A 46,105-nucleotide genomic window follows, 5' to 3' on the forward strand; every position below is an offset into this window, starting at 1 on the left:
AATAGATTCAATAAAACAAAAACGGGTATCAAAAGAGACAATAATCCGGTATAGTCCCAGTTGGCAGGGGAAATATGGACACTAAAAAAAAGCAGGATGGAAATGAAAAAGATGGGGATGATGATAAAACGCATAGGCTTGCTGTATATGATTTGTAAATTTAAAAAAAACAACCGTTCGTTTACAAAGATATTTTTTTTGACAGCCATTTCTAGTATTTCTCTCAGAATTGAAGGCCATCCAGGTTGATTTCTCCCAAATCGCATGTCCTCCCATACCGGTTGACTGTTTCATCCAGTTAAAATATGGAAAATGTCGGCTGCCAATAAAAAGTTAATGGATTAATAAAGTGAAATGCAGCTGGGCAGGTAAAAAAAAATATATAAATTAGGGTTTAATTTAAACCAAAAAACTATGCGAAAAATTGCCAGAAACTTTTACAGCTTATTTGTCATGATGCTGATCGTTTTCAATTGGTCCTGTTCCGGCAATTCATCAGATTCTTCAGGTTCGGAACAGGAAATGGTAACAGAAGCTGCCCCTGAAGAGGAGCGGGCAAGTCCCCTGAAAACTATTTCCGGAGAAATTGGCGATAAGAGCATTGCGGTGCAATATGGATCTCCTGGCATAAAAGACAGGTTGATATGGGGAGACCTGGTCCCTTACGGAGAGGTATGGAGGACCGGAGCCAATGAAGCCACTTTTATCAGCCTGGAAGAGGATGTACTGGTAGAGGGGGAGCCGTTAAAGGCAGGTAAATATTCACTTTTCACAATCCCCAGAGAAAATGAACCCTGGACCGTAATTTTCAATTCGGAATGGGACCTGGAGCATGGACACTTTCAATACAAGGAAGAAAACGATGTACTGAGAGTAACTGTAAATCCGGAATGGGTAGATAATGATCAGGAATGGCTTTCAATTGCCATTGTTCCCGAAGGACTCGAAGTAAAATGGGAAAAATTGGTTTTAGCCATCTCCATTGAATGAAATACATCGCCTTCTTTTTTTCACTGACTTTTTCCCTGCTGGTAGCGGTGGGACTGTCCATCAACCTGGCCAGCCTTCCTCCTTTGGCCAGTATTTTTGATCCTTTCAAGGGATTTTGGCAGAATGCCTACAGTGAGGACAGGAATCCCGAGGCATCCATTTTCCTGGAGGGACTGTCCCAACCTGTGGAGGTGGTTTTCGATGATAACCTGATTCCTCATATTTTTGCCGAATCGGAAAAGGACCTGTATAAGGTTCAGGGTTATGTGACCGCAGCTCACAGGCTCTGGCAGATGGAATTTCAGGTATTGGCAGCTGAAGGAAGGCTATCCGAAATTGTCGGTGAGATGGCCCTGCCCCGTGATAGGGAAATGAGGAGGAAAGGGCTGGGCTTTGGTGCCCGGAATAAATTGAAATATTTGCAGGAAGAGGACCCAGAGACCCTGGCCATGATTCAGGCTTACGCCGATGGTGTAAATGCCTACATCAGGGGACTTTCAGCTGCTCAACTTCCCATAGAATATAAATTGTTGGATTACCGGCCTGAACCCTGGAGTCCCTATAAATCACTGGTTTTTTTGATGAATATGGCGGAAATATTATCCGGAGATCAGGATTTTGCCTATACCAATACCAGGAATCTTTTTGGAGACTCCTGGATAGAAAATTTGTTTCCGGAAACTCCCGCTGACCTGGTACCGGTAGTTGCCCATGAGCAGTGGGATTTTACTCCGGAAGAAGTCATCAGGCCAGATGTGAGCTATCCTGATTCGGGTTTTTACGAGCAGGTTTTACCGGGCAAAGAACCTGGATATGGGTCCAACAATTGGGCAGTCTCGGGCGATAAAACAGCCAGTGGTTTCCCGATTTTGGCAAACGATCCCCATCTGGCCCTCAACCTGCCTTCCCTGTGGTATGCCATTCAATTGAGTACCCCGGAATATACCGTAAAAGGGGCCAGCCTGCCAGGAGCAGTAGGTGTAATTTCAGGTTTCAATGAAAACATTGCCTGGGGCATCACCAATGCCGATCGGGATGTAAAGGACTGGTATAAAATTAAGTTTAGAGATGATAGCAGGGCCGAGTACCTTTATAATGGACAGTGGATTAAAAGCAACATGCAGCTGGATACCATCCGGGTAAAGGGCAGGAATGATTTTATCGATACCGTAGTGTACACCCATTATGGGCCTGTGGTCTATGACCGGAATTTTCTACTGGAAGGAAAGCCGGTTGATTTCGCACTCAAATGGACAGCACATGACCCCTCAAATGAGCAGCGGACTTTTCTGGACTTGAACCGCGCCGGCAATTACCAGGAATACCTGGAGGCCATCTCTCACTTTGCTGCACCTGCCCAGAATTTTGCCTTTGCCTCCAGGGAGGGGGATATAGCCATGACGATTCAGGGAAAATTTCCCCTTAAGTGGCCCGGACAGGGTAAATACCTGATGGATGGTAGTAAGTCGGCTTTCGAATGGCAGGGTTTTATTCCCAATGCCCATAATGCAAGGGAAATCAATCCGGAAAAGGGTTTCGTTACCTCTGCCAACCAACACCCGGTTTCACCGAATTATCCCTACTATGTGTTTTCTGATCAATATGAATATTATAGAAACAGGAGGATTCATCAACAGCTAAGCGAAGGAGAGGAGATCAGCACATCAGATATGATGCAACTGCAGCTGGACAATTATGACCTGCATGCCGCTGAAACCCTGCCTTACCTGCTGGATAATTTAGACAGTACCTGGCAAAGGGGAGCCGGGGGCCAATGGGTACGGGAATTGGAAGATTGGGATTATTTTGCCGATGCAGACCAGGCAGGGCCTGCCCTTTTTCAGTCCTGGTGGCAGCACCTCCAACAATCTTTGTTTGATTCCTGGGAGACTAATGGCTTGCCCATTGTTTATCCTTCCAAATACTCCCTTTCCCGGCTTTTGCAAGATGAACCATTGGGCCGGTGGTTTGATGACCCGGCAACTACAGCAAAGGAAACGGCCGCACATTGGGTAAGCAAGGGTTTTGAAGGCATGAGTCAGGAAATGGATACCTTTCTGTCCACCAATGATTCCCTTACCTGGGCTGGGTATAAAAACACAAGGTTGGACCACCTGATCCCCAACCTTACACCTTTTGGTAAGGACGCACGGGTAGGAGGGGGAAAGAACATCGTTAATGCCAGCAGTTCTGACTGGGGGCCAGGTTGGCGCATGGTAGTGGCATTGGGGCCGGAAATCAAGGCTTTCGGGATCTATCCGGGAGGTCAATCAGGAAATCCGGGCAGCAAATTTTATCACAACATGGTCAGTAAATGGAAAAATGGAGACTATATATCCATAGATTTGAGGGCACGTACAGGCGATGACAATGTTCTTTTTACAACCACTTTTAACCCTGATTGAATGAAATTTTTTTTCCACCTCTTGATCAATGCTTTGCTGGCTTATACGCTTGGGTCCTACCTGCCGTATTGGGTGTTGATGATCATCATTGCTTTGGTTGCTATCTGGATAAAAGGCCCGGCTTTCCTGGCTTTTTTCGCAGGGGCCCTAGGAGTGGCTTTGGTTTGGCTGGTCATGCCTTTGGTGATTTGGTCTGTGACAGGCTCCTCCCTACCCGAAAAATTTGCCCAAATCCTGGAGATTTCCAACAGCTCCCTGTTGGTGGGAATTTCGGCTTTAATGGGTTTTTTGATAGGCGGTTCTAGTGCCCTGACAGGAAACCTCCTGGGGAAATTATTCTCAAAAAACCATATTTATTAAATTCGGAAAATTGCCTGATAGAAATAGTCTAAAGCCGTTTTTGGTTTTTATTTCTATGCTTTTTAACTAAATTAGAACGATTTTACGTCCTACAAGTAACCTACAGCGTACTCTTTTTATCATTAACCAACAGTCGGATATGTCAAAAACAATCATAGTTTCCAATCGCTTACCCGTGAGTTTACAACATAAAAACGGAAAATTTGAATTCAAACCCAGTGCAGGAGGCTTGGCTACCGGGTTGGGTTCCATCTATAAGGAAGGAGAAAATATATGGATTGGCTGGCCGGGAAACGATGTGGAAGATGAAAGTCAGCGGTTGGAAATCACAGAGGAATTGAAGAAATTAAAAATGGCTCCTGTTTTTTTGACTAAAAAAGATGTGGAGCTTTACTATGAAGGCTTTAGTAATGAAACCATCTGGCCTGCCTTTCATTATTTCACCCAGTACATCAATTATGAGGATGAATACTGGGAAGCCTATTGTCAGGTAAATCAGAAGTTTTGTGACGCCATTCTGACCAATGCCAATGATGAGGATACCATTTGGGTCCACGATTACCAGTTATTGCTGCTTCCCATGATGCTGAGAAACAAGCTCCCCAAGGCCACTATCGCCTTTTTTCAGCACATCCCTTTTCCATCCTATGAGATCATCCGCATGCTGCCCTGGAGAAGGGAGATGCTGGAAGGTATGGTAGGTTCTGATTTAATTGGCTTTCATACCTATGATGACATGAGGCACTTTCTCAGTGCGGTAGGGCGTATTCTGGGGCACTCCAATGAAAGCGGGTTTATCCAGGCAGATAACAGGCTGATCAACGTGGATGCTTTCCCCATGGGGATTGATTATGATAAATTTGCCAGTGCTGCCGCCAGCAAAAAGACCCTGAATCACGTAAAAAAATTCAAAGAAATGCTTGGTGATCAAAAGTTACTGATCACCATTGACCGACTGGACTATTCCAAGGGGATACCGCAGCGGATCAAAGCATTTGACCAGCTCCTGGAAGACCATCCGGAATACCACGGAAAGGTGTCCATGATCATGGTGGTGGTGCCTTCCAGGGATAGGGTCAAGTCTTATCAGGCGTTGAAGGAAGAAATAGACACCCTGGTTGGGAGCATCAACAGTAAATTTTCCACACTCAATTGGGTGCCTGTTCATTATTTCTACCGTAGTTTTCCTTTCAATGAACTGAGTGCCTTTTATGCCATGTCTGACATCGCCCTGGTGACACCCCTGAGAGATGGTATGAACCTGGTATGTAAAGAATTTGTGGCCAGCAAAACTCATAAACAGGGTGTGCTGATCCTTTCAGAAATGGCCGGTGCCAGTAAGGAACTGGTAGATGCCATTCTGGTCAACCCCAATGACCAGGAAGGAGTTAAAAATGCCATCGTGGAGGCCCTGTCCATGGATGAGGAAGAGCAGGAGCTGCGCATCAGTTCCATGCAGTCCAGCCTGAAAAAATACGATATTTTCCAATGGGTCAAGGTATTTATGGACAGGCTCAAACATGTGAAGGAAAGACAGACAGACCTGGAATCCAAAGCCATGGACAATAAAATCAGGGAGCAGTTGGTCCGGGCCTTTAAGACAGCCAGCAAGCCGATAGTTTTTCTGGACTATGACGGCACCCTGGTAGGCTTTAAAAGTCGACCTCAGGATGCTTTTCCTGATGAAGAGTTGAAATCACTGATTAAAACCTTATCTGATTTGTGTCAGGTAGTGATCATCAGCGGCAGGGACAAGGAAACCCTGGGTAAATGGTTTAAAGGTCAGCAGGTGGACATGATTGCCGAGCATGGCGTCTGGCTCAAAAAGAAGGACCAGAAAGAAGATTGGATACTCTATGCCGATGTAGATGACAGCTGGAAGGAAGATATCAGGCAGGTCATGGAATACTATGTCTTGCGTACTCCTGGTGCCTTTATAGAGGAAAAACATCATTCGCTGGTCTGGCATTACCGGAAGGTAGAAAGCGGATTGGGTGACCTCAGGATGAGGGAGCTTTTCAGTCACCTGAAATACATGGCGAGAGGCCATAACCTGCAAGTGCTGGAAGGTAACATGGTATTGGAAATAAAGCGGCCTGATATCAATAAGGGAAGGGCGGCCCTGGCCATGATGCGTGGAGAGGATTACGATTTTATCATGGCCCTGGGGGATGACTGGACGGATGAGGATACGTTTAAGGCCATGCCCAAAAGCGCCTACACCATCCGCGTTGGCTATACCTATACCCAGGCCAATTATAATATCAAAAACCCCAAAGAAGTAAGGGTTTTATTAAATAATCTTATCAATTAAAGTCAGAACAAAAGGTAATCCTCAAAGGATTGCCTTTTGTGTCAAACCCGAAAATAATCCCCTTGCCAATCTGTAATGGATTTTTTAATCTGTTTGGGACTGAGGTTTTCTTTGATGGCTCTTTCGATTAAGGGAATCAATTCTTTGCTTCCCGCAAACCGGAGCGCAATGATTTGTCCCATTTTTAGTTTCTTTTCCTGCTGCACAAAGGTTTTGCCGGTAAGTTGAAAATACCTGAGCCGCATTTCCAGGCGAATGATTCTGTTTTGGTTTTTTATCGCATAGATCCGGGACATGATGGGCATTAAGAAAAGTATCAGGGAGGCCAGTGTGTAGAACAGGGCTTGGGATAGGTCTCCCCCAAAGGCATATGACTCAGCGAGGTTCCAGAAGGACCAGGACAATAAGATCAGGGTCAAAGGGGTAATGACGTAATGATGAAAAGGGTAATACCTGCTGTGGTTTTTATATTGTTGCATTTAAATTATTCTGCCGCTGCAGGCATTTCATTTTTTGGTATCAGGTTAAGAATGTGTTGTCCATTGTCCTTGTAGGTTTCCTCATTCAGGGAGTAAAAATAGGCTCCCTTTTTGGAGGAGGATTTGTCTTTTTCATTTTTCTTCTTCAGGATATTGCTGGACAAGATTTTCCGGGTAAAGTTTCTCTTGTCAATTTTCATGTCAAAAAGCCCTTCATATAAGGCCTGAAGCTGGGGAAGGGTAAATTTTTCCGGAAGCAACTCAAAGAGGATAGGATGCATGGAGGCTTTGTACCTGAGTCTGCAAAGGGCCATCTCCACCATTTCTTCGTGGTCAAATATCAACTGAGGTAAATCATTCATCAGGAACCAGCGCACATGAAAATCCTCATTGATCTGTTTTTCGTACTTTTCTATGTCTATCAATGCCATGTACACCACGCCTACTACCCTTTCTACAGGATCCCGGTCAGGATGGCTGAAGGTATGCATTTGCTCCAGGTAGACATTTTCCAACCCAGTCAACTGTTTTAAAATCCGGTTGGCTGCTTCATCAAGTGTCTCCCTGGGCTGGAGAAATCCTCCCATCAGACTCCACTTTTCTTTTTCCGGCGCAAAACCTCTTTGCACCATTAATAATTTATAGTCTTTACCATCAAACCCGAAAACTATACAATCCACGGCTACCAAAACCCTGGTCTGACTGGAATATTTAATCATTTTTAACCTATTATTTTATGGGGTTTATTACTCTTTACTGTTTATGCTATTTAAATACTTTCTTTTTTCGAAAAAGACCAGGATAAAAAGATCAAATAAATGGGTATTATGTGAATGGCCCCATTCAATCGATTTTTCCTGCATTTAAGTTTACTTATTTTTTTTCAATCGTCAATGATACATTTAAAAAAAGTCCGGAAATTTTCCTTTAACCATGGGGAATTATAACCGTAACGCCAGCTCATCAGTCTTCACCAATAATGGGTAGGGGCTTCCCAAACGGGATATGACTTATCTTAAGGATAAGGGAATGCTTATCAAATGGGTTTAAAAGGGGTGTAAATTTATATTTTCTGTTCTTAAATTGTTTACAATGCTTTCATAAAAAACTTTCATTATAAAATTAATAAAAATATTTATAGATTATTTTTTATTATAAATTATTTTTTTTAGCATTAGGATAAAATGGGGTTCTTCCAAATTACCAAATCTGATTTCTATATGATAAAGGATTGCCTGATAAAAATGAACAGATGATAAGTAAATCAAAATTTGATGAATTAGTATTCTGATCCTTTTTCGGAGGGGTAACGGGGAAATAACCTGAGATCAATTAATCAATAAAACCTAAACGATTATGAGAAAATTGTTACATCGCTTGAGGCCCTCAAGTGTTAATCTGAGTATGATGAGCCTGATGCTTTTGTTATTGAGCGCAGGAATGACACCGGCAATTGCTTCATCAGAGGAAAAAGTTGCCTTTACGGCTTCGGAGAAACGGCTGATAGATGTTTCCGGAACCATCGTTGATCAAAGCGGAGAACCCATGCCGGGGGTTAGTGTATTGGTGCAGGGAACTACTACAGGGACTGTTTCAGATTTGGAGGGAAACTATTCCATAGCCGTGCCGGATGGCGGAGCTTTGGTGTTTTCATTTATTGGCTTTAAAAGCCAGGTCATTCAGGTAGGCGATCAGTCTCAAATCAATGTCACCATGGAAGAGGATGCCAGGGCATTGGATGAGGTAGTGGTCGTGGGCTATGGTACCTTGAAAAAGTCTGATTTAACCGGTTCCGTGGGCTCGGTAAAGGGGGATAAACTGATTGACCGCTCACAGCCCAATGCAGTCAAATCATTACAGGGAAGAATTGCCGGGGTGGAAGTGTTGAATAACCAGAATTCTCCCGGAGCATCGGCCAGGATACGGATAAGGGGGATCAACTCCATCAATTCCGGTGTAAACCCTTTGTTTGTAATTGACGGGGTGATTGGTGCGGACCTGAACATGATCAACCCTGCAGACATCGAGTCTGTTGAAGTATTGAAAGATGCTTCCTCGGCAGCCATATACGGTGCCAGAGGCGCCAACGGGGTCATCATGATCACCACCAAAAGGGGAGAAAAAAACCTGAACCAAATCAGCTACGATAGCTTTGTTTCCCTTTCCCAAAGGGCAAACAGTGTCAAAACTCTGAATTCCAGTCAGTTTATGGAGATTTATAACAGGGCCTTTGACAATGCGGCCAAATATGATCCCCAGGGCTTTGCTCAGGGCAGGTACCAAAGGGCAGATCCGGCAGATTATCCCGAATTGTTTAATGCCAATGGGCAACCGATTTATGATACCAATTGGGAAGATGAAATTTACAACAATGCCTGGGCGCAAAACCACAACCTGGCCTTCAGAGGAGGTTCTAATACTACTTCCTATAATGTATCCCTGGGGTATACCAACGAAGATGGGATCATGATGAACTCTGGCTTTGAGCGCTTTACCGGTAAAATTGCATTGGATTCTGACATCAAACCCTGGCTGACAGTTGGCGGTAGTATTCTGGGGACCAAGAGCAGCAGAAGGGTGGTAGATGATGCCAATGGCGCCTTGAATGTGGCCCGGATGACGGCAGAAGCCCTGCCCATTATTCCCTTGAGGTATCCGGATGGGCGCTGGGGATCAAATGCAGACTGGCCAGGTACCGAAGGTGGTGAGAACCCGGTAAACATTGCCCGAAACCGGTACACCGACGCCAATCTGTCCCAGATGTATGCCGATTTTTATATGAACTTTAAAATCACCGAAGAACTGGAATTCCGCTCTACTTTCAGTACCATTTTTGATACCAGAAAAAATAATTTTTACTCATCCAGAAACCTTCGCCTGTTATCTGCAGACCAGAGAGGGGTAGCCAATGTGGCCACCACTAGCCGGCTGTATTGGCAAAATGAAAATTTCCTGACCTGGAACAAATCCATTGGGGAACGACACCGAATCAACGGTATGTTCGGGTTTAGCTGGCAAAAAGATCAATTTGAAGACCTGAGCGTGAGAAGTGAAGGCTTCATTGATGATTTTTTCCAATGGAGAAATATCAGGGCAGGTAATATCATTCCCATTTCCGGAATCAATGGCAATGTGGGCGAAGCTGGTCTGAACTCCTACTTTTCAAGGTGGAATTATACCCTGGATGACAAATACCTGCTGACGGTTACAGGTAGGTATGATGGTTCCTCCCGTTTTGGCCGAAACAACAAATATGCTTTCTTCCCCTCTATAGGTCTGGGTTGGAATTTGTCTGAAGAGGGTTTTATGGACGGCCTCAGCAGTATTAATAAATTGAAATTAAGGGGAAGTGCCGGTTCTACCGGAAACCAGGAAATCGGAAATTTCAACTCCCTTCAGTTTCTGGGAACCTTCAATGTATTGAAGGCTTCAGGAAATGAAATCGGTATTTCCCAAACCTCCTTTGGTAATCCGGACCTGTTGTGGGAGTCCACCGATCAGTTTGACTTTGGGGTGGAATTGGGGCTTTTCAACAGCCGCCTGATTATGGAAGCGGATCTCTATTACAAGAAGACAAAAAATTTACTGTTGAACGCGCCTCTTCCCTGGTCTACCGGTTTTTCTTCTGTGCTCCAAAACATCGGATCCGTTGAGAATAAGGGACTGGAACTAACCTTCAATACGGTAAACATAGAGAAAGGCGATTTTATGTGGACCACGGATCTGAACTGGTCTACCAACAGCAATAAAATCCTTAGCCTGGGGGCGAATGATGCCGATATCTTTCCCGGGCCCTGGTTTTTAGGCCAAACGAATATCCTGAGAGTAGGGGAGCCTATTGGCTCCATATGGGGCAGGGTTCGCCTTGGAACCTGGAATCAGGACCAGGCCGATCAGGCGGCAGAATATGGCTTACTGCCCGGAGATATCCGCTGGCAGGACCTGGATAACAATAACGTGATCAATGCCAATGACTCTGACATCATCGGCAGGATGTACCCCAAATGGGTGGGTAATATCACCAATAGCTTCCAATACAGGGATTTTGACTTGTCCTTTGAATTCAGGGCCGTTCAGGGAATGGATGTGATCAATGCCACCCTGCATTCTGTGGAGGACCGGCAGACCCTGGCCAACAGCTATGCCACGGTATTGGATGCCTGGCGCCCGGACAATCAGGATGCTATGGTGGCGGAAGTCAGGGCCTGGGGAACGCCCTACCTGACCAATATGGATACCCATTGGATGGAGGATGGCTCTTTTGTAAGGTTGCAAAACCTGATGCTGGGTTATTCGGTACCTGCCGGGATTTTATCAAAATACAACATCGCCAAAGCCCGGTTTTTCCTCAGTGGTCAGAACCTGTTGCTATTCACCGAATATACCGGCTATGATCCTGAAGTAAACACTTTTGAAGGAGCGGGACAATTGCCCCAGGGCCTGGACTTTTTTCCCTTTGCCAGGCCCCGGACCTACAGTGCTGGTGTGAATATTTCCTTTTAATCAAAACTGCTTAAGAAAATGAAAAAAATAATAAATTATTGCTTTACTGTTCTGATCGCCATAGGACTGCATTCCTGTGATGCATTTCTGGAAGAAAATCCCGGAACACTGACCACCCAGGCGGACTTATCCAGTCCCGAAGCAGCCCGGGCATTTGTCACCAGTATTTATGCCAATTTAAATGTAGTTGTCACCGGTTCCGGGGGCTGGGGAGGAAATACCCTCTCCCTTCTGGAATTTATGTCTGGCAAAGCCGATGGTGTGCCACAGACAGAAGCGTTTAGGTTTAATCAATTGACCTATGACTCGCAGTCTTTTTATATTGACACCTATTGGAACGGGTTGTACCAGGGTATATTAAGGTGCAATGTAGCGCTGGAGCAGCTGCCACAGTTTTCCATACTGTCCGAACAGGAGCTTTCCGATTACCTGGCCGAGGTGAGAACCATGAGGGCCTTCTATTATTTTTACCTGGTACGCATGTATGGAGATGTCCCCATGATCAGCGAACCGGTAAGGGAATTGGCAGATGTGAACCGGCCCCGGGTGGCAGTGAAAACAATTTATGATGAAATCATCCTTCCGGATCTGCTGGCTGCAGAAAACTCCGGGTTGGCATGGAGAAGAAGCAATGGGGAAGTGTCCATGGGATTTATAAAGTCCCTGTTGGCGGATGTTTACCTCACCTATGCCGGTCATCCGGTAATGGGTGGCAATCAGGCGTATACGGAATCCGCCCTTCGCTCCAAAGAGGTGTTGGACCAAATGGGCACGGTTTATAACCTGTTTCCGGAATATACCGACATGATCAATCCGGAGAACAAAAATTCCGGGGAGTTCATTTTCCAGGTACAATTTGATAAGGTCAACCGGACCAATCCCCTTACCCCGGTATGTTTGCCCACTTTTGCAGGGATTTCGGTTTATTCCAATGAATTCGGTGGCCTGGTGCCCCGGCAGGAATTTGTAGAAAGCTTTGAAGCCGGAGACAAGCGGGTTCAGGAGAAACAATATTTCATCACCGAATACAAGGGGGAAACATTGGGAGGCCATTACATCTACAAATGGTTTGACCAGACGGCGGTAGATGAAGATGCCCGGTCTGAATTGAATTTTTCAGTATACAGGCTACCCGATGTCATGCTCATGTATGCAGAGGCATCCAACAGGGCGGAAGGCAGCCCCAACAGCCTGGCACTGGAAATGGTAAATGAAATCCGTGAAAGGGCTGAACTGGACCCGATATCCGGTATGGGCATGGAGGATTTTGAGGCTGAAGTATGGAATCAGCGTTATTTTGAACTATGCTTTGAAGGGAAAGCCTGGTTTGATATGTTGAGAACCAGAAAAGTCAGAAACGACCTGACCGGGGCCTACGATGATTTTGTAGGCCATACCAATGTGTTCAACAGTACTTTTGCAGAGAAAAACCTGCTTTTCCCCATCCCCCTGAGGGAGATGGATGTGAATGCGGAACTGGTTCAGAATCCGGGATTTTAATCATAGCCTAAAATCCGCAACATGTATTCAATGGATTTAAAAAGAGTAAAACCTGACAGGTTTGCGGATTTCAAGAAATAAGAAAGAATGTGTTTGATGAATAAGGAAATATGGAGGGGTCGCAGGACCCCTCTTTTTTGTATACTATCTAAGTAAAAAAGCTTTTTAGTTTATATTTTTTCAAGATATTTGTCCGCTATTATTTTTTTCTTGTTTTTAAAATATTTAATATGGTACCATAAAATTAAAACTAATCCAATGCAAACACAATGTTGATAATCTGATTAGTTGAAATAACAGAGGTTTAAGAAATTTTATTCTGTTATGATTGATTATAGGAGTTCAAACCAAATTTATTAATAATATTAAAAATTTAATATTTACCATTCATCTAAAATTAGGATAGCCTATGGAAAACTGATTCCGTCAAAAAGTCAAAAGATCGTTCAAAACCGATCTCAATTATCACCAAACAATTAACAACAATCCATTATGAAAAGAAAGTTACTTTATTGCGGCCTGATGAAATCGATATCATCAATGGTGGCAATCTTGTTTTGCCTGGTTTCCGGAGGGCTGATGGCCCAGGAATCCGGTCTGGACAAGAATCTGAAAAATATCGAAAAGGACTTACCTGCTTTGGCTTCCAATGAGGCACTGGAAGGGGGTAAATTGGAAAAAGCAATGGATGTGACCGTCACCGGTACGGTGACAGATGAAAATGGTCAACCCATTCCCGGAGCTACCGTATCTGTTCCGGGTACCTCAATAGGTACGGCTACGGATTTGGATGGAAAGTATTCCATTACGGTCCCGGAGGATGCTTCCCTGGTATTTTCCTTTATTGGCTTTGAAAGCCAGACAATAGAGGTAGACAACAGGTCTACCATTGATATCACCCTTACAGAAAGTGCACAGGCCCTGGATGAAGTAGTGGTGGTAGGTTACGGTACCCAGGAAAAGGTCAATCTGACCGGCGCCGTTGGGGTGGCCGGATCAGACCGATTGGTAAACCGTCCGGTGGCCAACGTAGCAGAGGGTCTTCAGGGGGTGATTCCCAACCTGAACATTGAACCTCGAAATGGTGATCCTTCCCAAAGTCCATCCTTTAATGTAAGAGGATTTACTTCCATCAATGGAGGTCAGCCTTTGGTTTTGGTGGACAACGTTCCCATGAACCTGAACCAGATCAATCCAAATGACATTGAAAGTGTATCCGTGCTAAAGGATGCTTCTGCAGCGGCAGTTTATGGTGCCCGGGCGGCTTTTGGTGTGATTCTGGTGACCACAAAAAGTGGCAAGGAAGGTAAAGTAAATGTAAGCCTGAACAGCCAGGTTTCCCTGGCCAAGCCCATTTTCAATATGGATCCGGTTAATGATCCGCATGATTTTGTCAATGCGAGAAACATTGCCAATGAGCGGACTAATGGCGTGCCTTCTTATGACCCGGATTGGGTGGAAGGAACCAGGAGATGGTCTGAGAATCCCATTCCAGAAAATGAATGGCGGGTAGTGGATGATGCCTTAAGGTTTTATGGTTTTAACAATTACCAGGATGAGATCATGACGGATTTTGCTCCTACCCAGCAGCATGACCTGACCATCTCAGGAGGATCCGAGACCTCAAGCTTTTTTGTTTCCTTCGGGCATTTGAACAAAGATGGGTATTTGAATTCCGACCGCAATGAAAATTTCAAAAGGTACAATGTACTGATGAAAGGAGATTTTCAGGTGACCGATTGGTTGAAACTGACAGAGAAGGTAATTGTCAATACCCAGAAAAGTGATAAACCTTACTTTTACAACTGGGATGTGAATATCAACTCTCTGGCCAGGGTGAATCCCATCATGCCCATTCAGTTTCCTGATTTACCTTTTTATCGGGAAGAGGGAGACCGGGAGCAATACGAGCAGTATATCGGCATGTATTTCGGAGGTACCAATTTCTGGCCCTACCTGGAAGATGGAGGCAGAAATCAATGGCGATCCAATGACATTTGGCTGGATCAGGGTATAGAACTTACCCCGGTAAAAGGGCTATCCATAAGAGGTAATTTTGCCTATAACTTTTACAACAGAACACAGCAGGAAGTGGCCAGCCGGGTAGAAATTGTCAACAATGACCTGCGAAACCCCAATGACATGACCAACTTTGGGTTCAGCGGTAATGACTTTATCAGTGAACGCAACGACATGGATCAATATTATGTGATCAATGCGGTGGCGGATTATAAGTTTGACCTTCCGGAACAGCACAAACTGAATACCATGATCGGATATAACCAGGAATGGGGACAAAATAAGTTTGTCAGGGCCCAAAACAATACCTTGATAACCCCTTTGATCCAGGACTTGAATGCCACCATTGGCATGCAACAAACCTTCGGTGGCAACAACCACATGGGATTGCGGGGAGCTTTCTACCGGGTAAATTATATCTTTGATGACCGCTACCTGATCGAGTCCAATGGTCGCTATGATGGTACTTCCAGATTTCCTACTGATGACCGTTTTGGCTTTTTCCCTTCATTGTCTGTGGGCTGGAGAATTTCCAATGAGAACTGGATGTCTTCTTCTTCCAACTGGTTGGATGAGTTGAAAATCAGGGCATCCTATGGTACCTTGGGTAACCAATTATTGGGAAATAATTTCTATCCTTATATCCCAACCATGGGTATTGGACAGTCTTCCTTTATGATGTCTGCGGGACAGCGTACCCCATTTGTCTCTCCGGCAGGGCTGGTAAGCCCCACCCTTACCTGGGAAACCGTGATTTCCCAAAACCTTGGGGTAGATTTTGCCTTGTTTGGTGGTAAATTGAGTGGTGCTTTTGATGTATTTACAAGAGATACGGAGGATATGCTGATGAGGCAGGAGTATCCTTCCCTTTTGGGAACTGGTGCGCCGCAAACCAATGCGGCTGATCTGAGAACCTATGGCTGGGAAATGGAATTGACTTATAGAAATCAGTTTACTTCCGATCTGAATTATGACGTTACCCTGGCCTTGTCCGATTGGCAGGCGACCATTACCCGATTTGACAATCCATCAGGGGCCCTGCCTTCTGGTAACCAATATTATGAAGGACAGATGCTGAACGAGATCTGGGGTTATGAAACCGTAGGAATCTTCCAGTCTCAGGAAGAAGTAGACAATGCAGCAGACCAATCTAACCTTGGAGCCAACTGGAGACCAGGTGACATACAGTATGCTGATTTAAATAATGACGGTAGGATTACTCCAGGAAACAATACCCTGGAAAATCCAGGTGACAGAAGAATAATCGGAAATTCCACCCCCAGGTACAGCTTCGGTATCAATAATAATTTGCAGTGGAAAAACTTTACCCTGAACCTGTTTTTTCAGGGGGTGTGGAGCAGGGATCACTGGCCTACTTCAGGCAACTGGACCTGGTTCTTCCCTTTCAACGCCGGGCATGTGGAGAAATATTTTATCACAGACTCCTGGTCTGAGGATAACCGGGATGCCTATTTTCCTCATCCCCATATTTCTACCAATGACAAGAAGAATATCCAAACCCAAACCAGATTTCTGCAAAATGCTGGGTATATCCGTTTGAAGAACGTAAACCTCGGGTATAACCTGCCAGCGAATTGGATGCAATCCATAGGTTTCCAAAGTGCCAATATTTATTTCGCAGGCATGAACCTTTGGGAGTATTCACCCATCCGACCACCGTTGGATCCCGAGACCATTTGGGCCGGAGCCATAGAATATCCCATGCAGCGTATTTACACCCTGGGTGCAAGGATTACTTTCTAAACCATTAAAAGCAAGAAATAATGAAGAACTATAAGATATATTTCAGGCTTGTATTGCTGAGTTTCCTCATGTTGGGCGCCTGTAATGACGAGTTTCTGGAACGATTTCCCCTGGACCAGGTCAGTAACGAAACCTTCTGGAATACGGAAAATGACCTGGCTACCTATAACAATACCTTTTACCATTTATCCCAAAATGACATCGATATACCTATCATGCTGGGACATCACAATGGCTTCAGCAGTCAGTTGGCGAGTTATTATTTTGTGGATGGATTTGCCGATAACCTGGCGCCGAATCATGAAAGGCACCGACCTTTTCAGCAGGTGAGGGCAGGTCGGCAAATTGTACCGACTAACTCCTCTGGGATTGGTAACCAGTGGTATGGCTACAGGGGTTGGAATTTTGTGAGGGCGATCAACATTGGCCTTGAAAACTATCCCAATGCGGCTATTCCTGATGAAGTGCGTAACAAATATGTAGGAGAAGCCCGGTTGTTTCGCGGCTGGTTTTACCACCATATCGTCAAAATGTTTGGCGATGCCCCCTGGGTAGACAGAGAATTGAACATAGATTCCGAAGAGTTGTTTGCAGAAAGAATGCCCCGTGAGGAGGTAATGGACAATGTTTTGGCAGACCTGAACTTTGCCACCGAGCACATCCCGGATAATTGGGAAGATGGAAATGAGCCTGGCCGCCTCAATCGCTGGGCTGCCCTTCTGGTAAAGTCCAGGGTCTGTCTTTTTGAGGGTACCTGGAGAAAATACCATGGAGGATCCAACCCTGAAATGTGGTTGAGGGAAGCTGCCGATGCTGCACAGGAGTTGATTGAAAACGGCCCCTACATGCTTTACAATACCGGAGATCCTGAGCATGATTACAATGCTTATCACCGCATTTTGGATGTTTCCGGAAATCCGGAAGTCATGGTGTGGAGAAGGTATCAACTGGGCATCTTAACCAACCATGTGCAAAATTACTATTCTTACTCAGGTGGAGCTACCCGAAATGCGGTGGAGGACTACCTTTGTGAAGATGGTTTGCCCATCACCTTGTCTCCCCTTTATCAGGGAGATGATTCCATCGAAGACGTCTTTGAAAACAGAGACCCCAGGTTAAGGCAAACTGTCCTGCATCCCGATGATTCTGAATTTTACATGTACCACAATGCAGACGGAAGGGATTATCCCAGGATTCAGGGCATGCAGGGAGGAAGAACTTCCTCTACCGGCTACCATGTGATCAAACACTACAATGCAGATGATATGATCGGTAAAGCCTATAATACTGCTGAAACTCCAGCTATTATCTTGCGTTTTGCTGAAGCTTTACTGAACTTTGCCGAAGCCAAGGCGGAATTGGGTGAGATTACACAATCCGATCTGGACATGAGCATCAATTTGCTAAGAGACCGGGTGGCCATGCCACCCCTTGAACTCAATCCCCCTATGGATCCGAGGTATGCTGAAGATGGTATTTCACCGCTGCTGGTAGAAATCAGAAGGGAAAGAAGGATTGAGCTGTTTGGTGAAGGATTCCGTTATGATGACCTCAGGAGATGGAAGCAGGGCAAAAAACTGGAAAACCCTGATATGGGTATACAGTGGAATGCAGCTGCCGAAGCCAGGTATGAGAATGCCATTATTCACACCAGCGAGGACCCTGATAATGGCAAGACCTATATCGATGTGTATAAAAACACCGACTGGGAAAATCCTTCATTTGATGAAAACAGGGACTACCTCTGGCCTATTCCGCTCAATGATTTGGCCCAAAACCCCAACCTGGGACAAAATCCCGGATGGGAACAATAACTTCCTGATTGAAGGAATTCCAATACCATTTAAATTTCCAAAAACCTGTCCTTTTAAGGGCAGGTTTTTTCTTTATTTTACATGAGCGGAAGGAAATGAGCGGGTCAAAAATCTAAACATTGTTTATCTTTAAAGAAGCAGAAAAATAGTCAATTCACTGTTTTACCCAAAATGTGGCAACATGTCCAACCATAGCCTGTTATCAAGCATATTGCTGATTGGATTTCTTTTGCAGGGTTTCGCCGGCACCTGCCAGGTGATGCATCCCCAAAGTCAGATCGACTTCGTGAAAACCCAACTCAAGAATCGCCAAGAACCCTATTGGGAAGCTTACCAGGAACTTTTGGCCTATGCTGACACTGCCTTAAGGATGGAGCACCATGCCCTGCAAGATTTTAATGTTCCGGGATTTTACGTGGATCCCGATGCCCACCGCAACAACTCCAAAAGCCTTCAGACCGATGCTTTTAATGCTTATGCCTGTGCATTGGCTTACAGGTTGGGAGGGAAGAAAAAATATGGCAAAAGGGCCGTGTATTTTCTCAAAGCCTGGGCCGATACCAACCAATCCTATAGTGAGGCGGATGGACCTCTGGTCATGGCCTATTCCGGCCCTGCCCTGATGATTGCAGCAGAATTGATGCAGGATTCAGATATATGGAAAAAAGAGGACCTGGCCAAATTTCACGCCTGGGTTGCCAATGTGTACCGCAAGGCCTGTAACGAAATCAGAGAAAGAAAAAACAACTGGGCAGATTGGGGTCGGTATGGATCGATACTGAGTGCGGCTTTCTTACAAGATGAACTGGAGATGCAGGAAAACATACGCTTAATCAAAAGTGACCTTTTTGAAAAAATTGCTGCTGACGGCCATATGCCCGAAGAGGTGCGCAGAGAGGAAAGGGGATTATGGTATACTTACTTTTCCCTGGCCCCCATCACGGCGGCTTGTTGGGCAGTGCTTCAGACAGAGGGAACTGACTTGCTTCATATGGAGGAAGATGGGCATTCCATCAAATCAGCTTTGGATTACTTGCTCAAATACGTCAAGAACCCGGATTCCTGGCCCTGGCATGAAAATCAGCGGCCGGGTGCACCGGACTCCTGGCCCGGAAACCTGATGGAGGCCATGGAAATGGTTTACCATGAGCCGGCCTACAGTGATTACGTAGACGGCCAGCAGCCTGTAAGCTATCCCAGCCACCATTTTGCCTGGACTTTCCCTACCTTAATGAAACCCCTGATGAAATATTAAAAAAACATAAATTAGCTATGAAAAACCCAAAATTACTTCTGTGTCTCTTCCTTTTTGCAGGTATTATTGCAGGACCTTTACAGGTAAATGCAGTAGCCTTAACGAATGTTGCTGAATCATTTATCAAGCAGGATCCCCACAAGCTGGAGAATCCCATTACGGTAAACTACATCAAGCGCAACCTGCGCAAAAGCAGCCCAAAACTGGCCCTTACCCCGGCCTGGGAACGAAACCTGAAACGCAAAATTAAACAAGATCCCCTGGTGGCCAATTACTTTGAAGCCGTAAAAGCCAATGCCATAAAGGTGTTGGAGGAGCCCGTGCTTACCAGAAATATGGTGGGTCGCCGGCTATTGGGTACTTCCCGTGACATGCTTCACCGGATGAACGTATTGGGCATCACCTATCGGATCGAGGGCGATCAAAAGTACCTGGACAAAATTAACGAAGAGCTGCTGGCGGTTTCCAACTTTTCTGATTGGAATCCCTCCCATTTTCTGGATGTAGCAGAGATGGCAACGGCAGTAGCCCTGGCCATCGATTGGGTAGGTAAGGACCTGCCAAAATCCACTGTAGCCCTGGCCAAAACGGCTTTGATCGAAAAAGGCATCAACCCCAGCTGGGAGGGCAACCACGGCTGGATCGACGGGACCAATAACTGGAATCAGGTCTGCAATGGAGGCATGATTGCAGCTTCCATCATGATCGCCGATCAGGACCCGGAGTTGGCTGCCAAGACCATTTCCCGCTCTCTGGATGGCATGCCACATGCCCTGGAAGAGTATGGACCGGATGGGGTGTACCCGGAAGGGTCTACTTATTGGGGCTATGGAACTGCCTTTTCGGTCCTGACCTCAGCCATGTTGGAATCAGCCTTTGGAACCGATTTTGGCATTGCCGAATACCCGGCCTTTAAAGCCAGCGCCGATTTCAGGAAACTTAGCATTGCCCCATCGGGCTGGTATTACAATTATGCGGATTGCGGGGATCAACATGGAACGGCCGGGGACATTGTATTGGCCTGGTTTGGGACCAAAACAGGAAATCCGCTTTATATCGAAAAAGACAAGTTCCTACAGCCTACCGCTGATATGGGGAAACTCCACCGTGTCGCCGGCGCAGGCCTGATCTGGCTGGCCCAGTTTGAAGCCAGCTCAGAGGAAAGCCTTCCTACTGCCTGGAAGGGAGACGGATCCAATCCCATTGTCATTTTCCGTGATGATTCCGATGCAGCAGACAGCTATTACTTTGGTGGCAAAGGGGGTAAAGCCACCATCAGCCATGGCAATATGGACGCCGGTTCCTTTATTTGGGAATTGAATGGGGTAAGGTGGGTCATTGATCCGGGAAACCAGCCCTACAACGAATTGGAAATAACCGGATTTGACCTTTGGGGTCGGTGCCAGGATTGTGAACGCTGGACCTTGCTGACCAAAAATAATTATGGACACAGTACCCTTACCGTCAATGATGCGCTGCATGTTAACGAAGGTTTTGCCAGTTTGGAGGACTTCTCTGAAAGTGCCCAGCCCGATGCCTTATTTGATTTGACCCCAGTATTTGGGAGTATGCTCGATAAAGCCCACCGAAAGTTTAGCCGGCCGGATGAGCAATCCTTATTGATTGAGGATCAGGTAGTAACCAATGAAAATACCAAAATGATCACCTGGCAATTGATGACCCAAGCTGATGTGGAAATTGTCGATGGCGGGGCTATTCTCAGGCAGGAGGGAAAAGCTGTAAAATTGGACAATTTATCCCATCCGGATTTGATGGTATCAGTGGTTTCCCTGGATCCCTCACCACTCCAATTAGACCGCCAAATTGAGGGCTTGAAGCGCCTGGAGATCAGGGTGCCGGCCTGGACCCTGGACAATGGAGAAGGAACTATTGAGGTCAAACTAACGGGGATGTAAAAAGGCCTGCTGTTCGACATTTGTAATGTCGAACGACAGATAAACAGGATTTGTAATCCTGCTTTCGTGTGCGTTTGGGGATTACAAATCCCCCGATCTGTGCCACGGGATTACAAATCCCGAGGAGCGGTGCTGTTCGGCATTTGCAATGTCGAACCCCAGATGAACAGGATTTGTAATCCTGCTTTGCGTTCACGTCTGGGGGATTTGTAATCCCCTGGTCTGTACCACGGGATTACAAATCCCGAGGAGCTGATTGTCGCTTAGGGTATGAATCTATCGTTATTCAGAGTATAAAAATCCATAGGGGCGCGCAATTTGCGCCTCTACTTCGGTAATACTCACCAAACCGTTACTTCTAAAAACTTCTTTTCCTTCCATGAAAAACAAAATCCCTGGAACCGATAGCATCCGTAACTGTGCCGCAAGTTTCAGGTGGCATCCGGCATCCAGCTTCAATAAATCAATTTTCGGAAATTCATCCGTAATTAATTGTTTAATTTTTGGATACAATACCTGACACACCCCACAATTTTCCCGATAAAAATAAATCAGAACTGCTGGTTTATCTTTCAAATACCTTTCAAGCTTTAGTTCACTAATTATTTCCATGGAATGGTATAATTTAAAATGGTATTGACATGAAAAAGGTTGACTTTATTGTAAACCCATGCCGGTTTGAGGCTTTGCTGATCCAATGCTGCTTTTCCCATCAAAATCAAATGCAGGTTAAGCCCCTCAACCCATTCCTTCATGTTGTAGCGCATGCCCAAATTGACCTGGGCATAGCTCGGGACAGCATACTTATTCCGGCTGGCATCGGCCGCATCAGGAAGGAAATATACTCCCATAAAGGTATATAATTGAAGCGGTTTTTGAGCCAGGGAATGCTGGAAGAAGGTACTGATGGCATCTACATGCCCCAATCCTTCATTTCTTTCCCTTGGAATAAAGGTATAAAAGGGATCCCTTCCCCATTCCCGGGGGCTCAGGTAACGACCCTTGCCCTGCATTTTGGTATAATTCAGGTGCCACAGGTTTTGTTTCGACCGAAGTCCTATTCTTCCACTCAGGATCAAATGGTAGTCCTCCGGATTTTTGTACCGAAGGTCAACCTCCTCATTTCCCCCGTTACCGATCCCATGCTGGAAGGAAGTCTGTAATCCGGTGATTGCCTTCAGGTTGGAATCAGGGATGTTCCAGCTTTTGTCCCATTGAGCCAGAAAACTACTGTAAATATTTTGAACATAGGTGTGATTGAGCTGAAGGTTTGCCTGATCTTTTAAGGTAATATCAACATCCAAAACATGTGCAAAATCCACCTGGGTATTGCCAAAATAACTGGAAGGATTGCCAAATTCATCCCGGCCTACAGGATACATGCCCATGCTTTCACTCAAGGAGAACCAATTGCCGGTAGATCGGGGAGAGATTGCCCAAATAAGGTGGCTCGTCAAATTTACATTTGACCTGGGTTGAAGACCTAAACGCAAACCTTCTACGTAAGTAGGGCTTAGCCTGCCATCCTGATGGTTGATAAAGGGGCTGTTGATTTCCATTCTACCGAATTTAGCCTGGAATTTTTCTTTTTCGAAAGCGAGGTTCAGGTTGCCAATTTTTCCAAAAAGGCGCCGGTCCAAATGATTGACATCAAAAAGGCCCACCTCATAGCGGTTGAGGTTGGGGACTCTGGGGTCCAGTGCCGTGAGGTCGGAGCTCAGTACACGTAGAAAACCCAGGTATTCCCCATTGATTACCAATCCATGGGGGAGTCTGGTGCTAAGGGCTACCCTGGCCATTTGGCCCCAGGCATGGTCATTTTTATAATCTCCACTGTAGCTGGTGCTCATAAAATAGGACCGAAGCCCCAGCTCAACATCGGTTTTCCAGTCAGTGGAATCTTGTTGGGCACTCAGCGGTAGCCAGCTGATGAATAAATAGATGATGATCAGGTATTTTTTCATTGCTTTTCAGCTTTAGCTGTTAATATGGGTTGAAAGGGACCATATTTATGTTGCGCCTCCGGGTAAGGATCTGCAAAGGGTCCAAAAGGATGATCCATGGGTTTTTGGGAAATATCCGGCCAATCGGCAGATTTATCTCTTGAGGGTCTTTCCATGGAATTGACGTAGGCGGCCAAATCCCAGGCCTCTTCATCGCTGAGTAGTGGGCGTTTATAAGTTGCGCCCAGTGGCATATTGGCTTTGACAAAGCCGGCAAACCGGGAGAGTCTGTATAGACCGGCACCATCATTGTAGCTGTTGGCCCCCCAAAGGGGAGGATAGATATATGCTTGCCCTGAAGGCTGTGGCAGTCCCTGTCCACCTGTGCCATGGCAACTCGCACATTGTTGGTCATAAACGGTTTTTCCCAGCAGCGGGTCTGCAGCCCTTTCCATCAGGGGTACCGCATAAATGCCACTGCCATGGGGTCGGGTGCCTTTGGGTACCGCCTTCCCCAGCCATTCCATATAGGCGACCATGGCCTCCATCTCTTCACTGTCCCGCTCCAAGGGCTGCCCATTGAGACTCCTTTCAAAACAATCATTGATTCTTTTTGGAATATCTTCCATTTGACCCGAGCGGGCCCTTATTTTGGGATAGCTGGAAGCAACAGCCCCGAAGTTATTTCCCAGGGGAAGGGTACCTGCATCCAGGTGGCAGTTCTGACAATTCAGCCCGTTGGATATTTTTTTTACCTTTCCCTGCGGACCCAGGTATTCGGCTGTATGCACCAACAATTCCCTGCCATATTGAATTTGTTTGGCATTGGGCTCCTCCATCACCGTACTCCAATCAGGTGCCTGCCAGAGGTTATCCATGGAAATCAGGCCGGGATCAGTTTTCGCAGCTGGTTTTTCGGCAACCTTTACAACAGTTACCTTCGGCTGCGAAACAGTTTCACCTGTTCCATATTGGGTGATAACCAAAACCAGGACAAACAAACTCAACAAAAAGATCGCCAGCAGCAAACCCAGCACCCCTTTGACCAGTAAAAGCAGAGATTGAGCAGATTTTTTCATAGGATTACTACATTAATTGTATACAAAATTACCCGCTATCTGCTCCCTAAGAAGTGATCTCTATCACACAGGTTGCTTTCCGACTACAAATATTTTTGTATATTCAGGATTGAATAGGCGGTGCCCCAATGGGCATTTGTATTGGAGAAAAAAAATCATCTCTTGTCTTAAAAAGTTGGCAGCAGGGTGATTTTTTCAACCCGCTACCGTAAAATTCGATCCTATACTAGAACCCAGATTAACATGAACCTGAAAAGAAACCTGATTTTCTTACTGATGCTCTTTGCTGGTATTTTTGCTTCAGAGGCACAGCACCTCATCAGTAAAAAGTACACCCAACAAGAACTTTCCCAACTGCTGATTCCATTGACCGATTGGGAACCTTTTCCTGGCCTCGATGAGCGATCGGCCTGGATGAATGCTGATCAGGAAATGATGGAGGAATACCTGAAGCAGGCAAATGAGCACATAGATTATGATTGGCCTTATATTCCGGCCACCAAATCTTTGTTGATAGACAGAACAGGGGACAGGGACGAATATCAGGCCATCACTTTCGAAAAACGCAAGATTCTGGGCACCATGATCCTGGCCGAGTTATATGAAAATGAAGGCAGATTTATTGACCCCATCATCAATGGGGTCTGGTCCATTTGTGAGGAATCATTTTGGGGAGTCCCTGCTCATTTACCAAAGACCGAAGAATATTCAGGTTTGATGGATGTTACCCGGCCATTTGTGGATTTATTTGCTGCGGAAACAGCCACCTACCTGGCCTGGGCAGATTATTTCTTTGGGGAGAGGTTTGATGAAATATCGCCTCAGATCCGAAAAAGAATACGCCATGAAACGCAAACCCGCATATTTGAACCACTGATGAATCAACACCATGGCTGGATGGCAGCCAACGCCAATGGCAGGCCTCCCAATAACTGGAATCCCTGGATTTGTTCCAACTGGATCAACAGTGCCCTCCTATTGGAGCAGGATGAGAACAAAAGGGCCGCACTGGTATACCGGGCCATGGAGGTGCTGGATGAGTTTTTAAATCCCTATCCAGCCGATGGAGGATGCGATGAAGGTCCCAGCTACTGGGGAGCGGCTGCGGCCTCCCTGTTTGATAATATTTCCCTGCTTGACCTGGCCACTGATGGTGCCTTTCAATATGTTTATGAGGACGAAAAGGTACAAAACATGGGGAAATTTATCTACCGGGCGCAGATCAGTGAAGATTATTTCCTGAATTTCGCAGATGCAGATCCCCAACCCAACATGGCAGCCTCCATGATTTATCGCTATGGAAAGGCCATTCAGGATCCGGATATGATGAGGTTTGGAGCTTTTTACCGGAAGGAAAATGAGGTTGATCTTCCCCGATTCCATTATTTCAGAAACTTTTTCGAAGTATTTATGCAGGAAGAATTCCGGAATGCCGAAAAGGGGCTGCCTCTTCCCAAAGATGTCTGGCTTCCGGATATACAGGTAATGGTTGCCAGAGACGTGGAGGGAAGCAGTGATGGTTTTTTTCTTGCCGGCAAAGGAGGCCATAATGCCGAGAGCCATAACCATAATGACATCGGCAATTATGTGGTGTACTACAATGGCCTTCCCCTTTTGATTGATGTGGGAAGAGGGACCTATACCCGGAAAACCTTCAGTGACGAACGCTACAGTATTTGGTACAATCGTTCCGATCACCACAACCTGCCCTCTATCAATGGATTTACCCAACTACCCGGGAGTAAGTACCGGGCAACAAATGTCAGTCATAAAGCCCAAAGGAACAGCAGTACCATGGCTTTGGATATTGGGCAGGCGTATCCCGAAAACGCAGGAATTGCATCCTGGAAGCGGGTTTTGAAACTGGACAGAGGAAAGAAGGTGACCGTGAATGATGATTTTCAATTAACGGAATCCACCAGCCTGGTACAGCATCTCATGACCATTTATCCGGCCAGGGTATTGGAGCCGGGAAAGTTGTCCATACCCTTTGAAGATGCTGAGGGTAATATCATTCCGTTTGAACTGATTTATGATGCAGCTTCCATGGTCGCTGAGGTGGAGAAAATAGCCTTAACTGAACCTGAAGATAAAGGGATAGAACAGAAGTGGGGGGATACCATTTACAGGATTAATTTTGAATACCCATCCGTTCCTGCCAAAGGTAAAAGCAGCTTTGTGCTTCAGAAACCCTAAGTACCTTTATCAAAAACCGGATTTGATGCTTTCCCAATCCCAATCGTTGTTGATTTGAGGGATGGCGTGGTGGGCGGTCATATCAAACTGACAGGGCACTACAGCGGCGTAGTTATTGGCAATGGCCCACTCGTCGTTATCTTCTCCCTTGTCAAAATTGACAAAATTACCTGCCATCCAAAAATATTTTCTTCCATTGGGGTCATACCTTTCCTCAAAATCTTCCTGCCATTTGGCCCTGGCCTGCCGGCAGATTTTGATTCCCTTCAGGGCTTCATTCCTTTTGGGAGGAAAATTCACATTCAGGGCTACACCCTTGGGGATGCCAAATTCCAGCACCTGTTTGGCAATCTGGTACACATGAGGCTCTACATGGGAAAAATCTGCATCCGAACTGTAATCACAGAGGCTGAAGCCAATGGAAGGGTAGCCTTCAATGGCTCCTTCAATGGCGGCGGACATGGTACCGGAATACAAAACGCTGATGGAAGTATTGCTTCCATGGTTGATCCCACTGACGATAAGGTCGGGCCTTTTGTCCTTCAATACATAGTGTTTGGCCAGCTTTACACAGTCAGCAGGAGTACCACTGGATTTAAAGGCTTTCACATCTTGAAAAATCTCCTCTTCCGAAAGGCGAAGGGTATTACCAATGGTGATGGCGTGTCCCATGCCGGATTGGGGGCTGTCGGGTGCGACCACCACCACATCACCCAATTTTTTCATTACATCTACCAGCACCCGGATGCCCCGGGAAGTGATTCCATCATCATTGGAAACTAAAATTAAAGGTTTTGACATTAAGAATTTCTTTTTATTTGGTTGTAATAGGCGGTAATTCTCAATAAATCTCCTCTTTTGTCATGAGAAAGCCTGTTTTTTCTCATGTAAAGTTTCATTTCAGAAGATTTATCGTCCATAAAATCGTTGAGCAACTCCTTCTTTTTCTGGCTGTATTTATAGATTTTCTGATCCTGAAGGAAATAAAAATCAAAATCCAGCCGGTTAAATCCCCTTCCCATCATCGGCATACCCCACATGGGGTTCATGTACATGCCCCGCATTCCCATGGTATTGAAGTTTCTATTGTCCACGGTAATGTATTCCCTGCACAACAAGGTAATATCCTCTCCCTCGGTAAGCAGCTCAAAGAATATGGGCGTTTGGTAGTCAGAATTCAGGGCATAGGGCAGGCTGTAAAATATCCTGATGCCTCCATAGATTTCATCGAAAATTTCAAAATGGCTTATGGAGGCAGAACTGAAAGTTTCAATGGTATTGGATTGAACCTGAACGATATTGGCCTCCAGGTCATATTTTACCTTTCCCTCATGGATTTCCCCCGTACTGAGAAAAACCTTCCCATCATGCCAAACCTGGGAGGGGAATTCCTGGGCTCCTGCAATGCTGACAAATAGGAACAGATAGGATAGCAGATAGATGCACTTTTTCATGACTGTATTACTTTTTGCTTTTACCCCTGATACGTAAAATTATCAGCTTATGTTGAAGTAACCAAAGTTAAAAACCTGCGGTAGGCTACTTTCGCATGATCTGGTGGCCCATTTTATCCCGCTTGGTTTGCAGGTACCGCTCGTTATGGGGGTTGGAATTGATCTCCAGGGGTACCGTATCTACAATCTCCAGCCCATACCCGGAAAGTCCCACCCTTTTGGTGGGGTTATTGGTAATCAACTTGATTTTAGTCACATTCAAATCTCTGAGGATTTGGGCCCCTACGCCATAGTCTCTTTTGTCCATGGGGAATCCCAAGGCAAGGTTTGCCTGTACCGTATCCATGCCTTCTTCCTGAAGCTTATAGGCCTTCAGCTTATTGATCAATCCTATGCCGCGGCCTTCTTGGTTCATATACAAGACCAGGCCTTTGCCATGTGCTTCGACCATTTTCATTGCCTGATGCAATTGGGGTCCGCAGTCACAACGGCAGGAACCAAATATATCCCCGGTAATACAGGAGGAGTGTACACGCACCATGACCGTATCCCCCTCTTCCCATTGGCCTTTGATCAGGGCCATGTGGATTTCGTCCGTATTGGTTTGCCGGTACGCGATCAGGTCAAAGTCGCCCCATTCTGTAGGCATTTCTACTCCGATCTCTCTTTTGATCAGGCTTTCGTTTTTTAACCGGTAGGCAATCAGGTCTTTGATAGAAATCAGCTTGAGGTCAAACCGCTTGGCCACCTGCACCAAATCCGGTAACCTGGCCATGGTGCCGTCCTCATTCATGATTTCCACCAACACACCGGCCGGCTGTAAACCAGCCAGGCGGGCAAGGTCTATGGCAGCCTCCGTATGTCCGGTTCGCCTCAGCACCCCACCTCTTTTGGCTTTCAATGGGAAAATGTGCCCGGGCTTTCCCAGTTCTTCCGGTCGTATTTCCGGGTCAATAAGGGCCTTGATGGTTTTGGAACGGTCACTGGCAGAAATCCCTGTCGTACAACCGTGTCCAATCAGGTCCACAGATACGGTAAATGGGGTTTCGAAGGCAGCCGTGTTGGTACCGACCATCAGGTCCAGGCCCAGCTCTTCACACCTGTCCTCGATCAGGGGTGCACAGATCAGACCCCGGCCATGGGTTGCCATGAAATTGATGATTTCGGGGGTGACTTTTTCCGCAGCACAGATAAAATCACCTTCATTTTCGCGATCTTCATCATCCACCACAATAATGATCTCCCCGTTTCTGGTAGCTTCTATGGCTTCTTCTATGGTATTCAGGTGAAAAGTATCTTCCATTTTATTTCTTCATCTCATTAAATAAAGTCGCAAAATTACGATTATTTATTTGCTTAACCGTTTTTTCGAAATATTAGTTTAATTCCTGGAAGGGATTACATTGCCCAATTCCTGATCTATTTTGGTTTTTAACTGGGTGATTTCCATGTACACCGGCAACAGCTCATTCAATTCGGATTCGGATGCATCCTTTATTTTTTCCTGCACTTCCAGCCGCATTTTTTTCAGATAGGCACTTTTAAGTTTCAGTGAGATGCGATAGGAAGTATCCGATAAATCATCCGATTCCCTTTTGGTAAATATCTGGTGTTTGATTTCCCAGTTGAGGGATATTTCCCTGCTTTCAGCAATCATGTCGATTACCTCCTTTTTTACTTCACCGTCCCTGGTGTTGAGGAAATAATCAAACTTGGGCAGTATGCCCTGTATGAGTGCTTTTTTGTAGTGCAACAAAAGTTTCTGGAATACGGGAGTATCAAATTGCAACTCCTTGATTTCTTCGAGCAGGTATTCGCAGACATGCATTTCATCTGATACCTTTTCAAATCCATAGTTGATTAAAATCCGGATCAATTCCCGCTCCTCTTTTATGTTTTTGGGCTGCAGCTTGTCTTTTTCCTCGGCCGGAGAATCAGGAAGTAGTTCCTCCACGGGGGGAGGTGCCGCTGCCTGGCTACCAGGTTTTTGTTCCTGTTTCAGCAGCTGCCGGTTGAGCTCCCTCAGCAGGATATCTTCCTCCATGGCCAGCAGCCTGGCCGATTCTTTGGCATAAACGGAGCGGATGATGGGGTCAGGAATCTTAGATATGCTGAGCACCACCTGCCGGATGGCTTCTGCTTTTTTTATGGGGTCATTGGCCGCTTCATTGGCAAAAAGGTCTATTTTAAAATGGATGAAATCTTTTTCTTCTTCCTTCAGGAAATTTTGGAAACCGGCCTTGCCGGACTTTCTGGCGAAACTATCGGGGTCTTCCCCTGTTGGAAAAACGACGGCCTTTACATTCAATCCTCCCTCCAGAAGCATATCAATGCCCCGTAGAGAAGCCTTGATGCCGGCATCATCTCCATCATACAATACGGTAACCTGATCCGAAAACCTTTTGATCAGTTTGATTTGGGATGCGGTAAGGGAGGTGCCCGAAGAGGCCACCACATTTTCAATGCCTGCCATGTGCATGGATATGACATCCGTATACCCTTCCACCAGGTAGCAGTTTCCTTCCTGCCTGATGGCCTGTTTGGCCTGGTAAATACCATAAAGCACATCACTCTTGTGGTAAATGGCCGTTTCGGGAGAGTTGATGTATTTGGGCTGCTTCTTATCCTGTGTCAGTATCCGCGCCCCAAAGGCAATGGGCTTTCCGCTCAGGTTATGAATGGGGAAAATGACCCTTCCCCTGAAACGGTCGTAGTAATGGCCCGGGCTGTTTTCCCTTTCCAGAACCAATCCCGCCTTCAGCAGGTTTTCAACCTCATATCCCGATTTTTGGGCCTGAACCAGCAGCTGATCCCAACTGTCCAGGGCATAGCCCAAATCAAATTTTTCAATGGTTACCGGATCAAAACCCCTTTCCTTATAATAACTCAAACCGATGGACTGGCCCTCTTCGGTTTTCAGGTTTTCCTGAAAAAATGTTTTGGCAAAGTTGAGGGCTATAAAAAGGCTTTCCCTTTCATTGTAGGCCTGTATATCTGCCGGATCCTGGCTGGCTTCTTCTTCTATTTCAATGCCATATTTCTGCGCCAGGTGCCGGATGGCTTCGGTAAATCCAATCCCCTCGATGTCCATGATAAACTGGATCGGATCTCCGGCCTTGCCACATCCGAAGCATTTATAGATTTGCTTGGCAGGGGATACAGAAAAAGAAGGGGTTTTTTCCTGGTGAAAAGGACAACAGGCCCAAAGGTTTTGTCCTTTTTTCTTGAGGGACACATAATCGTTGACAACTTCTTCAATGTCTACGCACTCCTTTACTTTGTCTGTAGTTTGATTGGATATGGCCATAATGCTACTTCAACCATCAAAGATAAGCTTAATCACTGAAACATGGTAAAGCAAGTTGCGTTGTATAAATTAAACTATTTGTTTCCATGTAGGGTTGGAATGAGTGAAGTGTACTTTATGCAGGTTGAAATTTTAATAAATGGTAGAATAAGCCTAAATTGCAGGGAAAATTAAAGCGTAGGAATGGATATTTCGAAGGAGAAAATATTAAAAGCACTCGGTACCGTAGAAGATCCGGATTTAAAAAAAGATTTGGTTAGCCTGGGGATGATCCAGGATTTGGAAACGGAAGGAGATCAAAAGATCAAATTTAAGGTAGTACTTACCACCCCGGCCTGTCCATTAAAGGAATTGATCCGGATGAATTGTGAGGAAGCCCTGAAGAAGGCCTTCGGTCCGGATGTACAAATGGAAATCACCATGACTTCCAATGTGACCACCATCAGGAACGATTCCCCTGTTTTACCCCAGGTGAAAAACATCATTGCGGTAGCTTCAGGAAAGGGTGGCGTAGGGAAAAGTACCTGTGCTTCCAACCTGGCCGTTTCCCTGGCCCGCTCAGGAGCTAAGGTGGGCTTGATCGATGCCGATATTTTTGGTCCTTCCGTCCCTACCATGTTCAATGTAGAAGGAGAACAGCCTGCAGTGAAGCAGGAAAACGGGAAAAATATCATCCAGCCTATAGAACAATATGGGGTAAAGCTGATGTCCATTGGTTTTCTTACCCCGGCCGAAAGTGCCGTGGTATGGAGAGGCCCCATGGCCAGTTCTGCCCTGAAGCAGTTCATCGGAGATGTGGCTTGGGGAGAATTGGATTATTTATTGATAGACCTGCCTCCCGGCACCTCCGATATCCACCTGACCATGGTGCAAACCCTTCCGGTGACCGGAGCTGTGATCGTAACTACCCCACAAAAGGTAGCTTTGGCAGACGCCACAAAAGCATTGACCATGTTCCAACAGGCACAAATCAATGTCCCTGTTTTAGGAGTTGTGGAAAATATGGCTTACTTTACACCGGCTGAGCTGCCGGAAAATAAATATTATATTTTCGGCCAGGGAGGTGGAAAGAAGCTTGCAGAGAAATACAAAGTCCCCTATCTGGGAGAAATCCCATTGGTACAGGGCATCCGTGAAAGTGGGGACAGCGGTTATCCTGCAGTCTTGAAAGAGGGCCTTATAGCGGAAGCCTTTGGGCTTTTTGCGGAGAATGTCGCCAGGCAGGTAGCCATCAGAAATGCGGAAATGACTAAAACAGAGGTAGTACAGGTAAAAGTATAAACATGTTGGATCAGTATAAAGAGCAAATTGAAAGGGCACTGGACACCATCAGGCCTTATTTGGAAGCGGACGGAGGAAATGTTAAGGTCATTGGATTGACCAGGGAAATGGTCTTGCAATTGGAATTGACCGGAACCTGCAGCTCCTGCCCCATGTCTACCATGACCCTGAAAGCAGGTGTGGAAGAAGCGATCAAAAAGGCCATCCCGGAGATCAATAGGGTAGAAGCAGTGAATGTCGAAGTTGCCTGAACCTTCTTTTTCAACTTTATGGTAAATTTAAAGCAAGCACTGGTACGACTCACTGTCCCGGTGCTCTTCTTTTTTATGGGGCATGCACCCATGTCTCATAGCCAGGGCTCTCATTCACCTCAACATGAGCATACCGAGCAATGTGGCGCGGTATATCTGGAAGAAAAACAGGCCAGTCAGCTGGGATATTTTGGGACCAAGGCCTATTTCGAATCCTGGTTTGAGGACAAAAAGGCCCAGTTAAGGCAAAGCCAGTCCGGTAGCAGGATACTCAATGAAGGCATCAGACAAATTCCCGTAGTCGTTCACATCATCCATCAGGGGGAGCCCGTTGGCACCGGGACCAATATTTCTGAGGCCCAGATCCTGGATCAAATGCGGATCATAAATGAGGATTTTCAGCAACGCAATGAGAACTTTTCCATCACTCCGGATGAATTTTTGGGTGTGGCGGCCAGTGCCAACATAGAGTTTGTTTTGGCCAAACAGCGGCCGGAGGGCTTGCCCACCAATGGTATCAACAGGGTTCAGGGACCTAAAAGTATTTACAGTTCAAGGGATGCTGCCTTGGTAGCCGATTTGGTCTCCTGGCCTCCGGAGGAATACCTGAATATATGGGTGCTTCCCCTAATTGGCCTGGAGCTGGGTTATGGCAGTTTTCCAATTTCTGATGAATTGGAGGGTTTGGATAATATCCCCACTTCCAGAATGATGGATGGGGTGGGTGTAGATACCTATAATTTTGGCAGCATTGGCAATGTTGACGAGGGATCTTTAGGAAGGACTGCCACGCATGAATTGGGTCATTTCCTGGGTTTAAGACACATTTGGGGAGATGGGGGTAGAAGCTGTGAGCGGGATGATTTCGTAGCCGATACCCCTTTGCAAGATTTCTATAACGAGGCATGTCGGATCAGCATTCCCCGCGAATCCTGTGGCTCCAGGGACATGGTTGAAAATTTTATGGATTATACACCTGACGAGTGTATGAGCTTGTTTACCGCAGGTCAGGTGGAGCGAATGGATGTGGTCCTGGCCTTTAGCCCAAGGAGAAACTCCCTGTTGACCAGCAGGGCCCTGCAGGAACCAGAAATGCCGGAGCTGGACCTGAGAATGGATGAAATCCTTTACCCCTCCGAATTTAATTGTGATCAGGAAGTGGATGCCCGGGTAAGGGTAATCAATTCGGGCAAATCCGACATTACAGCTGTGAGGGTAGCTGCCATTTTGAATGGAGACCTACAATTTACGCAGTTGTTTGACCTGGACCTTTCCAGTGAGGAATCTGAAATACTAACCCTGGACCCCTTATTTTTTGAAGAGGGCGATAATATACTGGAAGTAGAAGTCCTTGAGGTGAATGGGGCGTCCGATAGGAACCCATTTAACAATAGCTCTACAACTTCCGTAGATTATGTTGTGCGGAGAAACCTGCCCTATGCTTATCCGGGACACCAGGTGGCCACAGATTGGGATATCGTCAATGAGGATAATGCCATTACCTGGCAAAGTCTCAACAGGTTGATTGGCGGGGAGCAGGAGGACTTGTACTACATCAATAATTTTAATTATAACCGAAGCGGGGAAGTGGATTATTTGATCAGTCCCAGATTTGATTTGACCTCGATCCCCAATCCTCAACTTACATTCGAGGTGGCCTATGCTCCCTATAGCAACCCCCTTCTCCAGGAGAATCTTTTGGTCGCCATTTCAACCGATTGTGGGAACAGCTTTGATCTGTTAGCTGCCCCCTACAACAAATCCGAAGACCGGTTGGCCACCCAACCCGCAACCACAAGTGATTTTTTTCCCGATTCTCCCGATCAATTCAGGAGGGAAGTGCTCAACCTTTCTCCTTATGCAGGAAATCCGGACGTTCGCATCGCATTCGTTTCCGTTAATGGCTATGGTAACAATATATTCATCAAGGATATCGCCATAGAACAGGAAGAGATATTTGATTACAATTTTGAGTTTACCGGTATGGATAACCCAATGCCTGTGGTCAGCCGGCTGCCAGAAGAGGAAAGACTAGGACTGGTGAATACCGGAGAAGTAGATATCAGGCGATTCAGGATTATCCGTACGACCAACATTACATCCCGGGATACTTTTGATGTAGCCGAAGATTTGTACGTAGGTGATAACATTAAAATTTCCCTGCCCAATGAGAACCCCTTTCGGTATGGATTAAACAGGTTGGAATATTTAATCAGGGATCCTAATTTAGAAACCAATCAACCCAAGACAGATGAATTGAATTATCATTTCTATGCAGATAGTACCAGGACCCAAAGTCCCTGGAGGGCTACATTTGATAGATCGGATGAGTTTGAATCCTGGGTAAGCATCAATACTGAGGCTGATTTGCCGAGTTGGCAACCCTATCCGGAAAGTAATCAGGAAGGTGACCTGCTGAGAATGGCAAGAATGGAACCGGGTAATTCCTATTGGCTGGCTTCTCCGGAATTTTCTCTGGAAAGTACGTCCAGGGCCAGCCTGTTCTTTCATTGGGCAGGCATAGGTTTTGACCCCAGTAGTGAGGCTGCTTTTTCGGTTTGGGTAAGCAGGAATCGCGGGCTGAGTGGTTTAAAAATCTGGGAAGCTAAAGGAAATGAGCTGCAGACCCAATCCGGAGCTCCGGGGGGATTTCCGGAAGACAAGGATTCCTTTGAAAGAACCTATATCAATCTCAATCGCTATGCGGGATTGGAGGATGTCCGGATTTATTTTAAGATAGAGCAGGTGGCGGACCCGGATGCCGTCATGTATTTGGATGACATAGAATTGTTTTTCTCTGACAATCCCGATCCGGTGGATCCCGGACCGATTGATTTGGTGGTTTATCCCAATCCTGTGGAAGACATCGTGAACCTTACCTTTAACCTCGAATCCCATAAAGATCTAAGGATTAAGTTTTACACTTTTTCCGGAAAATTGGTTGTCGATAATGAATTTCCGGCTACCCTTAACCAAACTTACTCCTTTGGGAAGCAATCTCTGGGTTCCGGCCTGTTTATTGTGGAGGTTTCCGGGGATGGTGTTTATTATACCAAAAAATTGATTGTTCAGTAATACCAAATAACGGGGATTGACGTTAAATCAAAAAAATACGTTCATATCATTCTCCTTCTGGAATTATAGCCGTAATTTGCCGTAGGATTTACTGGAAGGTAAAAATTCATTTTACCTTTCTCAATTTATCCCGGATTTGCCTTTGTTAGCCTATGAATGATTTAAAAACAGGATTGAAAAAGATTGGAACCCATCTGTTGATTATTTTGGGGATTCTATTCGCACTTTTATTTGTTTTTTTTAAAGTTTATTTACCGGGATATACCCACCATGGGGAGTCCGTTACGGTGCCCGATTTGGAAGGGTTTGATTATGAAGAAGTTCGCAACTACCTGGAAGACAGGGGGCTTGCTTTGGAGATTACGCCTGACAGCGGATTTGTAGCCGAAGCCAAGCCTATGGAAGTGCTCAAGCAAAACCCCAAACCGGGGGCTAAAGTAAAGCAGGACAGGAAAATATATGTCACCCTGAATGCCAAAAATGCTCCCCTGATCCGCATGCCCAACCTGGTTAACACGCCACTTAAAAATGCGCAGGAAATTTTACTTAATTTCGGGCTCGTCAGAGGGGATATCGTCTATGTACCGGATATTGGAATCAATGTGGTCTTGGAACAAAAATACAGGGGACGGGATATCAAGGAAGGATTTGAAATACCCAAAGGCTCACAAATAGACCTGGTGGTAGGTGATGGCCTGGGCAATCAGATTCTTGAAATGCCCAATATCATTGGAATGGATGATGTAGAGGCTGAATTTTTAATTCTGGGCTCCGGCTTGAGCATGGGTAATATCAACTATGTGGAAACGGACACGGTGCCTAAGGGTACGGTGGTCAAGCAGTTGCCTCCGGCAGGTTTGGATATGAAAACCGGAGAGAGGGTAGATGTTTGGGTATCAGAACTATCGGATGAAATAAACTTTTGATGTCAAAAAGAGGCTTATCGGTCATCACCATTTTCCTGTTATCGGTTTTCCTTCTTCATCAAAAAGGATACGGGCAATTCCGTCAATTGCCGGTTCCCCAATCAACCCTTTTAAAAAAGGAATCTTTTCCCAACCAAAGGGTAAAGCAAACGCAGCCACAGCTCCCCTTTTGGGAGGATTTTTCATCGGGTTTGATCTCCGAAGAAAGGTGGGAATCCAGGGGCGCTGTCAGTTCTTTTACGATAGGCATTGATCCCCCTTCATTGGGAGTGGTGTTTCTGGATGGTGTGGATGAAAACGGAAATCCTTATGCTCAAAGCCGGCTGGAAAATGGAGAAGGCGATGAGCTGGTATCTTTGCCTATTCCTTTAACGGATTTGAGTGAAGCAGCGGCCGCTTCCTTGTATATCAGTTTTTTCTGGCAGGCAGGAGGCAAGGGAGAAATGCCGGACGAAAATGACGGGCTGGGATTGTACTATTTGGACCGGGAGGAAAACTGGCAGGAAGTATGGCGACAGCAGGGGGGAGAGGAGGTAAGCCAGGAGAATTTTGAACAGGTAGTATTGTCTATTCCCTCCGAATTCCATCATGAAAACTTTCGATTTAAATTTGCGCATAGCGGACGACTGTCCGGCCCTTTTGATACCTGGATCATAGATTATATTTTTTTAAATACCGGAAGGGATCCGGAGGATACCTTTACCGAAGACAGGGCATTGACCAGATTGCCTGGCAGTCCCTTTAGCCCCTATCAGGCCATACCGCATTTTGAATTTGACCCGGAACTGCTCAGTGGAACAGTGGATGGGGAGTTTAAAAACCTGGCCAACCGCTTCCGGGCCATGGAATATACCATTGAGCTCAGGGATGCGGCTACCGGTAGGATGATCGCCCAACCCAACCTGAGGACGCCGTTTAACCCTGTTCCCCAGGCATTGGAACGAAGGGGGTTTTCCAGTAACATGCCGGAATCCGTGGATATCATGGCAGATAATCCCTTTGACCTGGAAGTCATCACCAGCCTGAGTGCAGGGGATGGGTTTTTGGTGGAGGCCATTACCGGGCAGGACACCTTGTACAATACCGGGGTAGACTTCCGGGTAAATGATACCAGCAAAGTGCTGATCCCTTTCCGGGATTATTATGCCTATGACAATGGTTCGCCCGACTATGCGGCCGGGATCAACCAAAGGGGAGGCATGCTGGCCCTGCAGTATGAGGCATTGAATCCTGGTTATGTTTCCGGGGTCAGTATCAATTTCACCAATTTTTCGCAAAGGGGCAGTGCCATTGAATTAATGGTTTGGGATTCCCTGGATAATGAACCTTTGTATCAAAAAGAAGTGATCATTCCACCGGATACGGCATTGACTTCTTTTGCCTATTTTCCCCTGGACACCAATATCATGGTTCAGGAAACCTTTTACGTCGGATTTACCCAGTTTTCCAATGAATACATTCATGTAGGCCTGGACAAGAGTGGAGATACAGGGGACAGGGTCTTCTATAATGTGCTGGGCTCCTGGCAGCAAAACGAGGAGGTAGCCGGCAACCTGATGATCCGGCCCCACCTGAGCCCTTCTCCGCCCGTGGAGGTTTCGGATGAGACAGCGACCGAAATGCTGCTTTACCCCAATCCGGTGCAGGACCGGCTTTATGTCAGTGGTGAAGTGGATGAAATGGAGGTTTATGATTTTCAGGGAAGGCGGATAAAAATCCCCCGGGAAGGGGATAAAAATGGGGAAATTCTTAATTTTACGGGCATTCAAAAAGGAATGTATTTAATCAAATTCACACAAGGTGAAAACGCTTTCACCAAAAGAATAATAGTCAAATAAGTCATGGAAGATATTGAAGTAGACGAACTAAAAGCGCGACTGGATAAAAACGAAAAGTTTGTTTTCATCGATGTTCGGGAAGCATATGAGTACGAAGATGATAACCTTGGGGCATGGCTCATACCCCTGGCCCAGCTACCCCATAAATTAGCTGAATTGGAAGCCCATAAAGACGAGGAAATCATCATTCATTGCCGTTCCGGTGCAAGAAGTGGCAATGCCAAGCAATTTCTTGAAAGCAAAGGCTTTCCGAAAGTCAGGAATGTGTTGGGAGGGATTCTGGCTTACCGGGAATTGGAGGACGAGGACTGAAATTTCGTGAACTCGCATTTCTGGTAAAGACTTGCTGCTAGGCTGCAAATAAGGTCCATAAACAAATCGCAACGGCAGAAACGTACCTAGAAATCCAACCGTTGATGAAATCCCCCTTTTTTAAAGGGGGACAGGGGGATTTTTTCGATGGCCTCATTATTTAATACGTTGATTTATTGATGGTTACGTAAGTAAATCCCCCTTGCCCCCTTGATAAGGGGGAATTGTACCGTTCGGGTTTACGGAATTTAGTAACCTTGGCGTTTTTTAGCCCGACTGCATTACCCAATTTCAGCAAAAAATCACATTTTCAGCAAATCCCCCTTTTTTAAAGGGGGTTGGGGGATTTTTTCGAGGATTTTAATTTAGACCAAAACTATTTTCCGATAATTAACCTTAAAATTCCTTCCGAAAATGATTGTAAAGGGCTCTTTTCCCATTGAGTCCGGATTTAATACCGTTTGGATTTAGTGCTCTCTTTTACCTCAAAAATTGGTCCTGGGAACATCATTTTCAACTTCCCAGTCATCAATAAACGCACCTATTTCCTGGAGAATGAAAGGCATGGATTTCTTGACATCTTTATCCAAAAACCTTAGAAAACATAAGCCCATTTTCTCCAAAACCAATTGCCTTTTAAGATCTTCAACAACTGATTCAGCATGGAAGTGGCTATCTCCATCAATTTCAATGACCAATTGTAATCTCTTGCAGTAAAAATCGACAATATATTCTCCCAACGGCTTCTGCCTGTTAAACGCGTAGCCTCGAAATTGACGTGCTCGTAGTTTTTGCCAAAGTAAAACCTCGGAAAGCGTTGAATGAGATCGTAATTCTCTTGAAAATTCTTTCAAATTCTTGTTGTAGGGAAGAAATCGCATGGAAGAAGTTAGAAATTATGCATTAAATTTCAATGTTTTTTCTTGGAAATTTTATTTCTTGCGGTAGGGATTTTTCCGATGGCCTCATTATTTAATACACTGATTTATTGATAGTTACGTAAGTAAATCCCTCCCGACATGGGTCGGGACAGGCTCTCGCCCCTTATTAAGGGGGAATTGTCTACGATTTCTTTACAGGGACAGGGGGATTTTTTCGAGGATTACTCGATCATGAAAGGTCGGGGGATAAAGCAGAGGATAAAGATCAGAATGGCGATCCACCCGAGGATTTTTCTGTTTTGATCCAACGGGCGGCCATCCGGTACTTCTGGATGATTAATTCCCAAAACCCTGCCCACCAAAAAGGCAAATAACAGCCAGCCGGAATAGCCCTCAATGCCCGGATAAATGCCTGAAAGGCTGTATTGGACCACTGCGATGCCCAGGGCCATGATCCATTTGTTCATCAGGGAGAGGGAAGTTTTCCTAAAACAGATAAACAGAAAACCTATATACAGGGGAAGGGCAAAAATCAGGTAATTCAGGTCCTCAAAGGGGTTGATGACACCCAGTCCGGCAAAAAACAGGAACAGGGTATAGGCTACCAGGGATACGGTCTCGTGGTGCCTGGGAAATATTCCAAAAACCACATGGCCACCATCCAGCTGCCCGATGGGAAGCAGGTTAAGGGCCGTAAAGAACAGCGCCAGGTAGCCGGCAAACAGGTAGGGATAATGAATGACCTCTGCCATGTTCGGCATTCTTTCCGGGTCGGCCAATGTTTCCTGCATGATCCAGAAAAGCAGGTTGTAGCCCAGTTGAATATCCATTACGTCTTCATCCGCCTCTTTGTCATAGGTAGGGTCCGCATATTCCGGATGAATCTCATAAATATAGGATGCCTCGGGCAGGCTGGTAAACCCATAGATAAGCACAGCTAATGCCACTACGAAGCCTGCCAGGGGACCGGCTACCCCGATATCAAAGAATTTTTTACGGGAGCCCACCTGGCTTTTCATTTGTATCACTGCTCCAAAGGTACCGATGGAAGGCGCTCCGATAAAACCCAACCAGGCCGGTATAAAGAAGGGTAGGGAAGAGCGGACTTTATGGTAAATGGAGGTGAACAAATGACCCATTTCGTGAATAAACAAAATCCCCAGAAAGGGAATGGAAAATTGCAGCGAAAGGAGAAAATACTCCCAGGTGAGCGGCTTTTCATCCGAAAGCACGCTTTTGCCATACAGCCATTCCCCGCCCGCAAGCGTGGTGGCAATTAAGGTCAAAAATAAGAGTGATCCGTGCTTTAGGTAATCCCTGTTACTGTACATTCTGGAAAAAATTGATAAGTGCTTTAGGGTGATCGATATGAAAGGTTTTAAGTCCAACCTTTTCGGCGCCCAAAAGGTTTTCTTTGAGGTCATCAAAAAACAGGCATTGTTCGGGTTTGGCCCCCAGTGTTTGAAGTACCGATTGGTAGATGGCTTCTCCGGGTTTTCTCAGGCCCATTTCATGGCTTAAAAACAAGTGGTCAAACAAATGGGGCCAGGTATTTTCCGGGAGTTGGTTTAAGAAGGCCTGTTCGACTACCTTAAAATGGATGGAATTGGTATTGCTGAGCATAAACAGGGGGTACTTTTGTTTGAGTTTCAGCAGCAGGTCCAGCCTTTCCTGGGGGATCGCCACCAGCAGGCTGTTCCACACCTCATCGATCCAGGCATCTTCCCAATCGGCGGAGAAATATTCCCTTACCCCATTTCTAAAGGCTGCTTCATCTATTTTGCCGGTTTCCAGGTCATAGTGGATGGGGGAAACCATAAAATCCTTTACCATGGCATGCTTTTCCCCGGGTAGTTTGGCATACAACTTATCAAAAGTCCGTTGGTAGTCAATATCATAGATGACATTTCCCAGATCAAAGATTAAAAATTGGATTTCCGGATGGTTTTTCATCTGTTTATAATTGGCTTTTAAAGGTCAGATGGAATCTCGCCATGATATTCATCCAACTGTGGGAAGTTTTCGTCATGCTCGATTTCATGAAGATATATGTTGTGAAATTAAAATCAAATATGTAACATTGCAGTCCCAAAAGCAAGGTAAAATGATCAAAAAAAGCGGTATTTTAAGCTTTAAAGGCTTGGTCGCTAATTTGCTTCGGGGATAGAAGATAAATTGAAATGGGCCTATAACTCAGTTGGTTAGAGTATCTGACTCATAATCAGAAAGTCCCTGGTTCGAGCCCAGGTGGGCCCACAAGCCGCTTAATTTCTAAGCGGCTTTATTATTACCCCGCAGAAATCAAAAGCATCTGACTCCCCCGAAAGCTTTCGGGGCAGAAAGTCCCTCCAGTCGATAGGAATAGGGGGTAACAGGGTAGGCCAACAATGATGCTGAATATTAGATAGGAAAAAAATTTGTTTCAATAAACGTGTAAAAACACCATAAACATTTTGGGAATTGGTCCTCTCGGGATTAGCTGGCAGGAATTTTATTGATCTCAGTCCCTACGTTAAATGGGACGATAAAAAGTCAGTTCTGATTTATAATACCTTTTTCAGTCGTCCATGGAGCTAGGCCACTTTTTTTTACTGGGATGAATAAGGACTTGCGGTATATTCAGCAGCTTCTGAGAAACCACTCCAGCAAGACAATTAGGGTGTAATCGTTCGTTAGCACCATGCATGTGGGCCAAATCATTTCCCAGAGAGCCTTCCTGACAGTTAAGGGAAATGAAAACCAGCCACTGATTTTTATATCGCTGAAAGCAACTATCCGGCAGTCATCAAAAAACTGTTTACGCGCTCGGCTATTGGCAGAAGAACGAAGAAAAGGGTGAAGTTTTATACGCCACTACTTGAAAAAATTCTGGTGGACCTATTTGCGGAAGGAAAGCTTTTCTACTACCTGCAAGGGTCTGAAAAGATGCATATCTACCAAAATGCCACAAGGACCTATGCCCTCAATTTCACCAAACTTTTCAGCTACTCAAAACGAAGGGAAAGAGACCAGGACATCAAGCCGTTCATGAAGAACCACATTTACCACCTTTTAAAAGATATTTTCGATTGATTATGGAACTTTGAGCAGCCACGGTTTTTTAATCCTCTTTAATCCCCATAATCGGATGCAAGCAGGATGCCCAGTATTTAAAAACAATTTTCAGCAGTTCGCCCTGAGCTTCTATCGTATCAGCCTTTTTAAAATAGCCCTGTACATTATGAGAATAGGCACGTTTTACCGTTTTATCGGAATCATCGCTTGAGAAAAAAACAAATGGAATGGATTTTTCATGCAAGTACCTGTCCTTTTCAATTTCCCTCTTAAATTCCAAACCGTTCATTTCCGGCATGTTGATATCGCAAATGATTAGGAAAATCTCGTCACGGTTATCTTTAAGGTGTATAAGTGCTTCTTTAGCATCTGAAATGTACTCGACATCATTAAACCGGTCTATTGAGGCCAATGCTTCCTTAAGTAGTAATTCTTCATACGGCTGATCATCCACCAGGAGGATCTTTCCGGTTATTTTTTTCATAAAATCTTGATAAATAAGGCTTATGCCTTTATTAAAATTATATTATTATTAAATATAAGTCTATTTAATGCAAATAAAAATCTAATGCGAAGCTGGGCTCGCTTGAAGACTCCTCTGGATTTGCGACAGCGCTACCACCGTGCATCAAGTTTTAAAATTCTCATGCTGCCCATTTGTCATTATCCAGGCCGCAAGGTAATGTGACCGCATGGAAGGTGATGGGAAACACCGGAGAGCAAAATGGTGAACAGACCCTTTGGCAGGCTCATCGAGACAGACGAATAAATCACTCATAACCAAGTTTCAAATCCTGGGCTTGCGCTGAAAGAAGTTTCAATTTTTTTTTCTGGTCCTTTGAAGGCTCTTTTCGTAGGTGAGCAAATCTCCTAATAGGATTCTTCGATGCTCCCCACTTTCTTGAACGGAATGGTAGTATTGTTTTCCAGTAATTTAATCCACTTTGGTAATGTTCCCTGGCTTTCGTATTTTTCTTTTAAATAGCTATCCCAATTTGAACAAAGAGCAGGTTCTGGCTGCACTTTTTTTCCATTCCCAAAGTAAAAAGGGACTGTAAATAATCAACTCTATTTTACCTACCCCCTGGCAACCTTCCTGACAATGAAAATGAGCATGTTACTTGAAGGTTTCGGTAATTTTCCGATAGTTAGAGGGGAGTCCTTTTCAGGCGATAATAGAAAAAACAGCAAGGATTTCGGTTAGCCAATAGTTGCTTCATTTTAGTTTTCATTTTTATAATTGTAATTGTATTTCATGAGATAAGCGTATTATTAATCATAATTCATGAAAAGTAATTGATTTTCATGGTATATTTGTACTTGTATGTCATAAAAAGGGATAATGCATCACTGTTTTTCACAACAAGTAACTGTATTTCATGGAAGATCTACTCCAGAACCTGGATTTCTTGCTGGATATGCATTATTAGTAGCTATAATTGAGGAAAATGGGGTGAACGTTCCTTTACCTGACAGACTTGCCATTATTACTGAAAAACATCAACGGTACAATACCAACCAATGGCAAGTATTTACAATCAGACATAAACCTGCCAATGACATAACCAGTCATTTAGCTTTTGCCATAAAATACGAAGGAATAGATCTATACATTCTAAAAAAATTCTTTCAGCACACAGGAAGCGAGCCTGTTCTGCATATGCTAAAGAAAGAGCCAACCAGTCAATACAGCAGAAAGGTATGGTTTCTGTATGAATGGCTAATGGATAAAGTGCTTGACGTACCAGATCTCAAGGCAGGAACATATGTCGAAATAGTCAATCCCAAACTTCAATACACAAGCTTTTCAATTAACTCTACCCGACACAGAATAAAAAATAACCTACCGGGGACACCAGCGTTTTGTCCCATGATTAATAAAACAGATAAAATCGAAAACTTCATATCTAAAGATTTATCTGGTTCAATGGAAAAAGGCTTGGATGGCAGGGACAAAGATATCATTAGAAGGACTGCTGCATTTCTGTTATTAAAAGACTCAAAAGCTTCCTTTGCTATTGAAGGAGAATATCCTCCAAACCTTAGAGCAAGAAATTGGGGAAAAGCAATTGGACAATCAGGAAAAAAACAACTTACCATAGAAGAATTAGAGCGGCTTCAAGACATCGTTATTGGGCCAAAAAAACTGAAGAATATGGGGTTAAGAACGCAGGAAGGCTTTATCGGAGAGCATGATCGCGAAACTTTTTCTCCCTTACCTGATCATATATCAGCAAAATATAAGGATTTACCATCTTTGATGAAAGGACTATTGGATACAAATAAACTTCTGCAAGAGTCAGCGTACGACCCTGTTTTAGCAGCAGCCACCATAGCATTTGGATTTGTATTTATCCACCCTTTCTCTGATGGTAATGGCCGTATTCACAGATACATAATTCATCATATATTGACTCGAATGGGGTATACTAAAAGGGGCATGATTTTTCCAATATCAGCAGCCATACTAAATCGGATTGATGAATACCAGTCAATTCTAGAATCATACTCTTCTCCAAGAATAGAATTAGTAGAATGGGAGCCCACACCAGATCATAATGTTAAAATCCTCAATAATACCATTGATCTATATCGTTATTACGACCTAACCAAACAGGTGGAATTTTTATACGAATGTGTAGAAGAAACCATCGAGCAAATAATACCAGAGGAACTAGATTATTTAGAAAAATATGACCGAATAACTAATTATATAAACAATTATTTGTCTTTGCCAGACACCAAGGTGGATTTATTGATCAAGTTGCTAAATCAGAATAAGGGTAGGCTATCAAAGAATAAAAGACAGAAGGAGTTTGACGATATCACTGATGAAGAAATTTCATCAATTGAAGAGAACTTTCAGTCCATTTTTGAAATAAATAATAAATAAACGAAAGCCCAATCGAGTAGCCCGACCTGAGCCAAATGGCTCAGGTTGAGGCTCTCACACCACCAAGCGTACGGGTCTCGTACTTGGCGGTTCACTGGATTGTAGGTTGAGATTTGAGGTAATAGGAAAGCATGGATTCATACCCCTTCCTTCTCAGACGTGACAAAGTGATAGTCGTGATCAGAATCGGACTCTGAGCTACTGCCCATCCTCCTTTTCTGGTACGGCTCCAAGCATAAGCATGGTCTTGGTCAACGCCCAGTCTGATCAGGTTTTTACGTTTCCGCTCAGGCTTC

33 protein-coding genes, 1 tRNA gene and 1 pseudogene (1 of these 35 only partly in view) are annotated in these 46,105 nt (G+C 45.1%); 20 read left to right on the forward strand and 15 right to left on the reverse strand.

What is annotated here, in order from left to right; genetic code table 11:
• On the reverse strand, window positions 1-134 hold the start of the coding sequence (locus GL182_RS18225; RefSeq protein ID WP_163381216.1) for an endonuclease/exonuclease/phosphatase family protein. The gene continues 904 nt to the left of window position 1, outside the view; only the first 134 of its 1,038 coding nucleotides appear in the window; its start codon is at window positions 132-134; its stop codon lies off the left edge, out of view.
• A gap of 280 nt (window positions 135-414) precedes the next feature.
• Between GL182_RS18225 and GL182_RS18230 the strand changes: the two genes are divergently transcribed.
• The 4 genes from GL182_RS18230 to GL182_RS18245 all read left to right on the forward strand — a co-directional run bounded on the left by GL182_RS18230 (window position 415) and on the right by GL182_RS18245 (window position 6,069).
• On the forward strand, window positions 415-990 hold the full coding sequence (locus GL182_RS18230) for a DUF2911 domain-containing protein (protein WP_163381217.1): 576 nt from the start codon (window positions 415-417) through the stop codon (window positions 988-990).
• A complete protein-coding gene (locus GL182_RS18235) occupies window positions 987-3,395 on the forward strand; it encodes a penicillin acylase family protein (protein WP_163381218.1) in 2,409 nt (802 codons plus the stop codon). The genes GL182_RS18230 and GL182_RS18235 overlap by 4 nt, the downstream gene beginning before the upstream one ends.
• Window positions 3,396-3,755 (forward strand): hypothetical protein, encoded by a 360-nt coding sequence (locus GL182_RS18240; RefSeq protein ID WP_163381219.1) that lies wholly within the window; start codon window positions 3,396-3,398, stop codon window positions 3,753-3,755. It begins immediately after the preceding gene.
• Between the two features lie 139 nt (window positions 3,756-3,894).
• The gene (locus tag GL182_RS18245; protein ID WP_163381220.1) at window positions 3,895-6,069 is read left to right on the forward strand and encodes a bifunctional alpha,alpha-trehalose-phosphate synthase (UDP-forming)/trehalose-phosphatase; all 2,175 of its coding nucleotides are present in this window, start codon (window positions 3,895-3,897) and stop codon (window positions 6,067-6,069) included.
• Between the two features lie 41 nt (window positions 6,070-6,110).
• Here GL182_RS18245 and GL182_RS18250 read toward each other — a convergent pair whose 3' ends face one another.
• Window positions 6,111-6,548 carry a DUF6526 family protein gene (locus GL182_RS18250; protein ID WP_163381221.1) on the reverse strand — a complete coding sequence of 146 codons (438 nt, stop codon included), beginning with the start codon at window positions 6,546-6,548 and terminating at the stop codon, window positions 6,111-6,113.
• Window positions 6,549-6,553: 5 nt separating this feature from the next.
• Window positions 6,554-7,267 carry an NUDIX hydrolase gene (locus tag GL182_RS18255; RefSeq protein ID WP_163381222.1) on the reverse strand — a complete coding sequence of 238 codons (714 nt, stop codon included), beginning with the start codon at window positions 7,265-7,267 and terminating at the stop codon, window positions 6,554-6,556.
• Window positions 7,268-7,904: 637 nt separating this feature from the next.
• Here GL182_RS18255 and GL182_RS18260 point away from each other — a divergent pair.
• The 6 genes from GL182_RS18260 (at window position 7,905) to GL182_RS18285 (ending at window position 21,319) form a co-directional block, all read left to right on the forward strand.
• Window positions 7,905-11,051, forward strand: coding sequence for a SusC/RagA family TonB-linked outer membrane protein (locus tag GL182_RS18260; RefSeq protein ID WP_240469882.1), 3,147 nt, complete (start codon window positions 7,905-7,907; stop codon window positions 11,049-11,051).
• Between the two features lie 18 nt (window positions 11,052-11,069).
• Window positions 11,070-12,551: a RagB/SusD family nutrient uptake outer membrane protein gene (locus tag GL182_RS18265; protein WP_163381223.1), complete on the forward strand. Its 1,482-nt coding sequence runs from the start codon at window positions 11,070-11,072 to the stop codon at window positions 12,549-12,551.
• Window positions 12,552-13,043: 492 nt separating this feature from the next.
• Window positions 13,044-16,334: a SusC/RagA family TonB-linked outer membrane protein gene (locus GL182_RS18270; RefSeq protein ID WP_163381224.1), complete on the forward strand. Its 3,291-nt coding sequence runs from the start codon at window positions 13,044-13,046 to the stop codon at window positions 16,332-16,334.
• A gap of 20 nt (window positions 16,335-16,354) precedes the next feature.
• Entirely contained in the window at window positions 16,355-18,148 is a 1,794-nt protein-coding gene (locus GL182_RS18275) for a RagB/SusD family nutrient uptake outer membrane protein (protein ID WP_163381225.1), read from the forward strand.
• 181 nt (window positions 18,149-18,329) lie between these two features.
• The gene (locus GL182_RS18280) at window positions 18,330-19,403 is read left to right on the forward strand and encodes an alginate lyase family protein (RefSeq protein ID WP_240469883.1); all 1,074 of its coding nucleotides are present in this window, start codon (window positions 18,330-18,332) and stop codon (window positions 19,401-19,403) included.
• Between the two features lie 17 nt (window positions 19,404-19,420).
• Window positions 19,421-21,319, forward strand: a complete 1,899-nt coding sequence (locus GL182_RS18285; RefSeq protein WP_163381226.1) for a heparinase II/III family protein — start codon at window positions 19,421-19,423, stop codon at window positions 21,317-21,319.
• Between the two features lie 282 nt (window positions 21,320-21,601).
• Here GL182_RS18285 and GL182_RS18290 read toward each other — a convergent pair whose 3' ends face one another.
• The 3 genes from GL182_RS18290 to GL182_RS18300 are packed head-to-tail and all read right to left on the reverse strand — an operon-like array spanning window position 21,602 to window position 24,341.
• Window positions 21,602-21,931, reverse strand: a complete 330-nt coding sequence (locus tag GL182_RS18290; protein ID WP_163381227.1) for a thioredoxin family protein — start codon at window positions 21,929-21,931, stop codon at window positions 21,602-21,604.
• On the reverse strand, window positions 21,922-23,283 hold the full coding sequence (locus GL182_RS18295) for a hypothetical protein (RefSeq protein ID WP_163381228.1): 1,362 nt from the start codon (window positions 23,281-23,283) through the stop codon (window positions 21,922-21,924). Before GL182_RS18295 ends, GL182_RS18290 begins: the two co-directional genes overlap by 10 nt.
• A complete protein-coding gene (locus tag GL182_RS18300; RefSeq protein WP_163381229.1) occupies window positions 23,280-24,341 on the reverse strand; it encodes a c-type cytochrome in 1,062 nt (353 codons plus the stop codon). The genes GL182_RS18295 and GL182_RS18300 overlap by 4 nt, the downstream gene beginning before the upstream one ends.
• A 243-nt stretch (window positions 24,342-24,584) precedes the next feature.
• Here GL182_RS18300 and GL182_RS18305 point away from each other — a divergent pair, with 243 nt between their 5' ends.
• On the forward strand, window positions 24,585-26,537 hold the full coding sequence (locus GL182_RS18305) for a heparinase II/III family protein (RefSeq protein WP_163381230.1): 1,953 nt from the start codon (window positions 24,585-24,587) through the stop codon (window positions 26,535-26,537).
• Window positions 26,538-26,546: 9 nt separating this feature from the next.
• Here GL182_RS18305 and surE read toward each other — a convergent pair whose 3' ends face one another.
• The 4 genes from surE to dnaG all read right to left on the reverse strand — a co-directional run bounded on the left by surE (window position 26,547) and on the right by dnaG (window position 31,298).
• Complete coding sequence (gene surE, locus GL182_RS18310; protein ID WP_163381231.1) at window positions 26,547-27,338, reverse strand: 5'/3'-nucleotidase SurE; 792 nt, start codon at window positions 27,336-27,338, stop codon at window positions 26,547-26,549.
• Window positions 27,338-27,991: a hypothetical protein gene (locus tag GL182_RS18315; protein ID WP_163381232.1), complete on the reverse strand. Its 654-nt coding sequence runs from the start codon at window positions 27,989-27,991 to the stop codon at window positions 27,338-27,340. The genes surE and GL182_RS18315 overlap by 1 nt, the downstream gene beginning before the upstream one ends.
• Window positions 27,992-28,076: 85 nt before the next feature.
• The gene (locus GL182_RS18320) at window positions 28,077-29,294 is read right to left on the reverse strand and encodes a bifunctional 3,4-dihydroxy-2-butanone-4-phosphate synthase/GTP cyclohydrolase II (RefSeq protein ID WP_163381233.1); all 1,218 of its coding nucleotides are present in this window, start codon (window positions 29,292-29,294) and stop codon (window positions 28,077-28,079) included.
• A gap of 78 nt (window positions 29,295-29,372) precedes the next feature.
• Window positions 29,373-31,298, reverse strand: a complete 1,926-nt coding sequence (gene dnaG / locus GL182_RS18325; protein ID WP_163381234.1) for a DNA primase — start codon at window positions 31,296-31,298, stop codon at window positions 29,373-29,375.
• 183 nt (window positions 31,299-31,481) lie between these two features.
• Here dnaG and GL182_RS18330 point away from each other — a divergent pair, with 183 nt between their 5' ends.
• The 6 genes from GL182_RS18330 to GL182_RS18355 all read left to right on the forward strand — a co-directional run bounded on the left by GL182_RS18330 (window position 31,482) and on the right by GL182_RS18355 (window position 38,981).
• The gene (locus tag GL182_RS18330) at window positions 31,482-32,579 is read left to right on the forward strand and encodes an Mrp/NBP35 family ATP-binding protein (protein WP_163381235.1); all 1,098 of its coding nucleotides are present in this window, start codon (window positions 31,482-31,484) and stop codon (window positions 32,577-32,579) included.
• Between the two features lie 2 nt (window positions 32,580-32,581).
• Entirely contained in the window at window positions 32,582-32,830 is a 249-nt protein-coding gene (locus GL182_RS18335) for a NifU family protein (RefSeq protein ID WP_163381236.1), read from the forward strand.
• 18 nt (window positions 32,831-32,848) lie between these two features.
• Window positions 32,849-35,905, forward strand: a complete 3,057-nt coding sequence (locus tag GL182_RS18340) for a T9SS-dependent choice-of-anchor J family protein (protein WP_163381237.1) — start codon at window positions 32,849-32,851, stop codon at window positions 35,903-35,905.
• Window positions 35,906-36,057: 152 nt separating this feature from the next.
• Complete coding sequence (locus GL182_RS18345; RefSeq protein WP_163381238.1) at window positions 36,058-36,831, forward strand: PASTA domain-containing protein; 774 nt, start codon at window positions 36,058-36,060, stop codon at window positions 36,829-36,831.
• Entirely contained in the window at window positions 36,831-38,669 is a 1,839-nt protein-coding gene (locus GL182_RS18350; RefSeq protein ID WP_163381239.1) for a T9SS type A sorting domain-containing protein, read from the forward strand. Before GL182_RS18345 ends, GL182_RS18350 begins: the two co-directional genes overlap by 1 nt.
• 3 nt (window positions 38,670-38,672) lie before the next feature.
• Complete coding sequence (locus GL182_RS18355) at window positions 38,673-38,981, forward strand: rhodanese-like domain-containing protein (protein WP_163381240.1); 309 nt, start codon at window positions 38,673-38,675, stop codon at window positions 38,979-38,981.
• Between the two features lie 485 nt (window positions 38,982-39,466).
• Here the strand turns inward: GL182_RS18355 and GL182_RS18360 are convergent, their stop codons facing one another.
• From GL182_RS18360 to GL182_RS18370, 3 genes are all read right to left on the reverse strand, one after another.
• Window positions 39,467-39,835 (reverse strand): endonuclease domain-containing protein, encoded by a 369-nt coding sequence (locus GL182_RS18360; protein ID WP_240469884.1) that lies wholly within the window; start codon window positions 39,833-39,835, stop codon window positions 39,467-39,469.
• A gap of 248 nt (window positions 39,836-40,083) precedes the next feature.
• The gene (locus GL182_RS18365; RefSeq protein WP_163381242.1) at window positions 40,084-41,193 is read right to left on the reverse strand and encodes a site-2 protease family protein; all 1,110 of its coding nucleotides are present in this window, start codon (window positions 41,191-41,193) and stop codon (window positions 40,084-40,086) included.
• Entirely contained in the window at window positions 41,183-41,815 is a 633-nt protein-coding gene (locus GL182_RS18370; RefSeq protein WP_163381243.1) for an HAD family hydrolase, read from the reverse strand. Before GL182_RS18370 ends, GL182_RS18365 begins: the two co-directional genes overlap by 11 nt.
• 229 nt (window positions 41,816-42,044) lie before the next feature.
• Here GL182_RS18370 and GL182_RS18375 point away from each other — a divergent pair.
• A tRNA-Ile gene (locus GL182_RS18375) sits at window positions 42,045-42,118 on the forward strand.
• 501 nt (window positions 42,119-42,619) lie between these two features.
• Window positions 42,620-42,934 (forward strand): DUF6577 family protein, encoded by a 315-nt coding sequence (locus GL182_RS18380; protein ID WP_317167815.1) that lies wholly within the window; start codon window positions 42,620-42,622, stop codon window positions 42,932-42,934.
• 28 nt (window positions 42,935-42,962) lie between these two features.
• Here the strand turns inward: GL182_RS18380 and GL182_RS18385 are convergent, their stop codons facing one another.
• Complete coding sequence (locus GL182_RS18385) at window positions 42,963-43,400, reverse strand: response regulator (protein ID WP_163381245.1); 438 nt, start codon at window positions 43,398-43,400, stop codon at window positions 42,963-42,965.
• 858 nt (window positions 43,401-44,258) lie between these two features.
• Between GL182_RS18385 and GL182_RS18390 the strand changes: the two genes are divergently transcribed.
• Window positions 44,259-45,809: a Fic family protein gene (locus GL182_RS18390; RefSeq protein ID WP_163381246.1), complete on the forward strand. Its 1,551-nt coding sequence runs from the start codon at window positions 44,259-44,261 to the stop codon at window positions 45,807-45,809.
• A gap of 91 nt (window positions 45,810-45,900) precedes the next feature.
• Here GL182_RS18390 and GL182_RS18395 read toward each other — a convergent pair.
• A pseudogene (locus GL182_RS18395) lies at window positions 45,901-46,105 on the reverse strand (group II intron reverse transcriptase/maturase); the annotation flags it as partial.

The sequence above is a fragment of the Cyclobacterium sp. SYSU L10401 genome (assembly GCF_010993705.1).
In the GTDB taxonomy this organism is placed as follows: domain Bacteria; phylum Bacteroidota; class Bacteroidia; order Cytophagales; family Cyclobacteriaceae; genus Cyclobacterium.

Coding starts and splice junctions, on each gene's coding strand:
- GL182_RS18230 (WP_163381217.1), top strand. CDS start 415: ATGCGAAAAATTGCCAGAAACTTTTACAGCTTATTTGTCATGATGCTG.
- GL182_RS18235 (WP_163381218.1), top strand. CDS start 987: ATGAAATACATCGCCTTCTTTTTTTCACTGACTTTTTCCCTGCTGGTA.
- GL182_RS18240 (WP_163381219.1), top strand. CDS start 3,396: ATGAAATTTTTTTTCCACCTCTTGATCAATGCTTTGCTGGCTTATACG.
- GL182_RS18245 (WP_163381220.1), top strand. CDS start 3,895: ATGTCAAAAACAATCATAGTTTCCAATCGCTTACCCGTGAGTTTACAA.
- GL182_RS18250 (WP_163381221.1), bottom strand. CDS start 6,548: ATGCAACAATATAAAAACCACAGCAGGTATTACCCTTTTCATCATTAC.
- GL182_RS18255 (WP_163381222.1), bottom strand. CDS start 7,267: ATGATTAAATATTCCAGTCAGACCAGGGTTTTGGTAGCCGTGGATTGT.
- GL182_RS18260 (WP_240469882.1), top strand. CDS start 7,905: ATGAGAAAATTGTTACATCGCTTGAGGCCCTCAAGTGTTAATCTGAGT.
- GL182_RS18265 (WP_163381223.1), top strand. CDS start 11,070: ATGAAAAAAATAATAAATTATTGCTTTACTGTTCTGATCGCCATAGGA.
- GL182_RS18270 (WP_163381224.1), top strand. CDS start 13,044: ATGAAAAGAAAGTTACTTTATTGCGGCCTGATGAAATCGATATCATCA.
- GL182_RS18275 (WP_163381225.1), top strand. CDS start 16,355: ATGAAGAACTATAAGATATATTTCAGGCTTGTATTGCTGAGTTTCCTC.
- GL182_RS18280 (WP_240469883.1), top strand. CDS start 18,330: ATGTCCAACCATAGCCTGTTATCAAGCATATTGCTGATTGGATTTCTT.
- GL182_RS18285 (WP_163381226.1), top strand. CDS start 19,421: ATGAAAAACCCAAAATTACTTCTGTGTCTCTTCCTTTTTGCAGGTATT.
- GL182_RS18290 (WP_163381227.1), bottom strand. CDS start 21,931: ATGGAAATAATTAGTGAACTAAAGCTTGAAAGGTATTTGAAAGATAAA.
- GL182_RS18295 (WP_163381228.1), bottom strand. CDS start 23,283: ATGAAAAAATACCTGATCATCATCTATTTATTCATCAGCTGGCTACCG.
- GL182_RS18300 (WP_163381229.1), bottom strand. CDS start 24,341: ATGAAAAAATCTGCTCAATCTCTGCTTTTACTGGTCAAAGGGGTGCTG.
- GL182_RS18305 (WP_163381230.1), top strand. CDS start 24,585: ATGAACCTGAAAAGAAACCTGATTTTCTTACTGATGCTCTTTGCTGGT.
- surE (WP_163381231.1), bottom strand. CDS start 27,338: ATGTCAAAACCTTTAATTTTAGTTTCCAATGATGATGGAATCACTTCC.
- GL182_RS18315 (WP_163381232.1), bottom strand. CDS start 27,991: ATGAAAAAGTGCATCTATCTGCTATCCTATCTGTTCCTATTTGTCAGC.
- GL182_RS18320 (WP_163381233.1), bottom strand. CDS start 29,294: ATGGAAGATACTTTTCACCTGAATACCATAGAAGAAGCCATAGAAGCT.
- dnaG (WP_163381234.1), bottom strand. CDS start 31,298: ATGGCCATATCCAATCAAACTACAGACAAAGTAAAGGAGTGCGTAGAC.
- GL182_RS18330 (WP_163381235.1), top strand. CDS start 31,482: ATGGATATTTCGAAGGAGAAAATATTAAAAGCACTCGGTACCGTAGAA.
- GL182_RS18335 (WP_163381236.1), top strand. CDS start 32,582: ATGTTGGATCAGTATAAAGAGCAAATTGAAAGGGCACTGGACACCATC.
- GL182_RS18340 (WP_163381237.1), top strand. CDS start 32,849: ATGGTAAATTTAAAGCAAGCACTGGTACGACTCACTGTCCCGGTGCTC.
- GL182_RS18345 (WP_163381238.1), top strand. CDS start 36,058: ATGAATGATTTAAAAACAGGATTGAAAAAGATTGGAACCCATCTGTTG.
- GL182_RS18350 (WP_163381239.1), top strand. CDS start 36,831: ATGTCAAAAAGAGGCTTATCGGTCATCACCATTTTCCTGTTATCGGTT.
- GL182_RS18355 (WP_163381240.1), top strand. CDS start 38,673: ATGGAAGATATTGAAGTAGACGAACTAAAAGCGCGACTGGATAAAAAC.
- GL182_RS18365 (WP_163381242.1), bottom strand. CDS start 41,193: ATGTACAGTAACAGGGATTACCTAAAGCACGGATCACTCTTATTTTTG.
- GL182_RS18370 (WP_163381243.1), bottom strand. CDS start 41,815: ATGAAAAACCATCCGGAAATCCAATTTTTAATCTTTGATCTGGGAAAT.
- GL182_RS18385 (WP_163381245.1), bottom strand. CDS start 43,400: ATGAAAAAAATAACCGGAAAGATCCTCCTGGTGGATGATCAGCCGTAT.
- GL182_RS18390 (WP_163381246.1), top strand. CDS start 44,259: ATGCATCACTGTTTTTCACAACAAGTAACTGTATTTCATGGAAGATCT.